This window comes from Nocardia sp. NPDC003979 (assembly GCF_053605015.1).
This window is the reverse complement of record NZ_JBSGIJ010000011.1, coordinates 172,640-230,310: the sequence shown is the minus strand read 5'-3', so window position 1 is coordinate 230,310 and position 57,671 is coordinate 172,640. Positions and strand designations below refer to the sequence as shown.

Annotated in this window: 48 protein-coding genes, 1 pseudogene and 1 riboswitch (1 of these 50 cut by a window edge); of the genes and pseudogenes, 21 read left to right on the top strand and 28 right to left on the bottom strand. The window is 69.7% G+C overall.

The window, feature by feature from the left end:
- From ACWEVR_RS23110 to ACWEVR_RS23100, 3 genes are all read right to left on the bottom strand, one after another.
- Nucleotides 1-1,266, bottom strand: the 5' end (the start) of a protein-coding gene (locus ACWEVR_RS23110) for an arabinosyltransferase domain-containing protein (protein ID WP_452468670.1). It extends 1,965 nt beyond the left edge of the window; only the first 1,266 of its 3,231 coding nucleotides appear in the window; its start codon is at nucleotides 1,264-1,266; its stop codon lies beyond the left edge, outside the window.
- A gap of 73 nt (nucleotides 1,267-1,339) precedes the next feature.
- Nucleotides 1,340-1,837: a hypothetical protein gene (locus ACWEVR_RS23105; RefSeq protein ID WP_452468669.1), complete on the bottom strand. Its 498-nt coding sequence runs from the start codon at nucleotides 1,835-1,837 to the stop codon at nucleotides 1,340-1,342.
- Between the two features lie 45 nt (nucleotides 1,838-1,882).
- Complete coding sequence (locus ACWEVR_RS23100; RefSeq protein ID WP_452468690.1) at nucleotides 1,883-3,184, bottom strand: DNA polymerase IV; 1,302 nt, start codon at nucleotides 3,182-3,184, stop codon at nucleotides 1,883-1,885.
- Between the two features lie 169 nt (nucleotides 3,185-3,353).
- On the opposite strand from ACWEVR_RS23100, the gene ACWEVR_RS23095 reads away from it, so the two are divergent.
- A complete protein-coding gene (locus ACWEVR_RS23095) occupies nucleotides 3,354-4,229 on the top strand; it encodes a UTP--glucose-1-phosphate uridylyltransferase (protein ID WP_067497501.1) in 876 nt (291 codons plus the stop codon).
- Nucleotides 4,230-4,689: 460 nt separating this feature from the next.
- Here ACWEVR_RS23095 and ileS read toward each other — a convergent pair whose 3' ends face one another.
- The 22 genes from ileS to ACWEVR_RS22985 form a co-directional block, all read right to left on the bottom strand.
- Nucleotides 4,690-7,824, bottom strand: a complete 3,135-nt coding sequence (gene ileS / locus ACWEVR_RS23090; protein WP_452468668.1) for an isoleucine--tRNA ligase — start codon at nucleotides 7,822-7,824, stop codon at nucleotides 4,690-4,692.
- A 269-nt stretch (nucleotides 7,825-8,093) separates the two neighbouring features.
- Nucleotides 8,094-8,294: a hypothetical protein gene (locus tag ACWEVR_RS23085; protein WP_452468667.1), complete on the bottom strand. Its 201-nt coding sequence runs from the start codon at nucleotides 8,292-8,294 to the stop codon at nucleotides 8,094-8,096.
- Nucleotides 8,295-8,381: 87 nt separating this feature from the next.
- On the bottom strand, nucleotides 8,382-9,245 hold the full coding sequence (gene wag31 / locus ACWEVR_RS23080) for a DivIVA-like cell division protein Wag31 (protein WP_181699249.1): 864 nt from the start codon (nucleotides 9,243-9,245) through the stop codon (nucleotides 8,382-8,384).
- 60 nt (nucleotides 9,246-9,305) lie between these two features.
- Nucleotides 9,306-9,608, bottom strand: a complete 303-nt coding sequence (locus ACWEVR_RS23075; protein WP_067642869.1) for a YggT family protein — start codon at nucleotides 9,606-9,608, stop codon at nucleotides 9,306-9,308.
- Nucleotides 9,609-9,697: 89 nt separating this feature from the next.
- Nucleotides 9,698-10,453, bottom strand: a complete 756-nt coding sequence (locus ACWEVR_RS23070; RefSeq protein ID WP_067642872.1) for a cell division protein SepF — start codon at nucleotides 10,451-10,453, stop codon at nucleotides 9,698-9,700.
- Between the two features lie 107 nt (nucleotides 10,454-10,560).
- The gene (locus tag ACWEVR_RS23065) at nucleotides 10,561-11,298 is read right to left on the bottom strand and encodes a YggS family pyridoxal phosphate-dependent enzyme (protein ID WP_452468666.1); all 738 of its coding nucleotides are present in this window, start codon (nucleotides 11,296-11,298) and stop codon (nucleotides 10,561-10,563) included.
- Nucleotides 11,299-11,332: 34 nt separating this feature from the next.
- Nucleotides 11,333-12,064 (bottom strand): peptidoglycan editing factor PgeF, encoded by a 732-nt coding sequence (pgeF, locus tag ACWEVR_RS23060; RefSeq protein WP_067642878.1) that lies wholly within the window; start codon nucleotides 12,062-12,064, stop codon nucleotides 11,333-11,335.
- A gap of 150 nt (nucleotides 12,065-12,214) precedes the next feature.
- Nucleotides 12,215-13,474 (bottom strand): cell division protein FtsZ, encoded by a 1,260-nt coding sequence (gene ftsZ, locus ACWEVR_RS23055; protein ID WP_067497477.1) that lies wholly within the window; start codon nucleotides 13,472-13,474, stop codon nucleotides 12,215-12,217.
- A 131-nt stretch (nucleotides 13,475-13,605) separates the two neighbouring features.
- Nucleotides 13,606-14,283, bottom strand: a complete 678-nt coding sequence (locus tag ACWEVR_RS23050; RefSeq protein ID WP_067643264.1) for a cell division protein FtsQ/DivIB — start codon at nucleotides 14,281-14,283, stop codon at nucleotides 13,606-13,608.
- 8 nt (nucleotides 14,284-14,291) lie between these two features.
- On the bottom strand, nucleotides 14,292-15,734 hold the full coding sequence (murC, locus tag ACWEVR_RS23045) for a UDP-N-acetylmuramate--L-alanine ligase (RefSeq protein WP_452468689.1): 1,443 nt from the start codon (nucleotides 15,732-15,734) through the stop codon (nucleotides 14,292-14,294).
- 119 nt (nucleotides 15,735-15,853) lie between these two features.
- Nucleotides 15,854-16,963 (bottom strand): undecaprenyldiphospho-muramoylpentapeptide beta-N-acetylglucosaminyltransferase, encoded by a 1,110-nt coding sequence (gene murG, locus ACWEVR_RS23040; RefSeq protein WP_452468665.1) that lies wholly within the window; start codon nucleotides 16,961-16,963, stop codon nucleotides 15,854-15,856.
- Nucleotides 16,960-18,408, bottom strand: coding sequence for a putative lipid II flippase FtsW (ftsW, locus tag ACWEVR_RS23035; protein ID WP_357152259.1), 1,449 nt, complete (start codon nucleotides 18,406-18,408; stop codon nucleotides 16,960-16,962). The genes murG and ftsW overlap by 4 nt, the downstream gene beginning before the upstream one ends.
- Nucleotides 18,405-19,841 (bottom strand): UDP-N-acetylmuramoyl-L-alanine--D-glutamate ligase, encoded by a 1,437-nt coding sequence (murD, locus tag ACWEVR_RS23030; protein WP_067642884.1) that lies wholly within the window; start codon nucleotides 19,839-19,841, stop codon nucleotides 18,405-18,407. The genes ftsW and murD overlap by 4 nt, the downstream gene beginning before the upstream one ends.
- Before the next feature lie 50 nt (nucleotides 19,842-19,891).
- A complete protein-coding gene (mraY, locus tag ACWEVR_RS23025) occupies nucleotides 19,892-20,968 on the bottom strand; it encodes a phospho-N-acetylmuramoyl-pentapeptide-transferase (protein WP_067497468.1) in 1,077 nt (358 codons plus the stop codon).
- Entirely contained in the window at nucleotides 20,965-22,464 is a 1,500-nt protein-coding gene (locus ACWEVR_RS23020) for a UDP-N-acetylmuramoyl-tripeptide--D-alanyl-D-alanine ligase (RefSeq protein ID WP_452468664.1), read from the bottom strand. The genes mraY and ACWEVR_RS23020 overlap by 4 nt, the downstream gene beginning before the upstream one ends.
- Nucleotides 22,461-24,173 (bottom strand): UDP-N-acetylmuramoyl-L-alanyl-D-glutamate--2,6-diaminopimelate ligase, encoded by a 1,713-nt coding sequence (locus ACWEVR_RS23015; protein ID WP_452468663.1) that lies wholly within the window; start codon nucleotides 24,171-24,173, stop codon nucleotides 22,461-22,463. The genes ACWEVR_RS23020 and ACWEVR_RS23015 overlap by 4 nt, the downstream gene beginning before the upstream one ends.
- 57 nt (nucleotides 24,174-24,230) lie before the next feature.
- Nucleotides 24,231-26,114 carry a peptidoglycan D,D-transpeptidase FtsI family protein gene (locus ACWEVR_RS23010; protein WP_452468662.1) on the bottom strand — a complete coding sequence of 628 codons (1,884 nt, stop codon included), beginning with the start codon at nucleotides 26,112-26,114 and terminating at the stop codon, nucleotides 24,231-24,233.
- On the bottom strand, nucleotides 26,111-26,947 hold the full coding sequence (locus ACWEVR_RS23005; RefSeq protein WP_452468661.1) for a hypothetical protein: 837 nt from the start codon (nucleotides 26,945-26,947) through the stop codon (nucleotides 26,111-26,113). Before ACWEVR_RS23005 ends, ACWEVR_RS23010 begins: the two co-directional genes overlap by 4 nt.
- On the bottom strand, nucleotides 26,944-27,942 hold the full coding sequence (gene rsmH / locus ACWEVR_RS23000) for a 16S rRNA (cytosine(1402)-N(4))-methyltransferase RsmH (protein WP_439266159.1): 999 nt from the start codon (nucleotides 27,940-27,942) through the stop codon (nucleotides 26,944-26,946). Before rsmH ends, ACWEVR_RS23005 begins: the two co-directional genes overlap by 4 nt.
- 192 nt (nucleotides 27,943-28,134) lie before the next feature.
- Nucleotides 28,135-28,566 carry a division/cell wall cluster transcriptional repressor MraZ gene (gene mraZ, locus ACWEVR_RS22995; RefSeq protein ID WP_067497455.1) on the bottom strand — a complete coding sequence of 144 codons (432 nt, stop codon included), beginning with the start codon at nucleotides 28,564-28,566 and terminating at the stop codon, nucleotides 28,135-28,137.
- Between the two features lie 429 nt (nucleotides 28,567-28,995).
- Complete coding sequence (locus tag ACWEVR_RS22990) at nucleotides 28,996-29,418, bottom strand: DUF3040 domain-containing protein (RefSeq protein WP_452468660.1); 423 nt, start codon at nucleotides 29,416-29,418, stop codon at nucleotides 28,996-28,998.
- A gap of 125 nt (nucleotides 29,419-29,543) precedes the next feature.
- Nucleotides 29,544-29,993: an SAV_6107 family HEPN domain-containing protein gene (locus tag ACWEVR_RS22985; RefSeq protein ID WP_067497449.1), complete on the bottom strand. Its 450-nt coding sequence runs from the start codon at nucleotides 29,991-29,993 to the stop codon at nucleotides 29,544-29,546.
- Between the two features lie 101 nt (nucleotides 29,994-30,094).
- Between ACWEVR_RS22985 and ACWEVR_RS22980 the strand changes: the two genes are divergently transcribed.
- The 5 genes from ACWEVR_RS22980 to ACWEVR_RS22960 all read left to right on the top strand — a co-directional run bounded on the left by ACWEVR_RS22980 (nucleotide 30,095) and on the right by ACWEVR_RS22960 (nucleotide 35,292).
- Nucleotides 30,095-30,730 (top strand): GNAT family N-acetyltransferase, encoded by a 636-nt coding sequence (locus ACWEVR_RS22980; protein WP_357152273.1) that lies wholly within the window; start codon nucleotides 30,095-30,097, stop codon nucleotides 30,728-30,730.
- On the top strand, nucleotides 30,727-32,304 hold the full coding sequence (locus ACWEVR_RS22975; protein ID WP_452468659.1) for a phytoene desaturase family protein: 1,578 nt from the start codon (nucleotides 30,727-30,729) through the stop codon (nucleotides 32,302-32,304). Before ACWEVR_RS22980 ends, ACWEVR_RS22975 begins: the two co-directional genes overlap by 4 nt.
- A gap of 169 nt (nucleotides 32,305-32,473) precedes the next feature.
- Complete coding sequence (locus ACWEVR_RS22970) at nucleotides 32,474-33,277, top strand: carotenoid biosynthesis protein (RefSeq protein WP_452468688.1); 804 nt, start codon at nucleotides 32,474-32,476, stop codon at nucleotides 33,275-33,277.
- 97 nt (nucleotides 33,278-33,374) lie between these two features.
- The gene (locus tag ACWEVR_RS22965; RefSeq protein ID WP_067497557.1) at nucleotides 33,375-34,118 is read left to right on the top strand and encodes an LppM family (lipo)protein; all 744 of its coding nucleotides are present in this window, start codon (nucleotides 33,375-33,377) and stop codon (nucleotides 34,116-34,118) included.
- 1 nt (nucleotide 34,119) lies between these two features.
- Nucleotides 34,120-35,292, top strand: a complete 1,173-nt coding sequence (locus ACWEVR_RS22960) for a glycosyltransferase family 2 protein (protein WP_452468658.1) — start codon at nucleotides 34,120-34,122, stop codon at nucleotides 35,290-35,292.
- A 77-nt stretch (nucleotides 35,293-35,369) separates the two neighbouring features.
- Here the strand turns inward: ACWEVR_RS22960 and ACWEVR_RS22955 are convergent, their stop codons facing one another.
- A complete protein-coding gene (locus tag ACWEVR_RS22955; protein WP_452468657.1) occupies nucleotides 35,370-36,077 on the bottom strand; it encodes a hypothetical protein in 708 nt (235 codons plus the stop codon).
- A gap of 258 nt (nucleotides 36,078-36,335) precedes the next feature.
- A riboswitch (SAM riboswitch) is annotated at nucleotides 36,336-36,432 on the top strand.
- 6 nt (nucleotides 36,433-36,438) lie between these two features.
- Between ACWEVR_RS22955 and ACWEVR_RS22950 the strand changes: the two genes are divergently transcribed.
- From ACWEVR_RS22950 to ACWEVR_RS22905, 10 genes and pseudogenes are all read left to right on the top strand, one after another.
- Nucleotides 36,439-37,509 carry an LLM class flavin-dependent oxidoreductase gene (locus ACWEVR_RS22950; protein WP_452468656.1) on the top strand — a complete coding sequence of 357 codons (1,071 nt, stop codon included), beginning with the start codon at nucleotides 36,439-36,441 and terminating at the stop codon, nucleotides 37,507-37,509.
- Nucleotides 37,506-39,128: an ABC transporter substrate-binding protein gene (locus ACWEVR_RS22945; protein WP_452468655.1), complete on the top strand. Its 1,623-nt coding sequence runs from the start codon at nucleotides 37,506-37,508 to the stop codon at nucleotides 39,126-39,128. Before ACWEVR_RS22950 ends, ACWEVR_RS22945 begins: the two co-directional genes overlap by 4 nt.
- Before the next feature lie 16 nt (nucleotides 39,129-39,144).
- Nucleotides 39,145-40,188 carry an ABC transporter permease gene (locus tag ACWEVR_RS22940; protein WP_452468687.1) on the top strand — a complete coding sequence of 348 codons (1,044 nt, stop codon included), beginning with the start codon at nucleotides 39,145-39,147 and terminating at the stop codon, nucleotides 40,186-40,188.
- Nucleotides 40,189-40,506: 318 nt separating this feature from the next.
- Entirely contained in the window at nucleotides 40,507-41,316 is an 810-nt protein-coding gene (locus tag ACWEVR_RS22935) for an ABC transporter permease (RefSeq protein ID WP_452468686.1), read from the top strand.
- A pseudogene (locus ACWEVR_RS22930) lies at nucleotides 41,313-42,990 on the top strand (dipeptide ABC transporter ATP-binding protein). Before ACWEVR_RS22935 ends, ACWEVR_RS22930 begins: the two are co-directional and overlap by 4 nt.
- Entirely contained in the window at nucleotides 42,987-44,237 is a 1,251-nt protein-coding gene (locus ACWEVR_RS22925; protein WP_452468654.1) for an LLM class flavin-dependent oxidoreductase, read from the top strand. Before ACWEVR_RS22930 ends, ACWEVR_RS22925 begins: the two are co-directional and overlap by 4 nt.
- Nucleotides 44,234-45,601, top strand: coding sequence for an NtaA/DmoA family FMN-dependent monooxygenase (locus tag ACWEVR_RS22920; RefSeq protein ID WP_452468653.1), 1,368 nt, complete (start codon nucleotides 44,234-44,236; stop codon nucleotides 45,599-45,601). The genes ACWEVR_RS22925 and ACWEVR_RS22920 overlap by 4 nt, the downstream gene beginning before the upstream one ends.
- Nucleotides 45,598-46,407 carry a DUF1684 domain-containing protein gene (locus tag ACWEVR_RS22915; protein WP_452468652.1) on the top strand — a complete coding sequence of 270 codons (810 nt, stop codon included), beginning with the start codon at nucleotides 45,598-45,600 and terminating at the stop codon, nucleotides 46,405-46,407. Before ACWEVR_RS22920 ends, ACWEVR_RS22915 begins: the two co-directional genes overlap by 4 nt.
- Entirely contained in the window at nucleotides 46,404-47,555 is a 1,152-nt protein-coding gene (locus tag ACWEVR_RS22910; RefSeq protein WP_452468651.1) for an LLM class flavin-dependent oxidoreductase, read from the top strand. Before ACWEVR_RS22915 ends, ACWEVR_RS22910 begins: the two co-directional genes overlap by 4 nt.
- Nucleotides 47,556-47,653: 98 nt before the next feature.
- Nucleotides 47,654-48,238: a DUF2867 domain-containing protein gene (locus tag ACWEVR_RS22905; protein ID WP_452468650.1), complete on the top strand. Its 585-nt coding sequence runs from the start codon at nucleotides 47,654-47,656 to the stop codon at nucleotides 48,236-48,238.
- Between the two features lie 33 nt (nucleotides 48,239-48,271).
- Here ACWEVR_RS22905 and ACWEVR_RS22900 read toward each other — a convergent pair whose 3' ends face one another.
- Complete coding sequence (locus ACWEVR_RS22900; protein ID WP_370465836.1) at nucleotides 48,272-49,273, bottom strand: methylenetetrahydrofolate reductase; 1,002 nt, start codon at nucleotides 49,271-49,273, stop codon at nucleotides 48,272-48,274.
- Nucleotides 49,274-49,587: 314 nt separating this feature from the next.
- On the opposite strand from ACWEVR_RS22900, the gene ACWEVR_RS22895 reads away from it, so the two are divergent.
- The 4 genes from ACWEVR_RS22895 to ACWEVR_RS22880 all read left to right on the top strand — a co-directional run bounded on the left by ACWEVR_RS22895 (nucleotide 49,588) and on the right by ACWEVR_RS22880 (nucleotide 55,142).
- Entirely contained in the window at nucleotides 49,588-50,742 is a 1,155-nt protein-coding gene (locus ACWEVR_RS22895) for a polyprenyl synthetase family protein (RefSeq protein WP_452468649.1), read from the top strand.
- A gap of 7 nt (nucleotides 50,743-50,749) precedes the next feature.
- Complete coding sequence (gene crtI / locus ACWEVR_RS22890; RefSeq protein WP_452468648.1) at nucleotides 50,750-52,336, top strand: phytoene desaturase family protein; 1,587 nt, start codon at nucleotides 50,750-50,752, stop codon at nucleotides 52,334-52,336.
- A 101-nt stretch (nucleotides 52,337-52,437) separates the two neighbouring features.
- Nucleotides 52,438-54,099 carry an alpha-(1->6)-mannopyranosyltransferase A gene (locus ACWEVR_RS22885; RefSeq protein ID WP_452468647.1) on the top strand — a complete coding sequence of 554 codons (1,662 nt, stop codon included), beginning with the start codon at nucleotides 52,438-52,440 and terminating at the stop codon, nucleotides 54,097-54,099.
- Nucleotides 54,096-55,142 carry a phytoene/squalene synthase family protein gene (locus ACWEVR_RS22880; RefSeq protein ID WP_452468646.1) on the top strand — a complete coding sequence of 349 codons (1,047 nt, stop codon included), beginning with the start codon at nucleotides 54,096-54,098 and terminating at the stop codon, nucleotides 55,140-55,142. The genes ACWEVR_RS22885 and ACWEVR_RS22880 overlap by 4 nt, the downstream gene beginning before the upstream one ends.
- Nucleotides 55,143-55,225: 83 nt before the next feature.
- Here the strand turns inward: ACWEVR_RS22880 and ACWEVR_RS22875 are convergent, their stop codons facing one another.
- On the bottom strand, nucleotides 55,226-55,594 hold the full coding sequence (locus ACWEVR_RS22875; RefSeq protein WP_452468645.1) for an Rv2175c family DNA-binding protein: 369 nt from the start codon (nucleotides 55,592-55,594) through the stop codon (nucleotides 55,226-55,228).
- A gap of 127 nt (nucleotides 55,595-55,721) precedes the next feature.
- Between ACWEVR_RS22875 and pknB the strand changes: the two genes are divergently transcribed.
- Nucleotides 55,722-57,641 (top strand): Stk1 family PASTA domain-containing Ser/Thr kinase, encoded by a 1,920-nt coding sequence (gene pknB / locus ACWEVR_RS22870; protein ID WP_452468685.1) that lies wholly within the window; start codon nucleotides 55,722-55,724, stop codon nucleotides 57,639-57,641.
- Nucleotides 57,642-57,671 lie beyond the last annotated feature (30 nt).

Genomic DNA, 57,671 nt, shown 5'->3' with positions numbered 1-57,671 from the left:
GAACGCGGCCACGATCACCGCCACCGCGTACGGCAGCAACCGTCGCGTGGCGATGGCCCGCTCCACGGATACCCAGGTGACCAGAACACCGAGGGCGACAACGAATTCCGCGCGCAAGCCATTGTTGTAGGGCAGCCAGAACGCGAGGAACACCAGCGCCGCGGTCCAGGTGACGAGCTTGCTGTGCCGCAACGCGATACCAAGGCGCGGCAGCACTTCACGGCTGATCAACCACCAGGTGAGCACACCGGCGAGCAGCGCGGGCAAGCGGACGAGCGGGCTGACGGTGGAGATGTGGGTGAGCCAGCCGATGATGTCGGTGTAGGGGGTGTAGAACGGGCCCTCGTCCACGCTGAACCAGCGGTAGTAGTTCGACATGTTGCCCGAACTGCGTGCGCCCCTTGCCATCCCGAGGATGTAGCCGTCGTCGGAGGTGTTGGCGCCGATGAAGTGCCAGACGCCGAGTACCGCGAACACCAGCCAGTCGACCGGGCGCAGCCGCCACCAGCGCTGCGGCAGGAACCGGCGCGCCGACCGGCCGTCGGCGGCGTCGAGCCGGTGCAGCGCGAACAGGGCGACGAGCGTCGCGAGCACGCACAGCGCGTTCACCGCGAGCTTGGGCCAGGTGGGCGAGGTGATGTAGCGCGAATCGACGTCGACACGCACCGCCAGGTCGGCGGGTGCGGCGCCGGTGAGCTCGCTGAACACTCCCACCACCTGCGGGCGGAGATCGCCGGCGAGGGTGGCGCCCTCGCCGAGTCCTGTTGTGGTGACCGTCGATCCGGTCGGCGACAGGGTGACGGTGAGCGCGCACGACCGGTCGAGCACCTCGGCCAGCGGCGCCGTCCACACCAGCATCGACCGCGATACCACGTCGACCCGGCCGGCGCGCTCGGGGGTATCGGCGACGACCTTGACGACGAAGCCGTACTTCTCCATGTCGGCCGATTGCCTCGGCACGGTGGACACGACCACCCCGCCGTTCGCCGCGACCGAACTCAATGCCGCGCACGGCACCGTCGCCGTCAGCTCGGCCGGGGCGTAGGCCACGAGCGGCGCCTCGACCGACGCGGGCGAGCCCTGCTGCGGCCAGGACACGCTCGCGGCGTCGACGCGGACCGGAAGGAAGGGGATGGCCGCGGCGCTGAGGACCGCGATCAGCCCGGCGACGATCGCCACGGCCCGCGCCCAGCCGGGCGAACCCGGTCGCACCGGCTCCGAAGCACCCTTGGGCGGATGCCCCTGCCGCACGATCGTCTCAACCACGGGGCCTGATCCTAACCGCGCCCCCGCCCGCGCCCCAGCCGCCCCGGCGTGGAGCCGTCGGCACAGCGGAATGTCAGGAGCACGCGGCCGACTGCTGGCCCAGATTCGTCAGCATGGTGCAGGCCCACGCCTTCTGTACCTTCCACTTACCGGCGTCGGCGACGAACGGCACATCCACCACATTCGTCTGCCCGTTCACCGTGAAGTTCGCCTTGGCGTTCACGCTGTCACCGAACGACGTCACCTCGGTGACCTGCACCTGCGCACCGGCGTCGCGGGCGGCGACGGCCAGGCGGTTCGGCAGCTCGGGATCGGCCTCGCCGCCCTGCACGAAGTCCAGCTTCTGCTCGTTGGGCACCGACGGGTCCAGCGCGGTGTTGAGCTGGGCGTTGAGCTCCTCCACCGACGGCACCGGTGGCAGCGCGTCGGCGGCGGCGGCGGTCGTCGTGGTCGCCTTGGCACTGGTGGTGGTCTTGGCGGCGGGCTTGTCTTCGGTGCACGCGCTCAGCCCGAGTGCGGTGATCACGGCCAAACCTGCGATCGCGACACGGCCGATCCTGCGGTGGGTCAACTGCTCGTCCTTCGGTTCGAGGGGCGGGTTGCCGGGCGTGGCCGCTCAGTCGAGACTGGCGAGTGGGTCGGCGGGCGACAGTCCCGATTCGTCGGCAGGAAAGGTACGCGCCGGGCCGGGGCCTGTCGAACTGGTCTCGAAGCGCACTGTCACCACGCCGTAGCCCGCCCCCTGCACCCACCCGTGCCCGAACTCCGGATGTCGCACGTCCATACCCTGAAACCATTGCCCCACCGGCATTTCCGGTTGCTCGGCCACCGGCTCGGGCGCCTCGACTGAATCGGTGTCGATATCGGCGGGCAGCGCCTGGTCGAGTTCGGGGAACAGCGATTCCTGGCGAACCATGGTGAGCCCGCCGTAACCGACCCCGACCAGCCGGATCGGCCCGAGTTCGGCGGGGTCGATGGCCGAACGTTGTGCGGCCGCGGCCAGCGTGCCAAGTTCGGTGGTGGCGTAGGGCAGCGTGAACGAGCGGGTCACGATGCTCATGTCGGACTTCTTGAGTTTGAGGACGACGGTGCGGGCGGCGCGACCGTCACGTTCGAGTCGGCGGTGCGCCGAGGCGGCCATGGCGGTGATCGCGGTGCGCAAGTCGGCGAGGGTGACGATGTCGCGTTCGTAGGTGTTCTCGGCGCTGATCTGTTTGGCCTCGGCACGCTCGCTGACCGGCCGGTCGTCGATTCCGCGCGCCAGCCGGTGCAGCGCGGCCCCGACACTGCCGCCGAGGAGGGAGGCGGCCTCGGACTCCGGCAGCGCGGCGAACGCGCCGACGGTCTCGATACCGAGGCTGCGTAATCGTGATTCGGCGACCGGACCGATGCCCCACAGTTTGCGCACCGGCAACCCGGCGAGTAGCGCGCCCTGTTCGGCCGGCGAGATCACCCGCATCCCATCGGGTTTCGCGAGTCCGGAGCCGATCTTGGCCAGCTGTTTCCCGGTGCCCGCCCCGATGGAGGCGGTGAGACCCGTCCGCGCACGGACCAGCGCGCGCAGCATCGCGCAGTACTCCTCGACCTGGGCCACGCTCGCCCCGGCGAGCTCGGCAGGCTCGGCGAACGCCTCGTCGAACGACAACGTCTCGAGCACCGGCACCCGGCTGCGCAGCGCGTCGAACACCCGTCCGCTCAGCACCGAGTACACAGCCCCGCGCGGCGGCACGACCACCGCCGAGACGCCGACCAGCCGCCGCGCCTGATGCATGGGCATGGCCGACCGCGCGCCGAACACCCGCGCCTCATAGCTCGCGCCTGCCACCACCCCACGCTGACCGACGCCACCCACGAGCACCGGCCTACCGCGCAGGGTCGGCCGGGTGAGCTGTTCGGCCGAGGCGAAGAAGGCGTCCATATCGATGTGCAGCACCCACCGACGTGCGGTGACCGCAGCATCGGGCCTGGCCGCGACCGGGACGTGGGTACTCACGAGCGCAATGTACGCGGCCCCACCGACAGATCCTCGACACCCGGCCGCCACCGAGGCACCGCACAGACACCTCGAAATGTGTGATGATCGGGTGATGAAGATCCGTAAGGCTGTTATCCCGGCCGCGGGAATCGGCTCCCGGCTGCTGCCCCTGACCAAGGCGACGCCGAAGGAGATGCTGCCGGTCGGCGACAAACCCGTCATCGAGCACACGGTGCGCGAGCTGGTCGCCTCCGGTATCACCGACATCACCATCGTGGTGACCAGTGGCAAGTCGCTGATCCAGGACCATTTCCGGCCGAACCCGGCGCTGGTCGCCCAATTGCGTGCCGACGGCAAGTCCGCCTACGCCGACGCGGTGGAGGAGGTGGGTGAGCTATCGCGCGAGGGCCACATCACCTACCTCGACCAGCACGGCCCGTACGGCAACGGCACCCCGGTGCTCAACGCCGCCCGCCACCTGGGCGACGAACCGATGCTGGTGCTCTGGCCCGACGACGTGTTCGTCGCCGAGGTACCGCGTGCACAGCAGCTCATCAAGGCCTACGAGTCCACCGGCTGCCCGGTGCTCGCCCTGATGCCGATGGAACCGGGCGAGTCGCAGCGCTACGGCGTGCCGGTGGTGCGCGAGGACCTCGACGACGGTTTGCTGCGCATCTCCGGGCTGATGGAGAAGCCCAAGCCGGAGGATGCGCCGTCGGCGTACGCGGCCATCGGCGGGTACGTGGTGACGCCGGGCATCATCGACGAGCTGCAGCTGCAGACCGACAACTGGTACACCCACCGCACCGGCGAGGTGTACCTGACCGACGCGATCAACAAGTACGCCGCCGAACACGCGGTGTACGGGCAGGTGATCCAGGGCCGCTGGTACGACACCGGTAACCCGGCCGACTACCTGGTCGCCCAATTCGCCTCGGCGCTGGCCCATCCCGAGTACGGGCCGCTGCTGCGTCAGCTGGTGGACTAGCGGTTCGCCTGCGCCGCTCCCGCGCGGCGCAGGCGAGCGGTCAACACCGTTTGTCCGCGAGAACGAGGTTCGTCGCGATCGTCGCCACGAATCCGAACAGCAGGCGCCGCAGAACTTTTCGCCGCACAGATGGACTCCCCTCGTCCCGGCGACGGGTCGCCGACTGGTCGGTTACCGGGCGGCATCACACCGATCGCGGCACGCCGCCCGTCGATCCGGCGCCGCGACGGAGGTGTGCTCACTTCCGCCGCGGCCCCGTTTCCACAGGACACTCATCACGAACCGTCGCTGTCACCTCAGCGTGTTCCATGCGCATGTGCAGCAACTCGACCCATTGTGCCCGAAGTGGCCCGAGAAAGTCGCCATTTCAGCAACCTTCCCGCGAACTGCCCCGTCAGCCTGCGATTTTCGGCCGGAAAATGTGTCCGGGGCCGGGCGAGGCCGACCCCGGACGGGTGATTCAGGCCTTGCTGAGGGCCACCTTCACACCACCGGTGATTTCCGGGGCGTCCGCGTCGACCGCACCGAATGTGAGTGTGGTCGCGAGGATTTCACCGGCGATCAGGTCGCGGTGGGTTTCGGCCCACTCGGCCCGCTCGGCGGGCACTTCGAGCACCACGCTGATGCGGTCCGACACGTCGAGACCCTGCGACTTACGGGTCTCCTGCAGGTCGCGGATGAGGTCGCGGGCCCAGCCCTCGGCTTCCAGCTCCTCGGTGACCACCGAATTCAGCACAACCAGACCGGCATTGCCGGGCAGGGCGGCGGTGGATTCGGGTTCGGCGGCGACCAGGCGCTGGGTGTATTCCTCGGGCAGCAGCATGATCCCGGCGGCGGTGACGACACCGTCGGCCGATTCCGACCACTCCCCCGCCTTCACGGCCTTGATCACCGTCTGCACCTGCTTGCCCAGGCGCGGACCGGCCGCGCGCGCGTTGACGGCCAACTCGAAACGGCCGTGCGCGGCGACATCGGTGGTCAGGTCGACCTTCTTGACGTTGACCTCGTCGGCGATCAGCGCGGTGAACGGGGCGAGTCGTTCGGCGTCGGCCGCCGCGATGGTCACCTCGGCCAGCGGCAACCGCACCCGCAGGTTCTTGGCCTTGCGCAGGCTCAGCACCGTGGAACACACGGTGCGCACCTCGTCCATGGCCGCGACCAGCTCCGGATCGTGCGGCAGTTCGGATTCGGCGGGCCAGTCGGCCAGGTGCACCGAGCGTTCGCCGGTGAGCCCACGCCAGATCACCTCGCTGATCAATGGCAGCAGCGGCGCGGCCAGCCGGGTGGCCACCTCGAGCACGGTGTGCAGGGTGTCCACCGCGTCGCGGTCCTCGGACCAGAAGCGCGAACGTGACCGGCGCACATACCAATTGGTGAGCGCGTCGGCGAACGAGCGCAGTTCGTCGCAGGCACCGGCGATGTCGTAGGTCTCGAGCGCCTCGGTCATCACGTCGCGGGTCACCGCGAGCTTGGCCAGGATGTAGCGGTCGAGCACGTTCGGTGAGTCCGTGCGCCACACACCGGGCTTCGAGGCGTAGAGCTGCAGGAAGGTCCACGCGTTCCACAGCGGGCGCAGCGCGTGGCTGACGCCTTCGCGGATGCCGCGCTCGGTGACGATGAGGTTGCCGCCGCGCAGGATCGGCGAGCTCATCAGGAACCAGCGCATCGCGTCGGAACCGTCGCGGTCGAAGACCTCGTTGACGTCGGGGTAGTTGCCCTTCGACTTCGACATCTTCAAGCCGTCGTCACCGAGCACGATGCCGTGCGCGGCAACGGTTTTGAACGCGGGCGAGTCGAAGAGCGCAGTCGCGAGTACGTGCAGGGTGTAGAACCAGCCACGGGTCTGCCCGTTGTACTCGACGATGAAGTCGCCGGGGAAGTGGCTGTCGAACCACTCCTTGTTCTCGAACGGGTAGTGCACCTGGGCGAACGGCATCGAACCCGACTCGAACCAGCAGTCGAGCACCTCGGGAACCCGGCGCATGGTCGACTTCCCGGTCGGGTCGTCGGGGTTGGGCCGGGTGAGATCGTCGATGCCGGGACGGTGCAGGTCTTCCAGGCGCACGCCGAAGTCGCGCTCGAGTTCGTCGAGCGAACCGTAGACGTCCACGCGCGGGTGGGCCGGGTCGTCGGACACCCACACCGGGATCGGGCTGCCCCAGTAGCGATTACGGCTGATGTTCCAGTCGCGCGCGCCCTCGAGCCACTTGCCGAACTGTCCGTCGCGGATGTGTTCGGGCACCCAGGTGATGTGCTTGTTCAGCTCGACCATCCGGTCGCGGAACTTGGTGACCGCGACGAACCAGGACGGCACCGCCATGTAGATCAGCGGCTGCCCCGAACGCCAGCTGTGCGGGTAGGAGTGCTCGATCGTCTCGTGGCGCAGCAGTTTTCCGGCGGTCTTGAGGTCCTTGATGATGACCGGGTTGGCGTCGAAGACCATCAGGCCCTCGTACGGCGGCACCATCGAGGTGAACTTGCCGGCCGGGTCGAGCGGCTGCACGATCTCGATGCCGTTGGCCGAGGCAACGTCCATGTCCTCCTCACCGAAAGCCGGTGCGAGGTGGACGATTCCGGTGCCGGAGTCGGTGGTCACGTAGTCGGCGGTGAGTACCCGGTGCGCGTTCGGATGTCCGAGGAAGAAGTCGAACGGCGGCTGGTAGGACAGCCCGGCCAGGGCGGCACCGTCGTACTCGCCGAGCACAGCGGGTTCCTCGCCGAATTCGCGGGCGTAGTGCGAAACCCGTTCGGCGGCAAGCAGATAACGCTTGCCGTCGGCGGCCTGCAGATGCACGTAGCGCACGTCGGGGTGCACGGCGATCGCGAGGTTGGACGGCAGGGTCCACGGGGTGGTCGTCCAGATCAGCGCGTTGGCACCGTCGAGCGCGGCCAGGGGGTGCTCGGCGGGGACCGACAGCACCATGTCGACGGTGACCGCCGGGTCCTGGCGCATCTTGTACGCGTCGTCGAGGCGGGTCTCCTGGTTCGACAGCGGCGTCTGCTCGTACCAGCTGTAGGGCAGCACCCGGAAGCCCTGGTAGATGAGCCCCTTGTCGTAGAGCGACTTGAACGCCCACATCACCGACTCCATGAAGTCGAGATCGAGGGTCTTGTAGTCGTTGTCGAAGTCGACCCAGCGCGCCTGGCGGGTGACGTACTCGCGCCACTCGTTGGTGTAGCGCAGCACCGAGGACTTACAGGCGGCGTTGAACTCGGCCAGCCCCATCGCATCGATCTGCGACTTGTCGGTGATGCCGAGCTGCTTCTCGGCCTCGATCTCGGCGGGCAGACCGTGGGTGTCCCAGCCGAAGCGCCGGTCGACCTTCTTGCCGCGCATCGTCTGGAAGCGCGGGATCAGGTCCTTGACGTAGCCGGTGAGCAGGTGGCCGTAGTGGGGCAGGCCGTTGGCGAAGGGCGGGCCGTCGTAGAAGACGAACTCGGGATTCCCGTCACGGTTGTCGATGCTGGCGCGGAAGGTGTCGTCGCGGGCCCAGTAGTCGAGCACCGTGGTTTCGAGTTCCGGGAACGTCGCGCCGGAACCGGCACCGAAATCGACCCGGGGGTACGCGCCACCGGTGGTTGTCTCGTCCGCCATTGCGGAATGCTCCTCGTGCCGCCGCGCCGCCGGCGCGGATCCGTGGCACGGGGACGATGCCGGCGCAGGTGCGCCGAAACCGCGGTACCACCCCGTTTGCCCGCGCCGGGAAAGCACGCGAGCCTCTCGTTGCGAGCTGTGACGGGCTCACCCGTTCGGTTCTACTGAGCGCGAGTGCGCCGTTCTTCCGAAGACTCCCCGGTGATGGCCGGATCAACGCCGTGTGTCAATCGATTCTAACCGGGCTCGTCCAGCCCATTTCCGCGCGGTCAGTCCCTGCGGGCATGCCGTCCCGGCGGGACCGGGTCGTTCTCGGGTCGCCCACCGGCGAGCGCGCTCACCAGGAGGGTGCCGGCGCCGATGACGCAGATCAGGATGCAGCCCCACGCCCACGCCACCGAACCGGTGGCGAGTGCCGCCACGAGCAGTGCGAATCCGATCGCGGCCAGAACGAGCGTCAAGACGAGCATGCTGACTCCCAAGCAACCGAGCAGCCCGACGAACTGTGCGTTCGGCGAATCACGCGACGCGCTGCGCCGCGCGACCCGGGTTCCAGTTTACTTGGCGCCCTTGGCGAAGGAGGAGGCCGGAGCCAAACTGTTGGACGATCCGTTGGTGTCACCCGCGAACTCGCCGCCGTCGACCGGAACGGCCGAGCCACGGTTCTCCAGTTCCTCGAGCTGCGACTCCAGGTAGGACTTCAGGCGCACGCGGTACTCGCGCTCGAAGGTCTTGAGCTGCTCGATCCGGCTTTCCAGCACCGTGCGCTGCTGGGTGATGGTCGCCATGATCTCGGCGTGCTGACGCTCGGCGTCGGCGGTGAGGGCCTCGGCCTTGTCCTTGGCCTGGCGGATCTGGGTCTCGGAGCGGTTCTGCGCGTCGGCGAGCATCGCGTCGGACTTCTGCCGCGCGTCGGCGATCATCGCCTCGGAGCGGGTGCGGGCGTCGCCCACCAGACGCTCGGAGTTTGCCCGCGCGTTCGACAGCAGGCTCTCGGCCTCGGTCTTGGCGTCGGTGGTGAGGCGATCCGCCATCTCCTGCGCCAGGGTGAGGACCTTCGCGGCCTGCATGTTGGCGTCGGGGCCCGAGTTGTCGCGGACGGGCGCGGCCACCGGCATCGGCGCGGGCGGCGCCGCCGGGACCGGCGCCGGAATAGGTTCCGGTGCGGGCGGCGGTGCCTGTTGGACCGGGGCCTTCACGGCGGCGACCGGGGCCGACCCACGATTCTTCTTCGCGTCGGCTAGCTCGGTGTCGAGCTCGGCGACCCGCTGACGCAGGTCGGCGTTCTCCTCGATCAGGCGCGAAAGCTCCTGCTCGACGAGATCCAGGAAGGCATCGACCTCGTCCTCGTTGTAGCCGCGCTTACCGATCGGCGGTTTGCTGAACGCGACGTTGTGCACATCGGCGGGAGTCAGCGGCATCGAAGGATCCCTTCACGCGGTCTTTGGAGAACTAGCAAGCGGTCTTCTCGACTCATTGTGTCACACGGAGGTCACGGGCTGCCCGAGCCTACCCACGATGGACATCAGGATGAACACGACGAAGAGCAGAACCATAATCGACAGATCGAGCCGAATACCGCCCAGATTCACGGGAGGTATCAAGCGTCTCAACAGTTTCACCGGCGGGTCGGTGACGGTGAAGATGAACTCCAACACGATCACCACCACGCCCCTCGGGCGCCAGTCACGCGCGAAACTGCGGATGAACTCCACGATCACCCGGCTGATCAACAACAGCCAGAAGATGAAAAGCACGAGGTACAGAACCGCGAACAGGGCCACGGGTTCACTCTGCCGCAAAATCGGCGACGTGCAAAATGGCCGCGCCGCGCAGTGCGCGGGCGGCCATCATGGCAGTTCGTGAATTGTCACTATTTCTGGTTGTAGAAGCCGTTTTCGGCGATCCGACGACGCTCTTCGGCCGATACGTCGACATCGGCCGGTGAGAGCAGGAACACCTTCGTGGCCACCTTGTCGAACGAGCCACGCAGCGCGAACGCGAGCCCGGCCGCGAAATCGACCAGCCGCTTGGCATCGGCGTTGCTCAGGTCGACCAGGTCCATGATGACCGGGTTTCCTTCGCGGAAACGCTCACCGATGATCCTGGCCTCGCTGTAATCGCGCGGACGCAGCGTGGTGATCTTGGACAAGGGACCTCCGTCCTCGAAGATCCCGGGCCGCCGCACGGGCGCGGGCTCGGGGCGCAAGCGCTCCTCCAACCTGCGCTCCTCGGCGTCGGGATCGACCGCGAGCGCGCCACGGGTCGAGCCGCGCATCCCCGGCGCGACCCCGCCCGCCCGGAACGCACGGCCCGACGAGGGCGCCGTCTCGATCCTGGTCGGGCGCCGCGGCGGATCGTAGCGATCCTCGGCGTAGGCGTCGTCGACGTAGTCGTCGCGACGCGCCTGATAAGCCGGCTTGTAGGCAGGCTGGGGGAAGTCGTCGGCTTCGTCGCCGAAACGTTCGGAGCCGTAACGATCTTCGGCGTAGCGGTCGTAGCTGCGCGGGCGAGTACGGCCGGCGCGCTCCTCGGGGCCGCGCGAGGCGTGATCGTCGACGTAGTCGTCTTCGTACTCATCGAGCGGAACCATGCCGAAGTACGCCTTGAACTTGTGCAGCGTGCTCATCCTGGACGACCTTCCTTCGGCCCCGGTGGCGGCCGGGTGTTGAAGTTCTTGCTCAGCGCCTCGTCGGCCAATCGTATGTGTCGAATGTGACTGATGAGGTTTCTTTGCTACGCCGAGGTTATCGGTCGGGCGCCCATCAAGGCGGTACCGACACGCACACACGTCGAACCGTGTTCGACCGCGATCTCCAAATCACCCGACATACCTGCAGAAAGTTCGGTGGCATCGGCGTGTTGCGAGAGCAGCGAAGTGTGCAAAGTCGCAAGCTTCGCAAAGGACGCATGAATGTCGGCGTCAAGGGGTGGAATCGCCATCAGACCGGCCAGATGCAGTCCGGGGGCCTTCGCTACCAGGTCGGCCAGGGCGGGCAGATCGGCCGGTTGGACACCCCCGCGTCCGGGGTCGGCGTCCAGGCTCACCTGCAGCAGCACACGCAGGGGCGCGGTACGCTCGCCGGCTGCCTGTGCGTCGGTCACCGCCCGGTCCAGTGCGTTTGCCAGCCGTTCGCTGTCGACCGAGTGCACGGTGTGTGCCCATCGGGCCACGGCGCGTGCCTTGTTGCGCTGCAAGCGGCCGATCATGTGCCACTCGACGTCGTCGTAGGCCAGTTCGGCGACCTTGGCCGAGGCCTCCTGCTCACGCGACTCGCCGAACTCGCGCCTGCCGAGGCGATAGAGGATGTCGACATCGGCGGCCGGGAAGAATTTGGTCACCGGCAGCAGTCGGACGGAGCCCGCGGGGCGGCCCGCCGCGGCCACGGCGGCGTCGAGCCGCGCGAGCAGCCCGTCCAGGCGGGTCGAGAGTTCGCTCGCGCGATCGGTGCCGGTCGAGGTCTCCTGGGTCATGCGGCCTCCCCTCGCCGGGCGGTGTGCTGTGGGCTCATGCCGTCGGGTCCATCCAGATCACACCGGCGATGCGGCCGGTCGGGGCGCCGCGGCGGTGGCTGAACAGGGTTTTGTCCTCGATCGTGCAGCGCGGGTCGAGGGCGATGCCGCCGACGCCCGCCTCGGTGAGCTGCCTGCTGATGCCCGCGCGCAGATCCAGGCCCGGCGTCTTGCGGACCGTGGTGGTTGCGCTACCGGGCAGATGGGCCTCCACGTCGGCGCGCATGGCGGCGGGCACCTCGTACTGACGACCCGATGCGGCGGGCCCGAGGAACGCGCCGATGCGCTCCACCCGGGCGCCGACCGAGACCATCGCCTCGAGTACCCGTGGCACGATGCCGATCCGGGCGCCGATGCGGCCCGCGTGCACTGCCGCGATCACCCCTGCCTCGTCGTCGGACAGCAGGATCGGCACGCAGTCGGCGGTGAGGACGACCAGGGCGAGGCCGGGCACGGTGGTGACGAGCGCGTCGGTCACCGGGACCGGTTCGGCGCGCGGACCGTCGACGATCTCGACATTGCGGCCGTGTACCTGCTCCATCCACACCAGCCGGTCCGGGGTGAGCCCGATGCCCTCGGCCAGGCGGATCCTGTTGCGGCGCACGGCCTCCGGATCGTCGCCGACGTGATCGCCCAGGTTGAACGAGTCGTACGGGGCGACGGAGAAGCCACCGGCGCGGGTGGTGGTCACCCGGCGAACGGTCACGGTGGGGGGTGCGGAAGTCATGGTTCGAGGGTAGTGCGGTCGGCGGGTCGATCGGTGCGCGTGCGGGGTGACATCGGTCAACCCGGCCGCTGGCCGCGGCGGCCCCGGGGCTGAGCCGGAGACGCGAAAGCGCCCGAACTCACCGGGGAGTTCGGGCGCTGTTGTCCGTGCCTAGCGGCGCATGAAGATCGGCACCTCGATGTCGTCGTCATCGTCGCCGTCGTCGCGCGGTTCGGGGTTGTTGACGCGGTTGAGCGCCTGCTCGGTGACCCGCTGCCGCTCCGACTCCCGGTACCGCTCGGTGTCGCGGTAGTTGGGCGCCGCCGCCCGTCCGCTCGACATGCCCGCGGTGGCGGGCTCGGTGGGCCGGGCCGGTGCCTCCGTGCTTCGGCTCTGCCCGACCTCGCCCGCACGACCGGAGCCGATCGGGTTCGACGAGGACCGGCCGGTCTGCATGGTGTTCTCGACCGCGCGCCGCGAGGGGCCGCCGCCGTCGAAGCCGGCGGCGATCACGGTGACGCGCACTTCGTCGCCGAGCGAATCGTCGATGACCGTACCGAAGATGATGTTGGCCTCGATGTGGGCGGCCTCCTGCACCAGCGAGGCGGCCTCGTTGATCTCGAACAGACCGAGATCGGAACCACCCGCGATCGAGAGCAGCACGCCGTGCGCACCGTCCATCGATGCCTCGAGCAGCGGCGAGTTGATCGCCGTCTCGGCGGCTTTCACCGAGCGGCCCTCACCGCGCGCCGAACCGATGCCCATGAGGGCCGAACCGGCACCCGACATCACGCTCTTGACGTCGGCGAAGTCGACGTTGATCAGGCCGGGGGTGGTGATCAGGTCGGTAATACCTTGAACACCGTTGAGCAGCACTTCGTCTGCCGACCGGAAGGCATCCATCAGACTCACCGCCGCGTCGCCCAGCTGCAGCAGCCGGTCGTTCGGAATGACGATGAGGGTGTCGCACGACTCGCGAAGCAGGTTGATGCCCACTTCGGCCTGGTTCCCACGCCGTTTTCCCTCGAAGGAGAACGGCCGGGTCACGACACCTATGGTCAGCGCGCCCAGCTTGCGGGCGATGCTGGCGACGACAGGGGCGCCACCGGTTCCGGTACCACCGCCTTCGCCCGCGGTGACGAAGACCATGTCGGCGCCCTTGAGCACCTCTTCGATCTCGTCCTTGTGGTCTTCGGCCGCTTTGCGACCGACTTCCGGATCGGCTCCGGCGCCAAGTCCTCGGGTGAGTTCACGACCGACATCGAGCTTCACATCGGCGTCGCTCATCAGCAGGGCCTGTGCGTCGGTATTGACCGCGATGAACTCGACTCCCTTGAGTCCCTGTTCGATCATCCGGTTGACGGCGTTCACGCCGCCGCCGCCGATACCGACGACCTTGATCACGGCAAGGTAGTTGTGCGGGGGCGTCATGGGCTCTCGCCTTCCTTCGATCTAAAACCCTCAACCTCAACCATAGGGTTGGCGTTATGTCAAGTATCCGACTGCTGCGGAACGCTATTCGCAGCCACCGCGATCCCGGCGCAGGCGCGCCGAAGTTTCGCTCACTTTACCGTGACCAGATTCGGACTCGAAACGTCGAACACGGTGCCTTCCCGGGTGAGCAGCGGCATTACGACGGCAGCTTTGCGCTCCCCGTCGCCCGTGCCGCCCCACACTACCTTTCTTCCGTCGCGCAGGTTGAGCGAGACATCCGAAACCGACCGTGCGACAACCTCACCCACCTGCACCGACAGCGCGGGCGGCAACGTGACCAGCACGGCGACGGCGGCGCGGGCCGCATCCGGTCCCGGCATCGAGCCCTCGGTGACCAATTTCGGCACACCGATCGGCGGTGCCGGCTCGATCGCGAATTCCACACTCTCGGCGTCGATCAGGTGGGCGCCGTCGGGAGCGTCGATGTACACCACCGGAGTTCGCTCCACGACCGTCACCAGCACCGTCGACGGGAACTTCCGCTGCACCCGGACCGAGCGCACCGTGGGAATCGCGGCCACGCGGCGGGCGATCTCGGTGGTGTCGATGCGTAACATCGAACGCCCGTCCGGGATTTCGAGCCGCTCGCGCACCTGTTCCTCGGGCACGGCCGTCAGGCCGTCGATCCGCACGGTCCGTACCGACAATGCCGGGGTGAACCACGCGAGCACCGCGAGCACGGTGACGACGACCAGCCCGACCGCCGTCCAGAGCCGGTAGCCGTGCCACCCGCGCGCCGCGGGCATCGGCAACCTCACCGGCCGCCCTGCTGCGGACGGGCCCGCAAGCCGTCGAGGATCTGGTTGCCGAGCATGGTGACATCGCCCGCACCCATGGTGATCACGACATCACCGGGCTGCGCGAGCGCCGCGACCTGACGGCCGACCTTCGACATATCGGGCTGATAGTGCACGGGTTTGGTCACCGACTGGGCCACCAGCGCACCGTTCACGCCGGGCAGCGGTTCCTCGCGCGCGCCGTAGACGTCGAGCACGACCACCTCGTCGGCCAAGCTCAGCGCGGTGCCGAACTCGGCCGCGAAAGTGGCGGTGCGGCTGTAGAGATGCGGCTGGAAGACCACGATCACCCGGCCGCGTTCGATGCGCGCCCCGTCGCGCGCCTCCTGCGCGACGAGCTGCGCGGCGGCCTCGAGCACGGCCCGCACCTCGGTGGGATGGTGGGCGTAGTCGTCGAAGACGCGCACGCCGTTCTCGCGACCGGTGAACTGGAACCGGCGGTGCACGCCACCGAAACCCTCCAGGCCCTGCACGATCTCGTCGATGTCGGCACCGGTCGCCCGGGCCGCGAGCAGCGCGGCGAGCGCATTGAGGGCCATGTGCCTGCCGGGCACCGACAGGCGGACCGTGCGCGGCGTCGTCTCGCCGCCCAGCTGGAATTCGACGATGCCGCCGACATCGCGCGGCTGCCAGTCGAGCAGCCGGGCACCGACGGGCACGGGCGCGTTCGTCAGGTCGCCGGAGCCGTAGCCGAGCACCTGCACACCGCGTTCGGTGAGCCGGGGCGCGACCCGTTCGGCCAGGGCGAGCGAGCCGGGATCGTCGAGGCAGACCACCAGCAGTCCGCCGGGGGCGAGCCGGTCGGCGAAGTCGTCGAAGACCTGGATGTAGGCCTCGTCGGTGCCGAAGTAGTCGAGGTGGTCGGATTCGATATTGGTGACCACGGCGACGTCGGGGTCGTATTGCAGCAGCGAACCGTCGGATTCGTCGGCCTCGGCGACGAAGATGTCACCGCTGCCGTGGTGTGCGTTGGTGCCCGCCTCGTTGAGTTCGCCACCGACCGCGAACGAGGGGTCGGCGCCGCAGTGCTGCAGCGACACGATCAGCATCGAGGTGGTCGAGGTCTTGCCGTGGGTGCCCGAGACGAGCAGGGTCTTGTGCCCGCGCATCAGGGCGGCGAGCACGGTGGGACGCATCAGCACGGGAATGCTGCGCCGATTGGCTTCGACCAGTTCGGGGTTGGTCTTCGGGATGGCGGCGTAGGTGGTGACGACGACGGTCGGGCCGCCGGGCAGCAGGTCGAGCGCGTCGGCGTCGTGCCCGATGCGCACCTGCGCGCCGCGGGCCCGCAGCGACAGCACGCCACGGCTCTCCCTGGCGTCGGATCCCGACACCGCACCGCCACGCGCCAACAGGATTCGTGCGATACCGGACATGCCGGCACCGCCGATTCCGACCATGTGCACCCGCGCGAGTTCGGCGGGCAACGCCGAACCCACGGGCTCGCCCGCGGCGTTCACCGCGGTGCCCGTGCTCGGACCGCCCGGCTGGTCACGCTCCGCTTCCGGCCGCTCACCGCTCATCGGGCGAGCCCCGCGACGATGCGTGCCACCGTGTCGGCGGCGTCGCGGTGACCGGCGCCTGCGGCGGCGCGGCTCATCTCGGCGAGTCGGGCGGGGTCGAGCAGCAGCGGAATCACCTCGTCCATCACGAATTTCGGGGTCAGCTCGGCGTCGGGGACAATTCTGCCACCCCCCTCGGCCACCACGGGGCGCGCGTTGAACTCCTGTTCGCCGTTGCCGTGCGGCAGGGGCACGTAGAACGCGGGCAGCCCGACCGCCGACACCTCGGCGACGGTCATGGCGCCGGAGCGGCAGACCACCGCGTCGGCGGCGGCGTAGGCCAGATCCATCCGCGACAGGTACGGCACCGCCACGTACGGTGCCGGCGCGTCGGCGGTACTCACCTCGACGCTGTTCTTGGGGCCGTGCGCGTGCAGCACCGAGATCCCGGCGGCGGCCAATTGCGGTGCGGCGCCGGAGATCGCCTCGTTGAGGCTGCGCGCGCCCTGTGAGCCGCCGAACACCAGCAGAACAGGGCCCTCGGCGGGCAGGCCGAAGTGCTCGCGGGCCTGCGCGCGCAGCGCGGGACGGTCGAGTTCGGTGATGGCGGCACGCACCGGGATGCCGACGACCTCGGCCCCGGCCAGGCCGGAGTCGGGAACGGCGGCAAGCACTTTCGTGGCCAGCTTGGCGCCGACCTTGTTGGCGATGCCCGCCTTGGCGTTGGCCTCGTGCACGACGACCGGAATCCGGCGCTGCCTGCCGATGCCGCGCGCGGCGAGGTAGGCGGGCAGGGCGACGTAACCGCCGAAGCCGACGACGACATCGGCCTGCACCCGGTCGATCACCGCGCGGGTGGCGCGCACCGAGGAGAACACCCGTCCGGGCAGGCGAAGCAGGTCGGCCGACGGCTTGCGGGGCAACGGGACCGGCGGGATCAGCTCGAGCGGATACCCACGGTCGGGCACCAGTTTCGTCTCGAGTCCGCGCTCGGTGCCGAGTGCTGTCACCCGGATCGAATCGTCGAGTCTGCGCAAGGCGTCGGCCACCGCCAGCGCGGGTTCGATGTGGCCTGCGGTTCCCCCGCCTGCGACGATCACCGACAACCCGGATCGCGGGCTACTCACTTGGATCTACCTCGTTCTCTAGCGTGTGGCATCGGATAGGTCGGTTCCCATGCTCTGGTCGACCGTAGCGAACTGGTGCCGCGGCTTTCCGGCGCGCGTCGTCTGCGCGGGGCATCGGGTTGGCGGCGTGGGGCCTGACGTGGGCGTTCGGTTTTCGCGCGCGGCGCGGGCTTGCGCGGCGCCGGGGTGTACACCTCGGGCACCGGAAGCCGCAACAGCCTGCTGAGCCTGCCGTCCTGGCCCGCTTTGAGCGCCGAGACCGCCTCGGGCTCGTGCCTGGCCGCGCTGGCGATGATGCCGAACATGAACAGCGTGATCGCCAGCGACGAACCACCGGCCGACACCAGCGGCAACTGCAGACCGGTCACCGGCAGCAGGCCGACGACGTAGCCGATATTGATCAGGGCCTGCGCGGTGATCCAGGTGGTCGCGGTGGCGGTGAGCAGGCGAAGGAACGGGTCGACCGAGCGCAGCGCGATGCGGATGCCGGTGTAGACGAACATCGCCAGCAGGGCGAGCACCGCCATGCAGCCGAGGAAGCCGAGTTCCTCGCCGATGATGGCGAAGATGAAGTCGTTGTGCGAGTTGGGCAGGTAGCTCCACTTGGCGCGGCTCTGCCCGAGCCCGCGACCGAGGATGCCGCCGTCGGCCAGCGAGTACTTGGCCTGGCGTGCCTGATAATTGGCGCCCTGGGGATCGTCACCGGGATTGAAGAACGCGCGCACCCGGTCGGACCGGTACCCGGCCGACAGCGCCAGCACCGACGCGACGACCAAGCCGCTGACCATGATCCCCACGAACAACCGCACCGGCAGCCCACCGAACCACAGCAGCGCCATCAGCACGATGCCGAGCGCGATCGTGGTCGACAGGTTCGGCTCGAGCACCACGAGCAGACACACCAGCAGGCCGGCGGGCACCAGCGGCACCAGGATGTCCTTGAGGTGTGCCCCGCGCCGCGACGCGAGCAGGTGCGCGCCCCACACCACCAGGGTCACCTTGACGACCTCGGACGGCTGGATCGAGATGGGCCCGATGTCGAACCAGCGTCGCGCGCCACCGTGCACCGCGCCGATGCCCGGAATGAGCACGAGCACCAGCGCGATCACCGAGATGCTGAACGCCGGGAACGACCACTGCCGCAGGACCCGCAGCGGCAACCGCAACGCGATGTAGAACGCGACGGCGCCCAGCCCGGCGAACATGGCCTGCTGGATGAACAGCGAATACGCCGACCCGCCACCGGCATAGGCCTCGACGCTCGACGCCGAGAGCACCATCACCAGGCCGAGCACCGTCAGCAGGGTCGCGATGGTGACGACGAGGTGGAACGAGGCGAGCGGACGGGCCAGCCATGCGCCGAAACGCTCCCCCGCCCATCCCGGCTGCGGGGCGATCCGTTTCCGGCGCCCCCCTGTCGGGGTGGTCTGGCCCGTCGATGTCATAGCGCCCGCCCGATGTCACCGTCTTCCAGTGCCGTGACCGCGTCGACGAAGCAGCGTCCGCGGTGGGTGTAGTCGTCGTACATGTCGAGGGACGCGGCCGCGGGTGCCAGCAGCACGGTGTCTCCCGCCCGCGCCATGCCCGCCGCGGCGCGCACGGCGCGGCCCATCACCGCTTCGGCACGCTGGGATCTCGACGACTCCATGTCTGCATCGTCTCCCGCGTCCAGTGCGATGACCGGGACTTCGGGCGCGTGTCGCGCCAATGCGGCGGCGATCACCGGCGCGTCGGCCCCGAACAGGACCGCGCCCACGAGCCGGTCGGCGACCTCCTCGATGAGGTCGTCGATGGTCGCGCCCTTGAGCAGGCCGCCCGCGACCCACACCACGTGCGGGTGCGCGAGGATCGATGCGCGCGCGGCGTGCGGGTTGGTCGCCTTGGAGTCGTCGATGAAATCGACGCCGCCCAGTTCCCGCACGAACGCGGTGCGGTGCGGGCCGACCTTGTGTTCGGCCAGGCCCTCTTTCACGAACTGCGGTGCCACGTCGATGGCCCTGGTCAGCGCCGAGGCGGCCAGCGCGTCGGCGATGCCCGCCGGCCCCTGCGGGCTGATGTCGGAGGTCTCGGCGAGGATCGCGGCCTTGGTGAAGGCGCGGTCGAGGAGTTTGCCGTCGACCACGCCGAGTTCGCCGTCGGCGGGCACGCCCACGCGGAACCCGACCGTGCGCCGCGCCTTGGACTTGCGCGCCAGCGCACCGGCGACCGGGTCGTCGAGGCCGACCACGCCGATGCGGCCGGTGAGGGCACGCGCCTTCGCGGCGGCGTAGGCGTCGAGCCCGCCGTGCCAGTCGAGGTGGTCCTCGGCGACATTGAGCACCACACCGGCCTCGGGCCGCACCGACGGCGCCCAGTGCAGCTGGAACGACGACAACTCGACCGCGAGCACCTGTGGTCCGGGATTGCGGCGCAGGGCGTCGAGGATGGGCAGGCCGATATTGCCGCAGGCCACGCTGGCGATGCCCGCGGCGCGCAGGATCGAGTGCGTCATCTGGGTGGTCGTGGTCTTGCCGTTGGTTCCGGTGACCACCAGCCACTTGCGGACCGGGCCGTAGATGCGAGCCTGATCGACCCACCAGGCGAATTCGACGTCACCCCAGACCGGGATGCCCTCGGTGACCGCCGAGACGAGCACCGGCGAATCGGGCCGCCAGCCGGGGCTGGTGATGACGAGGGCGAACCGGGTGAGATCGGCGTGCTCGAGCTCCACGGTGGTGGCGATCTCGAGCCCGAGTTCGGCGGCCTCGGCCAGGGCCTTGGCGCCGCCGTCGGTGACGACGGGGTGCGCGCCGATATCACGCAGCGGTTCGATCAGGGAGCGTCCGGAGACGCCCCAGCCGGCGACGAGAACGTCACGGCCACGCAGGAATTCGAGCATGGGGCCCGGGGAACGCAGGGCACGGGGCGAGTGTTCTACCATTTCCGCTCTCACCCGACCTGGGACAGGTATTCGCTGTAGAACAGTCCGAGACCCACGGCGGCCGCGATGCCTGCCAGGATCCAGAACCGGATGATCACCGTAGTCTCCGCCCACTTGCTCAATTCGAAGTGGTGGTGGAACGGCGCCATCTTGAACAATCGGTTGCGGGTGGTGCGGTACACCGCCACCTGCAGCACCACAGACGCCGCCTCGGCGACGAACAGCGCGCCGATGACGACCATCAGCAGCTCGGTGCGGGTGGTGATGGACAGACCGGCCAGCATGCCGCCGAGGGCCAGCGATCCGGTGTCGCCCATGAAGATCTTGGCGGGCGCGGCGTTCCACCACAGGAAGCCGATGCAGGCGGCGGCGGCCGCCGCGCAGACCAGCGCGAGGTCGAGGGGGTCGCGCACGTTGTAGCACCCGGGTCCGGGACTGGTGGCGCAGGCGTTGCGGTACTGCCAGAAGGTGATGATGACGTAGGCGCCGAGCACCAGGCTCATCGATCCGGCGGCGAGACCGTCGAGACCGTCGGTCAGGTTGACCGCGTTGGACCAGGCCACGACCAGCAGACACACCATGATCACGAACACCAGCGCGCCCATCGACACCGTCGACCAGTCACGCACGTACGAGATGTGCTTGCTGCCGGGGGTGAGCCCGTTGTCGGCCCGGAACTGCAGCACCAGCACCGCGAAGATCACCGCGGCACTGATCTGGCCGATGTACTTACCGGCCGCCGACAACCCGAGGTTGCGCTGCTTGCGCAGCTTGATGAAGTCGTCGAGGAAGCCGACCACACCGAGTGCGGTGGTGAGCCCGAGTACGAGCAGGCCCGAGGCCGTCGGGCCCTCGGCGTCGTAGCCGAGGCCGATCAGGTGCGAACCGAGGTATCCGGCCCACATACCGATCAGGATGGCCACGCCACCCATCGTCGGGGTCCCGCGTTTGGCCTGATGGCTGGCCGGGCCGTCGACCCGGATCTCCTGGCCGAAGCCCTGTTTGGCGAAGACCCGGATCAGGAACGGCGTCAACAGGATCGACACCGCGAGCGCGATCCCCGCCGCGAACAAAATCTGCCTCATCGAGCTGCCTCCGAGCTACCTTCCCCTGCCCTGGTCAGGTGTTCGGCGACGGCCCAGAGACCGACCGCTTTCGACGCCTTGACCAGTACCACATCGCCGGCGGCGATTTCGTCGTCGAGCAGCGCGATGGCCGCCGAGATATCGGGTACGAGGATCGACTCCTCGCCCCAAGAGCCTTCCATCACCGCTCCCTGGTGCATTCCCCGGGAGGGTCGTCCGGTGCCGACCACGATCAATCGGTCGACGTCGAGGCGCACGGCGAGCCGTCCGATCGCGTCGTGTTCGATGACCGAGGTGTCGCCGAGTTCGCCCATCTCCCCGAGCACGGCCCAGCTGCGGCGCGGTTCGGGGCCCGACTTGGCGAGGGTGACCAGCGCCTTGAGCGCGGCCCGCACCGAGTCGGGGTTGGCGTTGTAGGAGTCGTTGATGACGGTGATGCCGTCGGGCGTGGTCCGCACGTCCATCCGGCGCACCGACGCGGCCGTCGCCCCGGACAGCGCCTGGGCGACGGTCGCCAGGTCGGCGCCGCATTCCAGGGCGACGGCGGCGGCCGAGAGCGCGTTGCCGACCTGGTGCTCACCGTGCACGGCCAGCTGCACCGGCACCGATTCGCCACCCGCGTGCAGGGTGAAGCGGGCGCGGGCCTGGTCGTCGGTGGTCACGTCGGTGGCACGGATGTCGGCGTCGCCGGACAGGCCGACCATCACCACGCGGGCCTTCGTGCGCGAGGCCATGGCGGCGACGTTCGGGTCGTCGGCGTTGAGCACGGCCAGGCCCTCGGCCGGGAGTGCTTCGACCAGTTCACCCTTGGCCTGTGCGATGGCCTCGCGGCTGCCGAACTCACCGAGGTGGGCGGTGCCGACATTGAGCACCACACCGATGCGCGGCGGCGCGATGCGGGCCAGAGCGGCGATGTGGCCGACGCCGCGCGCCGACATCTCGAGGGCGAGGAACTTGGTGTCGGCGTCGGCGCGCAGGGCCGTCCACGGGTGGCCGAGTTCGTTGTTGAACGAACCGGGCGGAGCGACAACGGGACCCAGCGGTGCGAGCACGGCGGCCAGCAAATCCTTGGTCGAGGTCTTGCCCGACGACCCGGTGACACCGACGACGGTGAGACCGGTGCGCTCGGCCAGCCGTTCCGTGCTCACGCGTGCCAGTTCGGCCAGGGCCGCGAGCACGGCGGCACCGGACCCGTCGCCGTCGTGGCTCAGGGCCACCGAGGTGGCGGGCACGGTGCCCGCGTCCGGCGCGACGACGATGGCGGGCACGCCGACCGGGCGTGCCGCCAGCACGGCGACAGCTCCGGCCTCGACCGCGTTCGCCGCGTAGTCGTGTCCGTCGGAGTTGGCACCGGGTAGTGCGAGGAACAGATCACCGGGACCGATTCGGCGCGAATCGAATTCGACCGACCCGGTCACCAGTGCCTGGGGGTCGGGTACGTCGTGCAGCTCGCCGCCGACGACGTCCGCGATCTCCCGCAGTGTCATCTCGATCATGAAACCGTCAAGTCCTCCGAGTCCGTGTGCGGACTGTGTTGTGCCAGTAGAGAATCCAGCTCCGCGGCGAGGACCTCACGGTCGTCGAAGGGATGCTTGACGCCCTGGATCTCCTGACCCGCCTCGTGGCCCTTGCCCGCGATGAGCACCACGTCGCCGGAACGCGCCCAGGCGAGTGCGGCGGCGATGGCCGCCGCGCGGTCACCGATCTCGCGGATCTCGCCGCGGTCGGTGGCCGGGAGTTCGTGCGCACCGGCGACCACGGCGGCGCGGATGGCCGCCGGATCTTCGGTGCGTGGATTGTCGTCGGTGACGATCACCAGATCGGCACCGCGTGCCGCCGCCGCGCCCATGAGCGGGCGCTTGGCCGCGTCCCGGTCGCCGCCCGCGCCGACGACCACCGCGAGCCTGCCGCGACCCGCGTCGGCGAGGTGCGCGCGCAGGGTGGCGACCACCGATTCGATCGCGGCGGGCTTGTGCGCGTAGTCGACGACGGCGAGGAAGTCCTGTCCGCGTTCGACGCGCTGCATGCGGCCGGGCACGTCGACGGTGGCCAGCGCGGGCGCGGCGATCGCCGGATCGACCCCGGCGGCCGCGCAGGTGGCGACGGCGAGCAGGGCGTTGGCGACGTTGTAGCGGCCCGGCAGGCGCAAGCGAACCGTCAGCTCGCCGGTGAATCCCACAGCGGTGAACTCCTGTTCACCACCGGCGGCCTTCACCTCGCCGACAACTCGCCAGGCGGCTGGGCCGGGCTCGGTTGCGGAACCGGATGTCCGATCGATCGCGCCGGAGGCGGGGCCTGCGGTAGGGGCCACGGAAGCACCCGGGTGATCGCCGCTGCCGCGGTTCGGCCGATCGTTCGCGGCATCGGTGGTCGACACCGTGACCGGGTCGACCAGGTCAGCGGCCAGACGGCGGCCCCACTCGTCGTCCACGCAGATCACCGAGGTGCGCGCGGCGATGGGCGAGTCCGGTTCGAACAGGCGGCGTTTCGCGGCGAAGTAGTCCTCGAAGTCCTTGTGGAAGTCGAGGTGGTCCTGGGAGAGGTTGGTGAACGCGCCGACGGCGAAGCGCACACCGTCGACCCGGCCGAGGGCCAGCGCGTGGCTCGACACCTCCATGACCACCGCCTGCACACCCTGCTCGACCATGGCCGCGAACATCGCGTGCAGCTGCGGCGCCTCGGGGGTGGTGAGCGCGCTCGGCACCCGCTGCCCGCCGATGCGGGTTTCGATGGTGCCGATCAGGCCGGTCGACAGGCCCGCCGCGACCAGACCCGCCTCCACCAGGTACGACGTGGTGGTCTTGCCGGAGGTGCCGGTGATGCCGACGATGCGCAGGCGATCGCTGGGGTGACCGTAGATCTCGGCGGACAGCTCGCCCAGCACGGCACGCGGGTCATCCCGCACCAGCACGGGCACCGCCACCTCGCCGATCAGTTCGGCGCCCGCGGCATCGGTGAACACCGCGACCGCGCCGCGCGCGACGGCGTCGGCGGCGAAACGGGCACCGTGCGAGGTGGCGCCGGGCAGGCCGGCGAACAGGTCACCGGGGCGGACGGCGTTGGATCGTTGCTCGATGCCGGTGACGGTCACCTCGGCCGGTACCGGGGTGAGTGTGGTGGCGCCGGTGAGCTCCAGCAGGGCCTGCAGCGGCGTCGACGGCGGGGTGTTCGGCCGGAGCGCGTGCGGGCTGGACTGCGCGGGCACAAGGCTCCTCTCTGAGAGTGATCGAGCGCGTGGGCAAGACGACGAGTCAGGTTACCGTCAGAGCCCGGCCTCCAGCACCAGCGGCCTAGGCTCCGGCGACGGCGGCACCCGGTCGCGCTGCAACGCCCAGGAAGCGATGGTGTGGAACAGCGGCGCGGCCGACCCGCCACCGGAGCCGTCGGAGCTGCGTACCGGCGCGTCGAGCATCATGCCGATCACGTAGCGCGGGTTGTCGGCGGGCGCCATCCCGGCGAAGGTGATGTAGAACGACGAGGTCGAATAGCAGCGGCAGGCCGGGTCGACCTTCTGCGCGGTGCCGGTCTTGCCCGCCACCTGGTAGCCCTCCACGGCGGCCTGAGGCCCGGTGCCCATCTGCACACCCATCGGGTCCTTCTGCACGGTCGCCTGGAAAACCGTGCGCAACGTGGCGGCGGTCTGCGGGCTGACCACTCGCACGGGCTCGGGTTGCAGTTCCTCGGTCCGGGTGTTGTCGGGGGCGATCCTGGCCTTCACGATGCGTGGCGGGATGCGCAAGCCGTCGTTGGCGATGGCCTGGTACATGCCGGTCATCTGCAACGTCGTCATCGAAAGGCCCTGGCCGATGGGCAGATTGGCGAAGGTGCCGCCGGACCACTGGTCGCGGGCGGGTACCTGCCCCGGGCTCTCGCCCGGCAGGCCGATGCCGGTGCGCTTGCCGAGACCGAAGCGGTCGATCATGTCGGCGAAGCGGTCCTCCCCCACCCGTTGGGCGAGCATGAGGGTGCCGACATTGGACGACTTCCCGAAGATGCCCGTGGTGGTGTAGGGCGCCACGTCGTGCTGCCAGGCGTCGTTGACGGTGACGCCCGACATCCGGATCGAACCGGGCACCTGCAGTACTTCGTCGGGGTTGGTCAGCCCGTATTCGAGCGCGGCGGCGGCGGTGACGATCTTGTTCACCGAACCGGGTTCGAAGGGCTCCGACACCGACGGGTTGCTCATGTTCGCCGAGGCCCAGTGCTGGGGTCCCAGTGCGGGATTGAAGGTGTTGTCGTTGGCCATGGCCAGCACCTGGCCGGTCTTGGCGTCGAGCACGACCGCCGAGGCCGAGGCCGCGCCGGAGAGCTGTTTGGCCTGCTGCACCTGCTGCTGCACGAAGTACTGCATGTCCTCGTCGAGGGTGAGCTCCACGCCGTGCCCGTTCACCGCGGGCTGCTGGTCGCGGTAGCTGCCGGGGATCACCGCACCGTCGGAGCCGCGGTCGTAGGTGCGGGAACCGTCGGTGCCCGCGAGTACCGAGTCGAGTGCCGATTCGAGGCCGATCTGGCCGTGCCCGTCCCAGCCGGTGGCACCGACCACATTGGCAGCCAGCGCACCGCCGGGGTATTCGCGCAGGTCCTGGCGTTCGGAACCGACCTCCGGGTACTTGGTGGTGATCTCGGTGGCGATCCGGGGATCGACATTGCGGGCCAGATAGTGGAAGGGCTTGTCGCTGCGCAATTTGTCGAGCAGCTCTTCCTCTTTCGGGCCGCTCGCGCCGAGCTTGTCGTGCACGAACTTCGCGATGTCCTTCAGGCGCTGCTCGGGGTCGGGCGCGTTCTCCTTGGTCTTCTTCGCGTCGGCGAGCTGCTGGCGTACCCGGACCGGTTGGAACGTCAGCGCTTTCGCGGTGATGGTGAAGGCCAACGGGTTGCCGTAGCGGTCGGTGATCGGGCCGCGCACGGCGGCCTCGGTCTCCTTGGTCGTGCGCTGCGAGGCGGCCTGCGCGGAGAGTCCCGGTGCGGCGATGCTCTGGATGTAGAGCAGTTGCAGCGCGACAACGGCGAGGGTGGCCAGCATGGTGACCCGGCCGACGCCGAGGCGCAGCCGGATCGGCCGGTCCGGCGAGAGCGACCCGCTGCGCCGGGCCCTCGACGAGACCGGCCCGCGTCGCTGTCGCGACGCGGGCCCGCTCTGCCTCATCGGCCTGCCTCGGGAGCGACGATCTGCGGCGTCTCGCTCGGCGGGCCCGCGTCCGGTAACGGCGCGACATCCGGTGCCGGAGGCGGCGTGTCGGCCGGGGCCGCGGCCACCTCCACCCGATCGGGGACCAGTTGGGGTGCCGGTGCCTGTACCGGCGACTCCGACGGTGCCACGGGCGCGTTCGACGCTCCGGCCTGGCCACCCGGTGCCGCGAGCACGGCGGGCGGAGTGTTGTTCGGAGCGGCGGGGTCGGTGGCCGGGGTGCCCGGCTGCACCGGGACCACCCGTTCGCCCTGCGCCTGGTGACCCGGCGCCGGGTTCTGTGTGGTCGTCGACGGCCCGTTCAACGGCGGCGCGGGTGCCCCCTGGGCGGGCGTCGGTGTGCCGATCACGGTCACTTCCCCGCCGGGACCGATCACCAGACGCGCCGGATCCTTGGCCGGGATCATGCCGAGTTCCCGTGCGCGCGCGGCCAGTTCGGGAGCCGAGTCGGCGGCCGCGACCTCGCGCTGCAGGGCGGCCCGCTCGTCGGCGAGCGTTCGGTTGTCCGCGCGCATGTCGCCGAGCAGGTAGCTGTCCTCGGCGGCACGGGTGGTGAGCAGCAGGGTGAGCGCGAGACCGCAGCCGAGCAGGCCGATGATCGCGGTGACGAACGGGATGCGCCCGGCCATGGTCGAGGACCGATCGGGCAGCGATATCCCGTCGAGCAGCTGCTGGCGGGTGCGTTTGCGCGCGTAGGCCCGCTGCGCGGCACCGGACTTCACTCGTTCGGCCGCCTGCACGCGCCGGGCGGTACGCCCCGGCACGGCAACGGTGCTCGTCCGCACGCTCATCGTGTCCCCTCCTGTGTCCTCCCTGACCTCTCCGTGATCCGTTCGGCCGCACGCATCCGCACCGGAGCGGACCTCGGGTTGGCCTCGATCTCGGACTCGGTCGCCTTTTCCGCGCCGCGGGTGAGCATCCTGAACTCCGGTCCCATGCCGGGCAGTTCGACCGGCAGGTCCATCGGGGACCGGGACACGATCCGTGGCGCGAATTCCTGCTTCACCAGCCGGTCTTCGAGCGATTGGTACGACATCACGCAGATCCGCCCACCCACGCGCAACGCGTCGAGCGCCGCGGGCAGCGCGGCCCGCAGCGAATCGAGTTCTCCGTTGACCTCCACCCGCAGCGCCTGGAACGTGCGCTTGGCGGGATGCCCACCGGTGCGCCGCGCGGCGGCCGGGATGGTGGCGTACAGCACCTCGACCAGTTCGGCGCTGGTGCTGAACGGCTTGACGGCGCGGCGGCGCAACACCTCCGAGGCGATCTTGCCCGCGAACCGTTCGTCGCCATAGGTTTTCAGCACCCGGGCCAGATCGCCGTGGCTGTAGGTGTTGAGTACGTCGGCGGCGGTGATGCCGGTGGTGGGGTCCATCCGCATGTCCAGCGGCGCGTCGACGGAGTAGGCGAAGCCGCGGTCGGCCTCGTCCAGCTGCATCGATGACACGCCGAGATCCATGAGAATCGCTGACACCGAACCGGTTTCGGCCAGTCCCGCCTCGGCGAGCGCCTCGGGGATGCCGTCGTAGCGGGTGTGCACCAGCGTGATCCGGTCGGCGTAGGGCGCCAGGCGCTCGCCGGCCAGTTTCAGCGCGTTGGTGTCGCGGTCGAGTCCGACCAGCCGCGCGTTCGGGTAGGTGCGCAGGAAGTGTTCGGCGTGCCCGCCGAGGCCGAGGGTCGCGTCGAGGTAGACCGCGCCCGGCTCGTCGAGTGCCGGACCGAGCAGGTCGTCGGCACGCTCGAGCAGCACCGGCACATGACGGGGGTTCTCGGTGTCATGGTTCACCTCGACCTCCCGGGATACTGCCTCGCGTCGCAGACGGGTCGCCTTGCCACACAGTGCTTTTGGAATGAGTTGCTTACTCGGATGAGTGCGAATGCGTCGAGGTCTCTGACCGGGGCGCGGCACCTGGCGTCGGGGAAGTACGTCAGGGTCCACGCCCGGGCAGAGGCCTCGCAGCACTCGCGTGCTGCGGGGTCAGAAGATCCCGCCCAGCGACTCGTCTCTGGCTTGCGCGTAGTCCTCCTCGTGCTCGGCGAGGTAGGACTCCCACGCCTGCTTGTCCCATATCTCGAGGAAGTCGACCGAACCGATCACCACGCAATCCCGGGTGAGTCCGGCATAGCGTTTGTGGTCCGGCGACAACGTGATCCGGCCCTGTGCGTCCGGACGCTGCTCGTCGGTTCCGGCCGCCAGTGCCCGGACGAAAGCCCTTGCCTGCGGGTTGCTTCGAGACGCCGCCGCGGCCCGCCGGGCGAGCGCGGTGAACTCTTCTTTCGGATACACGGCAAGGCTGTGGTCTTGACCCTTCGTGACCATCAACCCTCCCGCCAGATCGTCTCGGAACTTCGCAGGCAACGTCAGTCGCCCTTTGTCGTCCAATCGGGGGGTGTAGGTACCGAGAAACATTCCCGGCCACCTCCCTACTGGATCACCTGGCCGTACGGCCTCTCCTGTAGTGCGCGACCCACATTACCCCACTTTCCCCCACTTTCAATCGAAACCCTGGGTGATCCTGCTCCCCGCCAACACAATTCCGCAGGTCATGTCAGCTATCAATGAGATTCGGGATTATCGCGTGTTAGGACAACCCGCGCGGGTCGGCAATCCCCGGTTCCGACAACGTTCAGCAAACTTCCCAGGTGCCACCGGCGGACCTGTCGTTCGACGGCGTACGAGACTGCCCTGGTGGGGGATGGTGGGGAAGGTGGGGGAACCACCCTGCGCGTGCGATCCGGGCCGACCCGGACGAAGGCATGCGAAAGCGGTGCCGCACCCGCGACCGGGTGCGACACCGCTTGCTATGCCGTTGTGCTCGACCTCACGGTCGGAGCAGGGCTACTCCTGCTCGAATCTGCGGCGGAATCGGTCTTCCATCCGCTCCGAGAAGCCGCCCGACTTGCGCGGCCGCTGGCCGCCGCGCCCGCCCGACGGGCTCGCGCCCGTCGACGGTTCACCGGGGGGGTCGGCCGCACCGGGCCGACGCGAGCTGCCGATCATCAGGAGGACACCGGCGCCGAACATGGCGATGAAGCCCACGAGACTGATGATCGGGAACCCGCCCGGCTTGAACGGAGCGGCGATGCCGGCGACGAGCAGGAACAGGCCGACGGCGAACAACGCCGCAGCTTGGAGCCTGCGTCGACTCGACGTGGAGCGAAGTCGTCCGCCGCGGACGGACGAGGCGAACTTCGGGTCCTCAGCATAGAGAGCGCTCTCGATCTGTTCGAGCATGCGCTGCTCGTGCTCGGAGAGTGGCACGGTACCTCCCCCGGCACTAGGCGTGGCTGGTCGCCTCCGGGTAGGCGACGGGTAGCCGACCTTGGCGGCTATCTGCTCCCCATGATACGAGTTCGATCGAGGCCGTACCACCTACTCGGTGATAACTAAGCGGTCATGTCCCGGTCGCGACTCGGCTGCGGGCGTGTCTTGGCGGCGGCGACCAGCGCATCGTCGACGTCGTAGAGGAACGCGCCCACCCGCGAACAGAACTCGTCGGCTTGTGTGTCGGTGATCGTGCGGTCCAATCCGGCCTCCAGGGCGGCCCGCAGCGGCGAGTGCGCCTCGAAGTAGTCGGCCCACATCGCGAACTCCGGCGTGGCGCGTCTCAGTAATACCCAGGCGCTGCGCGAACGAGCCCGCGGCGCGCGATCGGCGCCGGTGAGCGCGATCATCGCCCCGGCGCCACGCAGCGCGGCCAGATAGGCGGTGCGGAACCGCTCCCCCGGCTCGTGCTCCCAGGCCGAGTCGGTGAGCAGCGCATCGGCCTGTCGTAGCAGCCCGCCGGCGCGGCCGTCGTGGCCCGCGTGCGCTCGACCATCGTTGTGACCAGGCATCTGCTGCCCCCTTTCGCCCCTCGCACAGATCGAACAACCATTCGAACGTTTGAATTGAGATTGAATATAGGGACACCCACCGACAAGTTCCGACGAGAGCGATGACAGCCGTCAAGCCCAACCACCACACTCCAGCACCTGTGGTCGTCGACCTGAGCGTCGCCGCCCTGCGGGCCCGCCTGCACGACGCCCTCTCGGTGTATGTGGCCGCGATGGACTATCCGCGCGGCACCGAACATCACCGTGCCCCGATGTGGAACGAGCACACCACCCGGGCGGGCTGGCGGGCGGTGGCCGCCGTGCTGCCCGACGACGCGGGCGCGGTCGACCTGCGCACCGCCCCGCTGCTCGCCATCGCCTACGGATACAGCGGCGCGCCGCGGCAGTGGTGGCATCAGCAGGTACACACCGGCATGCGCCGGTGTGGCTGGCCGGAGGCGGCCGCGCGCGAGCTGCTCGCCGACTACTTCGAGCTCACCGAGCTGCATGTGCACCCGGCCGCACAGGGTCGCGGGATCGGGGCGACGCTGCTCGAGCGGTTGCTCGCCGACCGCCCCGAGGCGGCGGTGCTGCTGTCGACGCCGGAGGTTCCCGAGGAGGACAACCGGGCCTGGCGGTTGTACCGGCGCGCGGGATTCACCGATGTGATCCGCAATTTCGTCTTCGCGGGTGATACCCGGCCGTTCGCGATCCTCGGCCGCAGGCTGCCGATGCCACCGGCGGGCGAACGGGCGTGAGCCGGAGCGAGACAACGGTCGTCGTCGGATCGGGGCACAACGCGCTGGTCGCCGCCTGCTATCTGGCGCGGGCCGGGCAGCGGGTCCAGGTGCTCGAACGAGACACGGTGCCCGGCGGGGCGGTGTCGACGGTCGAACGGTTCCCCGGCCATCTTGTGGATCGCGGTTCCTCGGCGCACATCATGGTCCGGCACACCGGGATCATCGAGGAACTCGAGCTCGAGCGGTTCGGGTTGCGCTACCTCGACTGTGATCCGTGGGGGTTCACGCCGTCCGACGGTGTGCGCCCACCGATCGTCTTCCATCGCGATCTCGACGCCACCTGCGCGTCGATCGCGGCGGCGTGCGGGGCGAAAGACGCCGAGGCCTACCGGCGTTTCGTCGCGGTGTGGGGTGAGCGAAGCGCGCGGGTGATGCGGGCGTTCGGTGGTCCGCCGACGCCGGGGAGGCTGGTTCGCGCGTTCTGGGGGCTGGACGCGCGCGACGGCGGGTCGGCGCTGTCGCGGGAGTTTCTGCAGACCGGCGACGCCCTGCTGGACTACTGGTTCGACGAAGAACGGCTCAAGGCGTCGCTGGCGTGGTTCGGTGCGCAGTCGGGTCCACCGATGTCGGAACCGGGGACCGCGCCGATGGCCGGTTTCGCCGCGCTCATGCACACCTTGCCGCCCGGGCGGGCCGTGGGGGGAAGTGGGGCGCTCAGCGCGGCGCTGATCGCGCGGCTGCGCGCCGACGGCGGTGAAGTCCACACCGGTGATGCCGTCACGGAGCTGCGGCGGTCGGGGCGCGGGTGGCAGGTGCGCACGGAATCGGGCCGTGAGCTGCGCGCCGACACCGTGATCGCGGGCTCGCACATCCTCGCCACCCTCGACCTGTTGCGCGCGGGCGGTTTCGACGAGACGGTGCTCGACGACTGGCAGCGCCGCATCCGGGTCGGTCCCGGCATCGGCATGGTGGTGCGCCTGGCCACCGACCGGTTGCCCACCTATCCCGGCGCATCGGCCGCGGAGTCCGCGCACGGTCTTCAGTTCTTGGTTTCCGATCGCAGGCAGTTGCGGGCGGCACACGGCGCGGCCTCGGCCGGTGAGCTGCCGCCGCGCCCGGTGGTGCTGGCGATGAGTTTCAGCGCGCTGGACCCGACCATCGCCCCGCCCGGCGAGCACCAGCTCTCGCTGTGGGCGCAGTGGCATCCCTACGAACTCGCCGACGGCAGCGACTGGTCGTCGCACGCCGGGCCGGAGGCCGACCGGATCATCGCCGAAGTCGACAGGTACGCACCGGGTTTCGCCGATTCGGTGGTGCAGCGGTTCGTCCAGACTCCGGTGGACCTGGAACGGGAGATGGGCCTGCGCGGCGGCAATGTCATGCACGTGGAGATGTCCCTCGACCAGATGATGCTGTGGCGACCGCTGCCGGAGCTGTCGGGTCAGCGGGTACCCGGCGCGCCCGGCCTGTACCTCACGGGCGCGTCGACCCACCCCGGCGGCGGAGTGTCCGGCGCCAGCGGACGCAGTGCGGCCCACCTCGTGCTCGGCGACCGGCGCACCCGCCGATTCCCCTTCCCGCGCAAGCGATGACCGCGCTCGATTCGGCACCGGGTGCGCCGGCCGGATGCTCGCACATGTCGTGTGGTGCGGCGACCGGTCGGCTGACGTCGTGAATACCGGCCGCGCGGTCAGCATCGCCGACACCGCCCGCAGCTGGGTCGGTGCGCAGCGTCCGCGGACGATCCCGGCGGGCGCCGCGATGGTGCTCGTGCTCGCGCAGATCACCTATCCGCTCAGCGCGGGGACGCCGCGCGATCGGATCACGGTGGCCGTGGTGGTGTTGTCGGTGACGACGGCCCTGCTGCATGCGGTGACGACTCGCGGGTGGCGTTGGGCAACAGGTTTTTTCGTCATCGTCTCCGGGATCGGGCTCGCCTCCGAGATCGTGGGAACGGCGACCGGGGTGCCCTACGGCGCCTATGCCTATGCGACGGATCGGCTCGGGCCGGCACTTGCCGATGTGCCGCTGGTGGTGCCGCTGGCGTGGACCGGTGGCCTGTATCCGATCTGGGTCGTCGCGGGTCTGCTCGCTGGGATCGATGCGGCAAGAACCGGTGGCCATGGCGCGGGAGGCGCCGCCTGGGTGCACAGGGTCGGCGGGCGGCCCGGCGTCATACGTGCCGCACTGCTCGTTGTCGGGGCGGTGGGATGGGATCTGTTTCTCGATCCGCAGATGGTCGCCGACGGGCAGTGGACGTGGTCGGTCACCGACGCCGGTCTGCCGGGGCTGGCACAGATCCCCTACACCAACTATCTGGGCTGGATGCTCGTCGCGTCGCTGATGGCGGCGCTGCTCACCGCACTCGACCGGCTGCTCCCCCGCGCCCACGATCCGTCGGTGGCGGTGCCGGTCGCGGTGTTCGCGTGGACCTGGCTCGGCTCGGCCCTCGCGCACGCGGTGTTCCTCGGCCTTCCCGCATCGGCGGCCTGGGGTTTCGCCGGGATGGGACTACTCGGAATCCCGTTGGCTCGCCAGGCTGCCGCACGGTGGCGAAATCCCTGATCGCGGCGGGTGGCGGGAGGCGGTTGGGCCCGTCGTGTGGGTTCTGCGGCCCGAGCCTGGCACGATGTCAACCGTGCAGCCGAGTCTCGTCGCCGACATGCCTTCCCCCTCGCGCCGTTCCGGGCCCGCCCGGCGCGTCGCGGCGGTCGCCGTTCTGCTGGCCCTGCTGGTGCCCGCGCTGACCGGATGCCTGCGGGTGCAGGTGTCGATGGGGGTGTCGTCCAACGACCGGGTATCGGGACGGATCGTCGCCGCCGTGGCCCCGCAAGGCCCCGACGACAAGGGCCCGCAGCTGAAGGCGCCCGAATCACTGGCCGCGAAGGTGCGCGTCGACCCGTACAACCAGGACGGTTACGTCGGCACCCAGGTGTTCTTCGACGACCTGACCTTCGGTGAGGTCAGCCAGCTCGGCAGTCTGTCGGATCAGACCCAGGGCATGTTCACCCTCGAGTTCAAACGCAACGGCGACCTGGTGAGCCTCACCGGCCGCGTCGACCTCGAGTCGGTGCCGCCGCACGGGTCGGACGTGCAGTTCTCCATCGCGTTCCCGTCGCGTGTCGCCAAGACCAACGGCACCCGCGAGGGCGACAACACCGTGTCGTGGAAGCTGCCCGCCGGCGAGTCCTCGACCCTGCGTGCCGAGGTCAAATACGCCGACCCCAACACCCGTTCGTTCGCCGGCTGGGCGGGCATCATGGGCGGCATCACCCTGGCCGTGGCCGCGATGATCGCCGGTCTCGCCTACCGCGATCGCAACCCGCGCCCGCCGAACGCGCCGCGTCCCAACTTCTCGCCGTCGGAGATGTGGCGCGAGATCACCCAGCGCAGGCTAGGCCGCTGACATGGGCGCGGCGGGACGCTACCTGACCTGGGCGGGCACCGGTCTCGCCGCGATCGGCGCCGGCACCGCCGCCTACAACCTCGCCACCCTGCGCACCCTGCCCCGGCAGGTGTCGGGAGTGATCGAACCGGTCACCGTGTGCGTGCCCGCCCGTGACGAAGCCCAGCGGCTGCCCGACCTCATCGCCGACCTGCGCGCCCAGACCGGGGTGCCGCGGCTGCGGGTGCTCATCCTCGACGACGCCTCCACCGACGGCACCTACGAGGCCGCGCTCGCCGCGATCGGCGGCGACGAACGATTCACTGTGCTCCGCTCGGCCGCCCACCCGGCGCCGGGATGGACCGGGAAGGCCGCCGCCTGTGCGCGACTGGCCGCCAGGACCGATGCTGCGGCTCTGGTCTTCGTCGACGCCGATGTGCGCCTGCAACCACAGGCGATCGCCGCCGCGGTGACCGAATTGCGCAAGCGCGGCGCGGGTTTGGTGTCGGCGTGGCCGACGCAGGATGCGGGTTCGGTCGCCGAGCACCTGGTTCAGCCGCTGCTGGCCTGGTCGTGGGCGTCGACGCTCCCGGTTGGTCCGGCCAATCACAGCTTGCGGCCGTCGACGGCGGTGGCGTGCGGGCAGTTCCTCGCCGTCGACGCCGCGGCGTACCGGGCGGGTGGGGGTCACGCCGGTGTGGCGGCCAGTGCCACCGAGGACCTCGATCTCGCGCGGGCGCTGCGCCGGGCGGGTCATCGGACCGCGCTCGTCACCGCCGGGCCCGCCGCCCGCACCCGCATGTACTCCGGCGCCGACGACCTCGCCGGCGGCTACACCCGCTGGTTGTGGTCGGCCTACGGCGGCCGAGTCGACACCGGTGCGGCCATCGGTGTCCTTGCCGCCCTTGCCTATTGGGTTCCGCCGCTGGCGGTTCTCACTGGTCGTGGCCGGGTGCGCCGGGCGGGCATGCTCGGCTACCTCGCCGCCGTCACCGGTCGGCTCGCGGGCCGAACCGTCGAAACCCGGCGCCCACCCACCGGCGCCGACCTCGGCTCGGCACTGGCCCATCCGGTGTCCATCGGCTACTACCTCACCCTGTGGGCCCGCTCGCACCGCCTGCATCGCACCGGGCGGCTGCGCTGGAAGCAGCGTCCCCTCGTCGCACCGGAAACGCCGCTCGCTCGTCACGGCTGACCCACGCGGTCAGGAATTCCACACCGCCCGGTGCGTCCACCGGAGAACGTGCGCTGTCCGCCCTCGCGGAAACCGGATCAGGCGACCTCGGTGATGCCGACGGTCGGGAAGAAGAAGCACGAGCGACCCGCGTTGTCGGTGGTACCGAAGACGGCGGCGAGGACGGTGCCCTTCCCGGTGTCGACGGGGACCGCGCGCACACCGCCGACCGGGATCGCGGTGCGCAGGAAATCGCGGATGACGTTCTCGGCGAGCGGCCGGAGTTCGGCGGGAACCTCGGGCGGCACCATCGCCCGGACGATGTCGGCGATCGTCCCCATCGAGGCCATCCCGCCCCGGCCGGTGCTGAGGTTGAGCCAGGCGACCTGCATACCGGAAGTCTTGGTGGCGGCCGTGTCCGGTTCGAGGCCGTACGGGAGGAAGGTGAACAGCGTCTGGCCTGATTTCACGGCCGTGAGATCGAGTCCCGGAATCGGGAGGGTCTTCGTCGGCCACGGGCCGGGAACCGCACCCGCGACGGCCGGGACCAGGCCGAGACCGTCACCGGAACAGTTCGCGGCGACCGTCGGGTACAGGAAGGGCTGGATGCCGAGGGTCTCGAGGGTTTCGACGACCGTCTGATAGGCGGCGAGGAGATCGCCGGGGCCCGCGGCGGGTGTGGTCGGGGCGTCGCGGGTGACAGCGGGCCGCACCGGTGGATCGGCGGCGACGGGGGCGGCCAGCAGCACGGCGGCGGCGCAGGCCGTCAGCGAGGTCAGTGTGGTCAGACGACGCGCAACAGTCACGGCGAGCTCCTCATCGACGCTGAGAAGGCCGAGATTACTCCGGCGAGCCGATGAATCCGCGCAGGTGAAGTGACCGAGTATTCGGCGCGTCGCGTACCGCCACAGCGGGGGCCCGGAGCGGGTAGACCGGGCCCGACGTCGGCGATTGTGCCCGCACCCGCACCCGATTCCAACCGCTGCGCTCACGCTGATTTCTACCGTTGTGCGCCATCACAGCTGTGCCACATGCTGATCCGGCTCGACGCTTCGGTAGCGGGCGCACCATCCAGAGCGACTGAGAGACCTGGCTCTACGACGTCGCAGCAACCCGCCCGGTCTGTCCGGGTGTGGGTGCTTCTGCCGGGTTCGATGGAGGAGATCGATGAAATTCCTGCTCATGACACTGATCACCCGGGTTCCCGATCCGGTGACCGGTGTCGTGCCGAGCACCCGTGACCGTTTCCGTGAGGTCGTCGAACAGGCCAGGCGCGCCGAGGAATTGGGCTTCGACGGGTTCGCGGTGGGCGAACGGCACGAAGACCCGTTCCTGTCCGCCGCTCCCCCGGTGGTGCTCGGCCACCTGGCGGCGGTCACCTCGGGGATCACCCTGTTCACCGCGGTCACCACCTTGAGTCTGCTCGACCCCGTGCGCGCCTTCGAGGACTACGCCACGCTCGACAACCTGTCCGACGGGCGGCTCGAGCTGATCATCGGCAAGGGCAACGGCACCGCCCAGGCGCAGCTCTACCACGTGACGACCGAGGATCAGTGGGACCGTAACCGCGAAGGTTACGAACTGCTGCGCGCGCTGTGGGACCGCGACGAGGTGACGTGGTCGGGCCGGTTCCGGCCGCCGCTCACCGACGCACGAGCATTGCCGCGCCCGTTGCAGCCGAAGCTGCGGATCTGGCACGGCAGCGCGACGAGCCGGGAATCGGTGGAACTGGCCGCGCGCCACGGTGATCCGGTGTTCTCGGCGAACGTCACACACCCGATCGAGCCGTACGCCGAGCTGATCCGCCACTACCGGCAGCGCTGGGTGGACTACGGGCGCGACCCCGCCGACGCCCTGGTCGGTGCGGGCACGGCCGGTCTGCACGTGGCGCGGACCTCCCAGGAGGCCGTCGAGGTGTATCGCCCGCTCTACGAAGCCCGCACCGCGTTGCAGCGGCAGGTGGGCAACCCGGTGGTCTTCGAGACCCTCGAGGATTTCCTCGCCCGTTCCTCCGCCCTGGTCGGCAGTCCGGAGCAGGTGATCGACAAGGTCGGCCGCTACCACGAGCAGTTCGGGCACGAGGTGATCCACCTGTCCGCCGATCGTGAGGGCCGAGCCGAGTCCGACTATCTGGACAGTCTCGAACTGTTCCAGGCCGAGGTGGCGCCGGAGTTGCGCCGCCGCATCCCGAGCCGTCCCCTGGCCGCAGGCCGTGAATTCGCTGGAGTTGTTTCGTGATTCGACATCGCATCGCCGCGTTCGCCGGTGTTCTCGCCGCCACCGCGACGGTGGTCGCCTGCGGCGGCGGTGACACCGTCGGCGGCGGACAAGCCGGTCCCCCACAACCCGGTGGCACCCTGCGCTACGGGCTCTCGCAGGCACCGTCGTGCTCGGATCCCGCCCAGGCCGGGAGCAATCAGACCATCTACGTGACCCGGCAGATCGTCGACTCGCTCACCGATCAGGATCCGGCGACCGGGGCGATCACCCCGTGGCTGGCACGCAGCTGGGAGGTCAGCCCCGATGCGAAGGTCTTCACCTTCACCCTCACCGACGGGGTCACCTTCAGCGACGGCACGCCGCTCACCGCCGAATCGGTGCGCGACACCTTCGACGCCGTCGTCCGGCTCGGTGGGGCCAAAGCGCCGCTCGGTGTGAGCTACCTGGCCAACTACGTCGGCACCACCGTGGTCGACAAGCTCACGGCCCGGGTCGAATTCAGCGCGCCGAACGCGCAGTTCCTGCAGGCGTCCTCGACCTCGCAGCTGGGTATCCTCGCCCCGTCGACCAACGCGAAGCCGGCGGAGGCGCGCTGCGCGGGCGACAACATCGGCAGCGGACCGTTCACCTATGCCGAGTACAAGCAGGACGTCTCGGTGACGTTGGCCAAACGCGCCGGATACCACTGGGGCTCGCAGGTTTTCGCCCACGAGGGTGAGGCCTATCTCGACCGGATCGAGTTCACCGTCGTGCCCGAGTCGGGGGTGCGCACGGGCAGTCTGGCTTCCGGCCAGCTCGACGCGATCAGCGATGCCCTGCCGCAGGACGCGCCGCAGATCGAGGCGGTCGGCGGACGGGTGCTCTCGACATCGAACCCGGGCCTGGTCTTCGGTTTCCACCCCAATGTGACGCGGGGGCCGCTGCGTGATCCGGCGGTGCGGCAGGCATTGTTGCCCGCGCTGGATCGGCGTCAGCTGATCGACACCGTCCTGAGCCCACAGTTCCGACCAGCCACCTCAGTGCTGGCCGCGTCGACCCCGGCCTATACCGACCTCTCGGCCCGGCTCGGCTACGACCCCGCGAAGGCGAAGACGATTCTGGATCAGGCGGGCTGGCTGCCCGGCGCCGACGGTATCCGGGTGAAGGGCGGTGAGCGCCTGAGCTTCGGGGTGACCTTCAGTCAGGTGTTCGCGGGCAACCAGGCGATTCTGGAACTGGTGCAGCAGCAGTTGCGGCAGGTCGGCGTGGATTTGCGACTCGACCTGGTGTCGTTCTCGGAGCAGACGGCCCGGCAGAACAGCAAGGACTACGACGCCGTCTACGGCAACTCCACCCGTGCCGACGGTGACATCCTGCGCACCTCGTTCGCCCTCACCGGCCGCAATCTGTCGGTGCGCGGGCCGGTTCCGGCTCTCGACACCGCCCTCGATCAGCAGCTGGCCACCAACGATCCGGCGGCACGGGCGGCACTCATCGCGACCGCGCAGCGGGAGATCCTCGACAACGGGCTCTACGTGCCGACGATCGAGTTGTCGCAGGCGATCGGTGCCGCCGCCCACACCCAGGACCTGAAGTTCGAGGCATCGGCGCGACTGCAGTTCTTCGACACCTGGCTGAGCGGTCACGGCGATGACTGAGTTCATCCGGCGACCCATCGTGCGGTACGTGGGTTCGCGAGTACTGCAGGCGATCTGGGTGCTGTGGGCGGCGTTCACGGTGTCGTTCGTCGTGCTGTACCTGCTGCCCGCCGACCCGGTCTCGATGGCGGCCGACAGTTCCGGTTCCGGCACCCCCGTCGACCAGGCGGCGATCGCGGAGCTGCAGGCCCGCTACGGGTTGGACAAGCCGCTGTGGGAGCAGTACGTCACCGCGCTCGGTAATGCCGTCACCGGTGATCTCGGCCGTTCGGTCAACACCGGACAGCCGGTCACCGATGCGCTCGGTGACGCACTGCCCGCCACGCTCGGCTTGGCTTCGCTCGCATTGTTTTTCGCCGTGCTCGGTGGAACGGCCCTGGCGTTCGCCGCCACCTACACGCGTCGGCCGTGGTTGCGCAACACCTTGAGTGCGCTTCCGCCGCTGGGTGTTTCGGTGCCGACCTTCTGGACCGGGCTGTTGTTGCTGCAGCTGTTCTCGTTTCAGCTGCGCTGGTTCCCGGCCTTCGGCGGCACGGGGTTGCGCGGCACGATCCTGCCCGCGCTGACCCTCGCCCTCCCGATCGGCGCGGTGATCGCGCAGGTGCTCGCCGCCGGGCTCACCCAGACGTGGCGCCAGCCGTTCACCGAGGTGGCGCTGGCCAAGGGCGCTTCGCGCTGGTGGGTGCAGCGCAGGCACGTGGCGCGGTTGGCGAGCGTGCCCGCCTTCACCATCGCCGGAGTGCTGGTTGGCACCATGCTGGCCGGTTCGGTGGTGGTGGAGTCGGTGTTCGCCCGGGCGGGCGTCGGGCGGCTCACCCAGACCTCGGTGCTCAATCAGGACATCCCCGTCGTGCAGGGGGTGGTGCTGTTGTCGGCGCTGATCTTCGTCGTCGTGAACCTGGCCGTCGACCTGCTGTACCCGCTGCTCGATCCCCGGATCACCGGCGCGGGCCGGGTCGCGAAGGCGGCGGACGCGCCACCCATCGATGAGCCGGTATCCGCGCCTGCCGCTCGCGCCCTTCCGAACGTCACCGACACGAAGGTGGCGCGCGATGTCTGACCTCCGCGGACACGGCCGTCACGGTGCCGCGCGGCGCACCTGCGGCTTCGTAGCGGCAGCTGAAAGCTCGAGCGGTTCGCCGCGATCTGTCCCGCACGGCGGGCGAAGGGAGTGACGATGTCGATACTGCAGCGCGCCGATCGACAGGGTGACGGGCCAACCGCCGATCCACCGGCACAGCCGGTCACCCGGCCGCCCGCGGGGAATGCCGGCATCGCCCGCGATGGGGACGGCGAGGTCCGCCGTGGGGATGACAACACCAACCGTGGCGCCGAGATCGGTCGCCGTGGGGCGCAGACCGACCGTCGTGGGGCGCGGATCGGCGGCTGGATTCGCGGGCACCTCGGGCTCGTGCTCTCCGCTGTCGTGCTGGTGATCGCGGTCGGGTGGGCGGTGGTGCCGTCGGTGTTCGCGCCGGGTGATCCGTTGACCGGGGTGCCCGGCGAGAAGTTTCAGGCGCCGAGCGCGGCGCACTGGTTCGGCACCGACAATCTCGGGCGCGATCTGTACACGCGCATGGTGCATGGTGCGGGGTTGTCCCTCACCGCCACCCTCACCGCGGTCGGGATCGCGCTGGTGGTCGGCTCGCTGCTCGGGCTGCTGTCGGGGGCGGCGGGCGGGATCGTCGATACCGCGATCATGCGGGTGGTCGACGTGCTGCTGTCGATCCCGTCGCTGCTGATGGCCCTGGCGCTGGTGACCGCGCTGGGCTTCGGCACGCGCAATGTCGCGCTCGCCGTGGGTATCTCGCTGATCGCGAACTTCGCCAGGGTGATGCGTTCGGAGGTGCTGCGGGTGCGGCACGCGCCCTACGTCGAGGCGGCACACGCGTCGGGGGTGCGCTGGTACGCGGTCCTGCTACGACATGTGCTGCCCAACTCGTTCCAGCCGGTGCTGGCCTTGGCCGCCGTCGAATTCGGGATGGCGGTGCTCGCGGTCTCGTCACTGAGTTTCCTCGGTTACGGCACGAAACCGCCTACGCCCGAATGGGGTTCGCTGATCTCGGAAGGCCGCAACTTCCTCGCCGCCGCCTGGTGGCTCACCACCCTGCCCGGCCTCGTCATCGTCGCCGTGGTGCTGGCCGCCCAGCGGGTGGGCCGATTCGCCGGAAGGAGCGATCAGCGATGAACGAGCCGGCCTTGACTCCCACTACGCCGGGTTCGGCGGACATCTCGCCGTCGACAGTGCCCATCTCCGACGACCGGGCAACGCTGCTGCGGGTCGAGGATCTGCGCGTCTCCTACCGCTCGGGAGCAGGTCCCGTGGCCGCGCTGCGCGGTGCGTCCATCGAGGTGGGTGCGGGTGAGGTCGTCGCGCTCGTCGGCGAATCCGGTTCGGGGAAGTCGACATTGGCCCATGCGGTGATCGGCCTGCTCGGTGACAGCGCCCGCATCGATTCCGGTCGTATCGAATTCGAGGGCGAGCAGGTGGATCCCGCCGACGAGAAGTCGCTGCGGCGGTTACGCGGGCGACGTGTGGGCTTCGTTCCACAGGATCCCGGATTGTCCTTGAATCCCGTTCTGCGCGTGGGCGACCAGGTGGCGGAGGCCCTGCTCGTGCACCACCTCGCCGACAAGCGCACCGCACGGCTGCGGACCCTGGATCTGCTCGAGGAAGTGGGGCTGGACCGGCCCGGACAACGAGCGCGCCAGTACCCGCACGAATTGTCCGGCGGGCAGCGACAGCGCGTGCTGATCGCGATCGCGCTGGCCTGCGGTCCGGAACTGATGATCGCCGACGAACCGACCAGCGCCCTGGACGCCACCGTGGCCCGCCAGGTCCTCGACCGGTTGGCGGAACGAATCGCCGCGCGTGGGACCGCGGTGCTGCTCATCACCCACGATCTGGCCGTGGCCGCCGAACGGGCCGACCGGCTGGTGGTGCTGGAAGGTGGTGAGGTAGTCGAGTCGGGGCCGATCTCGCAGGTTCTCGCCCACCCGGCGCACCCCTACACCCGGCGTCTGCTCGCTGGCCTCACCCGCGCTGGCCCCCACCCCTTTCCGGCCGGCCCGTGCCAGGGCGGCCACACCGTTGCTGTCGGTACACGCGCTGCACAAACGCTTTCACGAGGCGGGTATCACCGCGGTCGACAATGTCGAGTTCTCCCTGGACCGGGGCGAAACCCTTGCCCTGGTCGGGGAATCCGGTTCCGGCAAGTCGACCACCGCGCGCATCGCCCTGCGGCTCACCGACGCCGACAGCGGAACGGTGACCTTCGACGGTCACGATCTCACCGGCGCTCGCCGGAAACGCCTGCGCGCATTGCGCAGACGGTTCCAGGTGGTGTACCAGAACCCGTATTCCTCCCTCGACCCGCGCTGGAACGTGGGCGACATCATCGCCGAGCCGTTGCGCGCCTTCGGCATCGGCGACCGCTCCCAGCGGGTGCCCGAGTTGCTCGACCAGGTGGCGCTGCCCACCGATTTCACCCGGCGCAAACCGGCCGAACTGTCCGGCGGACAACGGCAACGGGTCGCGATCGCCCGCGCGCTGGCCCTGCGACCCGACCTGCTCGTCCTCGACGAACCGGTCTCCGCGCTCGACGCCTCGGTGCAGGCCCAGATCCTCGACCTGCTCGACGGCCTGCAATCCGAACTGGACCTCGGCTACCTGTTCATCTCCCACGACCTGGCCGTGGTGCGGCGCATCAGCGACCGGGTGGCGGTGATGCGGCACGGGCGCATCGTCGAAACCGGCCCGACCGCGTCGCTGTTCACCGCCCCACAGCACCCCTACACGAGGGAACTGCTCGCGGCCATCCCCGCACCGGCCTTCGACATCGACGGAAAGGAGACCCGATGAGCGCGCTGTTCCTCGGCATCGAGACACCGGGCACCGGAGCCCACCCCGCGTCCTGGCGGCGTCCCGATTCCCGCGCCGAAGACCTGTTCACGGCCGACTACTGGACCGAGGTGATCACCTCAGCGGAGGCGCTCGGGTTCGACGCCGTGTTCCTGCCGGACTCGTTCGCCCTGCAGCAAGGCGGGCCCGCCGTGACCCGCGGCAGGCTCGACGCGGTGGCCGTCGCCGCCCGTACCGCCCCGCTGACCCGCCGCGTCGGACTGGTCCCGCAGGTGCCGGTGACCCACACCGAGCCCTTCCACGTGTCCAAGGCGATCGCCGCGCTCGACTTCGCGAGCCTCGGTCGCGCGGGCTGGGAAGTCACCGTGTCCACCGGAGAGACGGAGGCGGCCGCGTTCGGCCGCAAGAAGGTTCAGGACGCGGCCTCGCTCTGGCACGAGGCCGACGAAGCGGTGGAGGTGGTGACGCGGCTGTGGGACAGCTGGGAGGACGACGCCGAGATCCGCGATGTGCCGACCGGCCGGTTCATCGACCGCGACCGCCTGCACTACATCGATTTCGCGGGTGACAACTTCTCGGTGAAGGGCCCGGCGATCACCCCGCGCTCACCCCAGGGTCAGCCGATCGTCACGGTGCGCGCCGACGACCCGTCCTCGACCGAGATCGCCGTCCACCGCGCCGACCTCGTCCGCATCACCGCACCCGATCTCCCCACCGCCGCCGCACACCGCCTCGCCCTGCGCGCCGCGATCGCGGGGTCCGGACGCGACCCCGATGCGGTGCGGGTTCTGCTTGATCTGCCTGTGCACCTGGCCGATTCGGTCGCGATTGCACACGCCGACATCGACGAACTCGACCGCTGGGCGCTCGGCAGGGGGACGTTCGCCGGAACGGATCGCTCGGACCGAGATGCCGCGGGAAGCGGTGGGCTACGGCACGTGGGCACCGCCGCGACGCTCGACGATCTGCTCGCCGAGATCGTGCGGTCCGGGGCTGCCGACGGTGTGGTGCTGCAACCGTTGGCAGTCCATGCCACCTTGTCGGTTCTCACCGCGCACCGCCGACCCCCCACCGGTGCGGGCACTGAGGCGGACGGCTCCCGATCGGTCGATACCGCGACAGCCGACGCACCCGACGCCGTCCCCGCGGACTCCGCATCTTCGGCACACCGCCGTGATCCCACCTTTCGCGACCGCCTCGGTCTTCCCCGCCCCGTCAGCCGATACGCCGCAGGAGCAGCGCTGTGACCTCGAAACCGCGCAAGCAAATCCATCTCGCCGCGCACTTTCCCGGCGTGAACAACACCACCGTCTGGGCCGACCCGGCCTCGAAATCGCAGGTCGAGTTCGCCTCGTTCGAGCACCTGGCCCGCACCGCCGAGCGCGGCCTGTTCGACTTCTTCTTCCTGGCCGAGGGGCTGCGGCTGCGTGAGCATCGCGGCCGGATCCACGACCTGGACGTGGTGGGCCGTCCCGACACGTTCACCGTGCTCAACGCGGTGGCCGCGGTCACCGAACGGCTCGGGCTGGCAGGCACCATCAACAGCACCTACAACGAACCGTTCGAGTTGGCCAAGCAGTTCGCCGCCCTGGATCACCTGTCCGGTGGCCGGGCGGCCTGGAATGTGGTCACCTCCTCCGACGCGTTCACCGGCGAGAACTTCCGGCGCGGTGGGTATCTCGAGCACGGCGCCCGGTACCAGCGCGCCGCCGAAGTGGTCGCGGCGGCCCGGGCGCTGTGGGACAGCTGGCCCGCCGACACCCTGGTGGTCGACCGTGAGCAGGGTGTGTTCGCTCACGAGATCCCCGAAACCTCGTACCGGAGCTCGCAATTCGACATCCGCGCGCCGTTCGTCGTCCCACCCGCACCGCAGGGTCACCCGGTGTTGCTGCAGGCGGGCGACTCCGACGAAGGACGTGAGTTCGGTGCGAAGACCGCCGATGCCATCTTCACCGCGCACGGCACCCTCGAGGCGGGTCAGCGGTTCTACGCCGACATCAAGGGGCGGCTCTCGAAATACGGGCGCACACCCGATGAGCTGCTGGTCTTCCCCGCCGCGACCTTCGTTCTCGGCGACACCGCCGACGACGCGCACGAGCGGGCCCGCCACATCCGCTACCAACAGGTGAGCCCGGCCACCGCCATCGCCTTCCTCGAACAGGTCTGGGGCCGAGAGCTTTCCGAATACGACCCGGACGGCCCGCTACCCGACGTGGAACCCGACCCGGCCACCGAGATCACCCGTGGCCGGGTCAGGCACGCGAAGGATCCGCTGGCCGTGGTGAAAGCCTGGCGCGAACGTGCCGAGGCGGACAACCTCAGCATCCGCGAACTCGTCATCGAGGTCACCGCCCGGCAGCAGTTCGTCGGCACCGCCGCCCAGGTGGCCGAGCAGATCGACCACTACGTGCAGTCCGACGCGGCCGACGGATTCATCCTCGTCCCCCACCTGACCCCCGGCGGACTCGACGAGTTCGTCGAATCCGTGGTGCCGGAACTGCAGAACAGAGGCAGTTTCCGCACCTCCTACACCGGCACGACCCTGCGCGACCACCTCGGTCTGCGCCATCCCCGTCACCGCACCGTCACCGAAGGAGCCCGCGCGTCATGACCGTCACCATCGACAACCTCGACACCACAACCACTTTCGCCGACGACTGGGCCCGCTGGCACCACGCCCGCGAGGACGGGCTGCGCGACCCGCTCGGCTGGCTCAGCCTCGCCGGACTGCACTGGCTCACCGATCGCCCCGAACGCCTCGACGGCGTGCCCGGCACCTGGTGGGTCACCGACGAGAAGGTGTTCGTCACCGCCCAGCCCGCCGACCGGCTCGATGTGGAGGGCGACCGGATCGCCGGAGTCCGCATCCTCGAACCCGGCGAGGGCGCGCCCGGGGTGAGCGTGTTCAACGAGGAGCGCGTCCTCGAAGTGATCAGGCGCTCCGGGCAATTCGCGGTCCGCGTGCACGATCCGGCCGCACCGACCCTGGTCGCGTTCACCGGCGTGCCCGCCTACCCGGCCGACCCGCGCTGGGTGGTGACCGGGCGCTTCACCCCGTTCGAGCAGCCACGCACCGTCACCACCGGCGCGGTGGTCGAAGGGCTCGAACACCACCACCCGGCGGCGGGCATCATCGAGTTCCGCCTCGGTGACAGCCATGAGGCGTTGCTGGCCTTCGGCACCCCGGACGATCTGAAGGTGCTGTTCACCGACGCCACCAGCGGGATCACCACCTACCCGGCGGCGCGCTCGCTCGCGATCGGCGCGGTGGCCGCCGACGGCACCGTCACCCTCGACTTCAATCGGGCGGTGAACCTGCCGTGCGCCTTCACCGACTACGCCACCTGCCCGGTGGCCCCGCGGGAGAACCGGCTGCGGGTGGCGGTGGAAGCGGGAGAACAGGATCCGAGATCATGAGTGTGCCGCTCTCGATCCTGGATCTGGCACCGATCAGCGAGGGGTCGAGCGCCGCGGCGGCGGTGCGCAACAGCATCGATCTGGCCAGGCATGCCGAGCAGTGGGGTTATCACCGGTTCTGGTTGGCGGAGCACCATTTCGCGTCGGTGGCCAGTTCCGCCTCGCTCACATTGCTGGGTCTGGTCGCGGCGGCCACCGACCGGATCCGGGTCGGCACGGGCGCGGTGCAGGTGGGTCAGCACACCTCGGTCTCGATCGTCGAGGCGTTCGGCACCGTCGACGCGCTGCACCCGGGCCGGCTCGATCTCGGCCTCGGCCGGTCCGGGCATCGGCGCACCCAGTACGGCGCCGCGACCACCATCGCGAAGGGCGGGCGGCCGGTGCTCGACGCGGTCGTCGGGCGCACCCAGGTGCGCGACGGGGTGGTCGTGCCACCACCGTTCGACCCGCGACGGGTCCTCGACCGGTCGAAATTCCTCGCCTCACTCGAGGCGCTGCAGCAGCCCGGCGCACGATCCCTGGACTTCGCGGACCAGGTCGCCGAGATCAGAGCCCTGCTCGACGGCACCTACACCACCTCCGATGGCGTTGCGCTGCACGCGGTTCCGGGCGAGGGCATCCATACCGAGCTGTGGATCTTCGGCAGTTCCGACGGGGAGAGCGCGGAACTGGCAGGCCGGCTCGGGTTGCCGTTCGCGGCGGCCTACCACGTGGCACCGGGGACCGCGCTGGACGCGGTGGCGGCGTACCGGGCGGCATTCCGGCCGTCGCGGGTGCTCGCCGCGCCGTACGTCATCGTGTCGGCCGACGTGGTCGTGGCCGCCGACGACGACACCGCCCGCAGGCACGCGAGCACCTACGGGCACTGGGTGCACAGTGTGCGCAGCGGAGCGGGCGCGGGCGAGTACCTCGATCCGGCCACCGCCGCGCCACTCACCGACGACCAGTTCCGCCTGGTCGAAGACCGGTTGGCCGCACAGATCGTCGGCTCACCCGGCACCGTGGTCGAACGGCTCGACGCCCTGCGCCGGGTGAGCGACGCCGACGAGCTGCTGGTCACCACCATCACCCACGCGCACGCCGATCGGCTCGAATCGCATCGGTTGCTGGCCGGCGCGTGGGGTCTGCGGGGGTCACTGGCCGCGTAGCCGGAGTGGGCGACGGCACGTCGAGCACAGCTGTACGGAGGCGTATAACAGCGGTAGCCTCAGTTGTTATACGCCCCCGTACAGATCGAGGTCATGTCATGCGACTTCCCGCCTCCGCACATTCCGCCCAGCCGTGGCGCATCCACGAGATCGCGCCCGACTTCGATACCGAAGACGTTTGGCAATTCCGCACTCCCGGCGCGGGCCCCGACGATTTCCCCGCCTTGCTCGCGGCACTCCAGGCGGAGAAGGCGTCCGAGAGCTCGGGCATCAGCGGCGTGCTGTTCAAGATCCGCTGGAAACTGGGCGAGATCTTCGGCTGGGACGACGAATCGGCGGGCACCGGCACCCGCGTCGGCTCCCTCCGCGACCGCCTCCCCGCCGATCTGCGCGACACCCCGACTCCCGACGACAGCGACAGCCCGCTGACCAGCCTCTACGTCCTCGACAACGAGTACGCGGCCGAAATCGCCAACGGCACCATGCACGGCATCGCCCACCTGGGCTGGGTTCCCGACGACACCGGCTACCACCTGCAGATGGCCGTCCTGGTCAAACCCAACGGCCGCCTCGGGCGCCTCTACATGGCCCTGATCAAGCCCTTCCGCTACCTCGTCGTCTACCCGGCCATGACCCGCAACTGGGAGCGAACCTGGCAGACCCTCGCCGCCGCGAGGCGGTGACAACGCGCGGAAAGCCGCTCGTCCAGCTGCCGGTCAGGCGCTGAGAGGGGCGGCGGTGACGCCGTAGCCGAGGTTGGTGAGGACCTCGCTGGTGGCCTTGGCGAAGTTGAGAGTGATGAAGTGCAGGCAGGGCGCGTCTTCGTCGATGAGGCGCTGGGCCATCTCGGTCGCGATCTGGATGCCTTCGGCACGCACGGCGGCGCGGTCCTCCTCCGGACCCGTGCCCGCGGCCCGGGTGAGGCGGGCGACGATGTCGGCGGGCACCGGGCGGCCGGACAGCTCCTCGGCGCGCGCGACGGTGCGCAGCGAGGTGATAGGCATCAACTCGGGGACGATCGGCTTGGCGCCCTCGACGGGATCCATGGCGATCACGCGGTCGCGCAGGCGCAGGTAGTGCTCGACGTCGAAGAACATCTGGGTGATCGAATACTCCGCGCCCGCACGCAGTTTCGCGCACAGGTGGCGGGTGTCGTGGTCCAGGTCGGGTGAGCGGTGGTGGCCCTGCGGGAACGACGCGACGCCGACGTGGAAGTCGCCGAGATCGCGGACGATGCGCACGAGTTCCTCGGCGTACTCGACCCCCTCGGGGTGCTTGCGCCACTCACCCAGCGGGTCGCCGGGCGGGTCGCCGCGCAGCACGAGGACATTGCAGATGCCGGAGTCGGCGTAGGAACCGACCAGCGAGCGCAGTTCGGCGATGCTGTGGCCGACGGCGGTCAGGTGGGCGACCGGCAACAGGGTGGTCTCCTGCGCCAGGGCGCCGGTGATGCGGACCGTGCGGTCGCGGGTTGAGCCGCCCGCGCCGTAGGTCATCGACACGAAGGCGGGGTGCATGCGTTCGAACTCGCGCACCGCGCGCCACAGCCTGGCCTCACCGGCCGCGTCGCGGGGCGGGTTGAACTCGACCGAAAACGGCACGCCCGTGCCCGAATGGGTGCGCAGACTCTGCACCACCGAGGGCGTGTTCGAGACGATCGACTGCTGCTTGGCGGGCCGATCGGGGGTCGAACGTCCCCGTCCACTGTCGAAAGTCACCGGCTCAGTCTAGTGGGACGCTCCGGGCCTACGGCGCCGACCGGGGAACTCCGATACCGGTCACGGCACGTCCCCGCCGGGGACAACCCCGCAGGCCGCGGCACCCGCCGAGGGGAAATCCCCTGTTCGGAGCGGAGAATGTCAAGCCGGATGGACACACGGACCGAGGAGCCCCGGACCCGAGGAAACGCCGGGTGTGGGATCGGTCGCAGCGGCCCTGTGCGCCCGCTGACGCTCCGCACGGCCCGCGTATCGTCGAGACGACGCTGTGCACGCACCGCGAGGGTGCGTCATCGGATCCTGACGCTCGCCATTTGGAGGCCGCCCTGTCCGCCGGAATCGGTACCCCGCTCTCCCGGTCCGCCGCCGACGTGCTGACCGCGGTCGACCCAGTCGCGCTCACCCCCGGCACACCGGCCTTCGTCGCGGCGGTCGAGCAGGTGCTCACGGAGTTCTTCGCGAGCCGCCGCGAGATCGTCGAACCCCTCGGTCCGGTGTTCGTCGACGCGGCCGAGGCGCTGGAACAGTTCGTGGTGCGCGGCGGTAAACGCACCAGGCCGGGCTTCGCCTGGACCGGCTGGCTCGGCGCCGGTGGCGACCCGTCCGCCCCCGAGGCGGCCGCGGTGCTCACCGCGTGTGCCGCACTGGAACTGGTGCAGGCCTGCGCGCTGGTGCACGACGACATCATCGACTCCTCCCGCACCCGGCGTGGCTTCCCGACGGTGCACATCGACTTCACCGATCGGCACCGCACGGCCGGTTGGTCCGGTGACGGCGAGGCATACGGGTCGGCGGTCGCCATTCTGATCGGCGATCTGGCGCTGGCCTGGGCCGACGACCTGGTGAACGCGGCCGGACTCGACACCGCGTCCTTCGCCCGGTTCGCCCCGGTATGGGCGCGCATGCGCACCGAAGTGCTCGGCGGGCAACTGCTCGACATCAACGGCGAGGCCGGCGGCGACGAGTCGGTCGAGGCCGCGCTGCGCATCAACCGCTACAAGACCGCCGCCTACACCATCGAACGGCCGCTGCACCTGGGTGCCGCACTGGCCGGTGCCGACGACGCTCTGGTCGCGGCCTTGCGCACCTATGGAACCGATGTGGGTATCGCGTTCCAGCTGCGCGACGACCTGCTCGGGGTGTTCGGCGATCCGGCCGTCACCGGCAAACCGTCGGGCGACGATCTGCGCGAGGGCAAGCGCACCGTGCTCATCGCCGAGGCGCTGCGCCGGGCCGACCCGGAGTCGGCCGCGCTGATCCGCACCGGGCTCGGCACCGACCTCGACGACGAGGCCGTCGACCGCTTGCGCGCGGTACTGATCGACCTGGGCGCCGTCGACGACGTGGAGCGCCGCATCACCGAGCTCACCGAAACGGGTCTGGCCGCGATCGCGCACAGCGCCGCCACCCCCGCCGCCAAGCATCTGTTGCACGATATGGCGTTGGCCGCCACTCGCCGTACCGCCTGAGGACGTTGTGAAAACTGTTGTGGGACAAGCGAATCATGTCGTCGTCGTGGGAGCCGGGCTGGCCGGGCTCGGCGCCGCGTTGCATCTGCGTGGTGCCGGGCTCGAGGTGACCGTGCTCGAGCGCGCCGATCACCCCGGTGGGCGGGTGGGCCGTTACCGCTTCGCCGACTACGAGATCGACAGCGGCGCAACGGTGCTCACGCTGCCCGAGACGATCGACAACGCCCTCGCGGCGGTCGGGCAGACCCGAGAGGACGTCGGGCTGCGCATCCATCGCCTGACTCCGGCCTATCACGCCCGCTTCGCCGACGGCAGCGACATCCGGGTCTTCGACGACGCCGAACAGATGGCGGCCGAGGTGACCCGCGCGTGCGGTCCCCGCGAGGCACGTGGCTATAGGCGGCTGCGCGATTGGCTCGGCCGGATGTACGAAGCCGAGTTCGACGAATTCATGAACGCCGATTTCGATTCGCCTCTCGACATGGTCCGCACACCGGCCGCCCGGTCGGCGCTGGCCCGGGTGGTGCGCCTCGGTGGGCTCGGCAAACTCGGGCCGCGGGTGCGCTCGTACCTCCGCGACGAGCGGCTGACCAGGCTTTTCACCTTCCAGGCGCTCTATGCGGGGACGGCGCCGGATCAGGCGCTCGCCGTCTACGGCGCGATCCCGAACATGGACACCTGCCTCGGGGTGCACTTCCCCGAGGGTGGAATGCGGGCCGTCACCACTGCGCTGGCCGAGGCCTTCACGGCCGCGGGCGGGCGCCTCGAGCTCGGCACCGAGGTCACCGGCATCGAGTACGCGACCCGCAAGGGCACCGCGTCACCGGGTGCCCGCCACGCCGAGGCCGTCCGCACGGTCGACGGGCGAAGCGTCGCCTGCGACGCGGTGGTCATCACCGCCGACCTCGGCTCGATCCGCCGCTTCGGGCTGCGCAACCGGCGAGGGCTGCGGGCCTCGCCGTCGGCCGTCGTCGCGCACGGCACCGTGCCCGCCGAGGTTGCCGCGCGGTGGCCGGTGCAGGCCCATCACACGATCGAGTTCGGGGCCGCCTGGGAGCAGACCTTCCGCGAGATCGCCGCGGGCAAGGGCCGGGGCAAACTGATGAGCGACCCGTCGCTGCTGCTCACCCGCCCCGCGCTCACCGACGCGGGCCAGTTCGTCGACCGCGCCGACGGCCGCTGGGAACCGCTCTCGCTGCTCGCGCCGTGCCCCAACCTGACCTCGGCGCCGCTGGACTGGGACCGCATCGGCCCGGCCTACCTGCGCGAACTGCTCGCGACGCTCGAGCAGCGCGGTTACACCGGCATCGGTGAGTACTTCCGCGTCGATCACCTCGACACACCGGCGACCTGGGCGGCCCAGGGCATGATCGCGGGCACACCGTTCTCGGTGGCGCACCTTTTCCGGCAGACCGGACCGCTGCGTCCACGCAACCTGCCAAGGGGCGTAGACAATGTCGTTCTCGCAGGTTGCGGCACTACTCCGGGGGTCGGTGTGCCCACCACGCTGCTGTCGGGCGAACTGGCGGCGGCGCGAATCACCGGCAGCCGGGCGCACACCGGTAGCGACCACCGGGTTAGTGTTCGGAACTGAAGCCGTAAACTGACGGCCGACTTATCAGCTCGCGGTTGCGACCGCCGACCATCCGGGGGGAACGACCGAAGATGCCGCCCCCCGAGACGACCGTAGGCCCCATGGACACCACGCGCACCCTCGAACCGCAGCGCCATCTGCCCGCCGGGACCGATCCCGGCGTCCGGTCGCGGCTGCGCACTGTCGGCGATTTCGCCCGGAGCCCCGAAGGTCATGCGGCCTTCATGGGATTCTTCGGCGCCATCATGATCACCTTCGGCGGTTTCGGTGCGGGCGCCGTCCGCAAACGCGATCCGCTGCTCGAGGCGCTGCACCTGTCGTGGCTGCGATTCGGCCACGGCTACGCCCTGTCGATGATCGTCATCTGGGCCGGTGTGCTGCTGATGATCACCGCGTGGGTGCGCCTGGGCCGCACGCTCATCGGCAACGGTGAACCGAAGGTCACGCTCAACGAGCTGCGGGTGATCGTCGGAATCTGGATCACCCCACTGCTTTTCGCGGCCCCGATGTTCAGCCGCGACGCCTACTCCTATCTCGCCCAGGGTGCGCTCCTGCGCGACGGTTTCGACCCCTACCAGGTGGGTCCCGTCGCCAATCCCGGTGTGCTGCTGGACAATGTGAGCCCCGTGTGGACCACAACCACCGCGCCGTACGGGCCGGTGTTCCTGCTGATGGGCCGCGCGATCACCACGCTCACCGGTGACAATGTGATCGCCGGGACCATCGCGCTGCGCTTCGTCATGCTGCCCGGTCTGGCGCTGATGGTGTGGGCGGTGCCCTATCTGACCAAGCATCTCGGCGGCAAACCGACCGTGGCGCTGTGGCTGGCGGTACTCAATCCGCTGGTGCTCGTGCACCTCATCGGCGGCGTGCACAACGAGATGCTGATGGTCGGGCTGATGTGCGCGGGGATCGCGCTCGTGCTCGAGCGTCATCATGTGGCGGGCATCGTCGTGGTGGCCATCGGCGTCGCGATCAAGGCGACGGCAGGCGTGGCGTTGCCGTTCCTGGTGTGGATCTGGATCCTGCACGAGAAGGAACGGCGGGCGGCCGAACGCCGGGCCCACGCCGACTCCGACGCCGGTCTCGCCGAGGAACTGAAGCATCCCGACGCGGCCCGGCCCTCGGCCGACATGCCGCATCCACTGCTCGTGTTCACCAAGATCGCCGGCATCGGCATCGGCGTCTTCGCACTGGTCTTCGGTGCGGCATCGGTGATCGCCGGGGTCGGCTTCGGCTGGGTGACCGCGTTGCAGGGCTCGAACAAGATCATCAACTGGCTGTCGCTGCCGACGATCCTCGCGCACATGGTCACCTGGGTGACGCCGTGGTCGCTGGATTCGGTCCTGTCCGTCACCCGCGAACTGTGCAAGGTCGCGCTGGTGGTCCTGCTCGTGGCCACCTGGTGGCGGTTCCGCCACAGCGAGCGCGAGGCCGTGATGGGCATCATCGTCGCGTTCGTGGCGATCGTGCTGCTCTCCCCCGCCGCCCTGCCCTGGTACTACTCGTGGCCGCTGGCGCTGGCCGCCGGTTTCGCGCTGTCGACGGTGACCCTGCAGTGGCTGGTCGGTATCTGCACCTGGCTGATGCTGGTGTTCCAGCCGGACGGCTCGATCGGCCTCTACAACTTCTGGCACGTGGCGCTGGCGACGTTCGCCGCCGTGGTGGCCGCCGTGTCGCTGCGCCACGTCGACCCGCTGCACCTGCGTTCGGCGAGTTCCCGCGCGATAGCCAAGGAACACGCACCGCCCGTCACGGCATGAGTGTTCCCACCGCGCTGGACGACGCCTACGCGACCTGTCGCCGCATTGCCGCCGAGCACGGACGCACCTACTTCCTCGCCACGGCCTTACTGAGCCCGGAGCGGCGCCGGGCCGTGCACGCGCTGTACGCGTTCGCGCGGATGGTGGACGACATCGTCGATCACGCCGACGACCCCGCGTGGATCCTCGACCCGGCCGACAGACCGCAAGCGCGCCCCTCCAGCGTGGCCCCGGGCGCACACGGTCCTGATCGCCGCCTTCCCCACGCCGGCGACGGCATCTCCCCCGCCCAGCACCTCGATCTGGTCGAGAAGCAGCTCCGGCTGGCCATCGAGCAGGGCAACACCGATACCGCCGACCTGCGGCGCCGCCAGATCATCACCGCGACGGCCGACACCATCGCCCGCTACGACATCACGCACGACCACCTCTGGACGTTCCTCGATGCCATGCGCATGGACGTCCCCGGTACGACCGTGCACCGCAGGCGGTACGCGAGCATGGCCGAGTTGGCCGAGTACATGCGTGGGTCGGCCGCCGCCATCGGTCTGCAGTTGCTGCCGGTGCTCGGCACCGTGGTCCCGGTGGCCGAAGCCGAACCCGCTGCCGCGGCGTTGGGCGAGGCGTTCCAGATAACGAACTTTCTGCGTGATGTGGCCGAAGACCTCGATCGCGACCGTATCTACCTGCCCATCGACGAACTGGCCGCGTTCGGCGTCGACGAGGCGCGGCTGCGCGCGTGCCGGACGGCCGGGCGAACCGATCAACCGACGCGACGCGCCCTGGCCCATCTGATCGCCGTCAACCGCGACATCTACCGCCGCGCGGTCCCCGGCATCGACCTGCTGGCTCCCCGGGTCCGTCCGGCGATCCGAACCGCCGCCGTGCTTTACGCCGAGATCCTCGACCAGATCGAAGCAGCCGACTATCAGGTCTTCACCACCCGCGCGACGGTCCCGAACCACCGCCGAATCATGGTCGCCGCCAAGGGTTTCGCGACTCAGCGCCGCGACCGGCCGGGGCTCGACCCCCGCGCGAGGTAACCCACCCCGAAGCCGACGCCCGGCAAGGGCGAACTGGCCATCCGGTCCGCCGGGCGCGTCCACTCAGCCTGTTCGGCAGGTCCTCAGAAAGGTTCGGCGGCGGCGCGGCGGATGACCTCGCGGGCCAGCGGGCCGTGCAGGGCGTCGACCGGGCGGCCGGGAAGGGAGTCGTCTTCGGTGTAGATCCAGCGGAGGATGTCCTCGTCGCTGTACTTGCCGTCGCGCATCACCGTGATCAGGCCGGGCAACATGCGGACGATCTCGTCGTTGTCGTCGAAGAAGCGGGACGGAATGCCGACGACACCGCCCCGGCGCACCGCGATGAGCTGGTGATCGCGCAGCATCTGGTGCACCGCGGTCACCGGGACGCCGAGTATGTCGGCGGCCTCGGGCAGGGAGACGAGGGTTTCGGTGTCGGGCAGCACGTCGTCGCTGCAGGGAAAGGCACTCACCCGCACAACGGTAGTACGTGACGCGGCGCATCCATCGGCGGGCATGCCGTCGCACCCGGTTACGATCGTGGGGGCCGCACCACCGTGGCCAGTTTGTCGTACGCCGGAGGAACCTGTGATCGGCCAGATGCTGGAAGGGCGCTATCGCATCGACGCGCCGATCGCGCGCGGCGGAATGTCGATGGTGTTCCGCGGAACCGACACCCGGCTCGACCGTCCCGTCGCCATCAAGGTGATGGACCCCAAGTTCGCGAGCGACCCGCAGTTCCTGAGCCGCTTCGAGTTCGAGGCGCGCGCGGTGGCCAAACTCAAGCACCCGTCGCTCGTCGCGGTGTACGACCAGGGTGTCGACGGCGAATATCCCTTCCTCATCATGGAATTGGTCGAGGGCGGGACCCTGCGTGAGCTGCTGCGCGAACGCGGCCCGATGCCCCCGCACGCCGTGCGGGCCGTCGCCGAACCGGTGCTGCGCGCCATCGGCACCGCGCACGACGCCGGCCTGGTGCACCGCGACATCAAGCCGGAGAACGTGCTGATCTCCGACGCGGGCGAGGTGAAGATCGCCGACTTCGGCCTGGTCCGCGCCGTGGCCGCCGCCAACACCACCTCCGCCAGCGTGATCCTCGGCACCGCCGCCTACCTGTCGCCGGAGCAGGTCACCACCGGCACCGCCGACGCGCGCTCGGACGTGTACTCCTTCGGCATCCTGATCTTCGAACTGCTCACCGGCCGCGTACCGTTCACCGGCGACAATTCGCTGTCGGTGGCGTACCAGCGCGTGGAGAACGACGTACCGGCGCCGAGTCAGTTCATCGACGGTGTGCCCGCCGAATTCGACGCCCTCGTCGCCGAGGCCACCTCCCGCGACCCCGCGAAGCGCTTCGCCGACGCCAACCAGATGGCGGCCAACCTGCAGGCCGTCGCGATGACCTTGAACCTGCCGCCGTATCGCGTTCCGGCACCCCGTGATTCGGCCGAGCATCTCAGCGAGGCCTTTCGCGCACCCGTGGCCGCGGCGAATCCCGTCGCACCGCCGCATGAACCCGCACCGCCGCGTCCGGTCGCTCAGCCGCAGCACACCCGGGTGGTCACCGCGCAACGGCCCCGACTCGACGAGCACGCCGATCCGCCCGCGCCCCTGCACAATCCGTTCGTCCCGGCCGAGACCCATACCCGCCGCACCGGCCTGGTGTGGGTGGGTATCGTCACCGCGCTGACGCTGCTGGTCGGCATCGGTGGCTGGTGGCTCGGTGTCGGCCGCTACACGGCGGTGCCGCCGATCGCGGGCATGGACAGCGAGCGGGCCGTCGCCGTGCTGGAACAGGCCGGATTCGAGACGGTACTGCGGCAGAAGGCGTCCGACACGATCCCGGTGGGCGGCGTGGTCGGCACCGACCCGTCGGCGGGTTCGCGGGTCACCAAGAGCTCCACCATCGCCGTGCTGATCTCCAACGGCAAACCACGCGTACCCGAGGACATCAAGCCCGGCGACCAGATCAGTGCCGTGAACGCCGCCATCCGCGACATGGGCCTGCAACCCATCGACAGCGGCGAAGCGGCCAGCACCGCCCCGAAGGGCTCACTGGCCAGGGTCGAGCCCGCCCCCGGCACCGTGTTGCCGATGGGCGCGCAGGTGAAGGTGTACCGCAGCAAGGGCTCCCAGCCCGTGAACGTGCCCGATGTGCGCGGCAAGACCACCGAGGAAGCCACCCAGGCGCTCACCAAGGCCGGACTCACCGTCCGCGAGGTGAAGGTGCAGTTCGACAAGAGCATCGAGGCCGACAAGGCCATCGGCACCGACCCCGCCGTCGGCACCACCCTGCAGTCCGGCGACAGCGTCACCCTGCTCGTCTCCAACGCGATCAAGGTCCCCAACGTGATGGGTCAGAACGTCGGCAACGCCCGCGCCAAACTCCAGCAACTAGGCCTGCGCGTAGAGGTCAAATCCCTCACCGACTCCGACAGCTCCCTGGTCATCGGCCAGGTCCCCGGCATCAACACGAACGTGGAGGCGGGCAGCGTCGTATCGCTGACCGCCCTACCTTGAAGAGATCGCGCCCCGGAAAAGGACGACAAG

Coding starts and splice junctions, on each gene's coding strand:
- ACWEVR_RS22905 (WP_452468650.1), top strand. CDS start 47,654: ATGCGACTTCCCGCCTCCGCACATTCCGCCCAGCCGTGGCGCATCCAC.
- ACWEVR_RS23070 (WP_067642872.1), bottom strand. CDS start 10,453: ATGAGCACGCTGCACAAGTTCAAGGCGTACTTCGGCATGGTTCCGCTC.
- murC (WP_452468689.1), bottom strand. CDS start 15,734: ATGGTCGGAATCGGCGGTGCCGGCATGTCCGGTATCGCACGAATCCTG.
- ACWEVR_RS22915 (WP_452468652.1), top strand. CDS start 45,598: ATGACCGTCACCATCGACAACCTCGACACCACAACCACTTTCGCCGAC.
- ACWEVR_RS23020 (WP_452468664.1), bottom strand. CDS start 22,464: ATGATCGAGATGACACTGCGGGAGATCGCGGACGTCGTCGGCGGCGAG.
- murD (WP_067642884.1), bottom strand. CDS start 19,841: ATGCTCGAATTCCTGCGTGGCCGTGACGTTCTCGTCGCCGGCTGGGGC.
- ACWEVR_RS23085 (WP_452468667.1), bottom strand. CDS start 8,294: ATGCTCGTCTTGACGCTCGTTCTGGCCGCGATCGGATTCGCACTGCTC.
- ACWEVR_RS23005 (WP_452468661.1), bottom strand. CDS start 26,947: ATGAGCGTGCGGACGAGCACCGTTGCCGTGCCGGGGCGTACCGCCCGG.
- ftsZ (WP_067497477.1), bottom strand. CDS start 13,474: ATGACGCCCCCGCACAACTACCTTGCCGTGATCAAGGTCGTCGGTATC.
- ACWEVR_RS23050 (WP_067643264.1), bottom strand. CDS start 14,283: ATGCCCGCGGCGCGCGGGTGGCACGGCTACCGGCTCTGGACGGCGGTC.
- ACWEVR_RS23065 (WP_452468666.1), bottom strand. CDS start 11,298: ATGACCCAGGAGACCTCGACCGGCACCGATCGCGCGAGCGAACTCTCG.
- mraZ (WP_067497455.1), bottom strand. CDS start 28,566: ATGTTTCTCGGTACCTACACCCCCCGATTGGACGACAAAGGGCGACTG.
- ileS (WP_452468668.1), bottom strand. CDS start 7,824: ATGGCGGACGAGACAACCACCGGTGGCGCGTACCCCCGGGTCGATTTC.
- pknB (WP_452468685.1), top strand. CDS start 55,722: ATGCTGGAAGGGCGCTATCGCATCGACGCGCCGATCGCGCGCGGCGGA.
- ACWEVR_RS23100 (WP_452468690.1), bottom strand. CDS start 3,184: ATGGACGCCTTCTTCGCCTCGGCCGAACAGCTCACCCGGCCGACCCTG.
- ACWEVR_RS23095 (WP_067497501.1), top strand. CDS start 3,354: ATGAAGATCCGTAAGGCTGTTATCCCGGCCGCGGGAATCGGCTCCCGG.
- ACWEVR_RS22950 (WP_452468656.1), top strand. CDS start 36,439: ATGAAATTCCTGCTCATGACACTGATCACCCGGGTTCCCGATCCGGTG.
- ACWEVR_RS23010 (WP_452468662.1), bottom strand. CDS start 26,114: ATGAGGCAGAGCGGGCCCGCGTCGCGACAGCGACGCGGGCCGGTCTCG.
- pgeF (WP_067642878.1), bottom strand. CDS start 12,064: ATGACTTCCGCACCCCCCACCGTGACCGTTCGCCGGGTGACCACCACC.
- wag31 (WP_181699249.1), bottom strand. CDS start 9,245: ATGCCGCTGACTCCCGCCGATGTGCACAACGTCGCGTTCAGCAAACCG.
- ACWEVR_RS22970 (WP_452468688.1), top strand. CDS start 32,474: ATGGTGCTCGTGCTCGCGCAGATCACCTATCCGCTCAGCGCGGGGACG.
- ACWEVR_RS22910 (WP_452468651.1), top strand. CDS start 46,404: ATGAGTGTGCCGCTCTCGATCCTGGATCTGGCACCGATCAGCGAGGGG.
- ACWEVR_RS22885 (WP_452468647.1), top strand. CDS start 52,438: ATGGACACCACGCGCACCCTCGAACCGCAGCGCCATCTGCCCGCCGGG.
- ACWEVR_RS22880 (WP_452468646.1), top strand. CDS start 54,096: ATGAGTGTTCCCACCGCGCTGGACGACGCCTACGCGACCTGTCGCCGC.
- mraY (WP_067497468.1), bottom strand. CDS start 20,968: ATGAGGCAGATTTTGTTCGCGGCGGGGATCGCGCTCGCGGTGTCGATC.
- ftsW (WP_357152259.1), bottom strand. CDS start 18,408: ATGACATCGACGGGCCAGACCACCCCGACAGGGGGGCGCCGGAAACGG.
- ACWEVR_RS22985 (WP_067497449.1), bottom strand. CDS start 29,993: ATGCCTGGTCACAACGATGGTCGAGCGCACGCGGGCCACGACGGCCGC.
- ACWEVR_RS22965 (WP_067497557.1), top strand. CDS start 33,375: ATGCCTTCCCCCTCGCGCCGTTCCGGGCCCGCCCGGCGCGTCGCGGCG.
- ACWEVR_RS22980 (WP_357152273.1), top strand. CDS start 30,095: ATGACAGCCGTCAAGCCCAACCACCACACTCCAGCACCTGTGGTCGTC.
- ACWEVR_RS22960 (WP_452468658.1), top strand. CDS start 34,120: ATGGGCGCGGCGGGACGCTACCTGACCTGGGCGGGCACCGGTCTCGCC.
- ACWEVR_RS22925 (WP_452468654.1), top strand. CDS start 42,987: ATGAGCGCGCTGTTCCTCGGCATCGAGACACCGGGCACCGGAGCCCAC.